Below are 56,744 nucleotides of genomic sequence, written 5' to 3'. Positions count from 1 at the left end.
TGTTCCTGGCCGGTCGGCCCGCCGAGGCGCTGTCCCTCTACCAGCAGGCGCTGGAGGTGGTCCGTCAGTTGGGCTCCCCGATCAGCGAGGCCCGGCTGCTCGGCAACATGGCCCGGGCCCACGTCGGCCTGGACCGGCACGCCGAGGCGGAGGAGGCCGCCCGCGCCGCCGTGGCCGCCGCCCGGACGTCCGGGAACGTGCCGTGCCTGGCGGACACCCTCTACCAGTTGGGCGTGGTGCTGCGCTCGACCGGTTCGCCCGGCGAGGCGGCGGTGCACCTGCGGGAGGCGCACCAGCTCTACCGGCAGCAGCAGCACCCGATCTGGGAGGGCTACTCGCTGGCCCGGCTGGCGGCCTGCCTGCTCGCCGACGGCCGGTTCCCGGCGGCGGCGGAGGCGGCCGAGGAGTCGTTGTCGATCGCCCAGGAGATCGAGGCCGCGTACTGCCAGGGCATGGCGAACGCGGCGCTGGGCGAGGCGCTCCTGGAGCTGGGGCAGCCCTCGCGCGGGCTGGCCTGTCTCCGGGAGGCGCTCACGGTGTTCACCCGGCTCGGTGTGCCCGAGGCCCAACCCGTGCAGGACCTCATCGCTTCGCGGCACACCGAGCCTTCCCCTCCCCTCGTTCCCCCCGCGCCGTAGGCCTCCGCTCCCCCGCGGTCACCCCCCTGGTTCCCCCTGGCGGAAGCCTTCCCCCCGGGAGCGTCGGCGTCCCCGCAGCCCCCCGGCTGCGGGAACACCTTGACGCTTCCCCGGCGCTGAGAAGACTCTGACAGGTGGCGATTGACGTTCGATAAACGCCTGCGGCAAGGCCGTTGAAGGGGGTACGGGGGCGCGCGTCAGCACAGGTCGCCGGCCTGGCACGCCGCGTGGCGCGGGCGCGCCATGCGGCGTGCGGGGTGCTGGCGCGCCACCTGGCGGACGCCGGTGTGCCCCCCTGGCGGGCGATAAGCGCCCAACGGCGCACGAGTTGGCCGGAAACGGACTCCACGGTGCGGTGATCGCGTTTATTCTCGAAGGCCAGGGTCGGGAGTGGAGTGCGGGCCACGACGGGCAGGGCAGGACGCGCGCGGGAGAGGTGCCCAGATCATCGTGACGGACGAACAGAGCGCTGCCGCGGCCGACGCCGACCGCGCGTCCGCGGCGGGTGTGCGCCGGGCCGAACGGGCCCGCCAGGCCGCCGTGTTCGACACGATCGGGGGCCGCTACCAGGAGGTATTTCCGGCCAGGGCCGGGCAGCTCGCGTGCGGCGACTGGCTGCTGGCCGAACTCCCGCCCGGCGCCCGGGTGCTGGACGTGGGCTGCGGGGCCGGTGAGCCGACCGCCCGCCAACTGGCCACGGGCGGGCTGCGGGTGACCGGCGTCGACCTGGCGGAGGGCATGCTGGCGCAGGCCCGGGCGGCCGTCCCGGCGGCGTCCTTCCACCGGCTGGACGTCCTGGACCTCGGCCTGGAGAGCGCCGGAACCCGTTGGGGCGCACCGGAGTTGGGCCCCGACGGGCAGGGCTCGCTGGACGCCGCGGCGGCGTTCTTCTCACTGCTGATGCTGCCCCGCGCGGAGATCGCCGAGACGCTCGGCCGCCTCCGCGGGCTGCTGCGCCCCGGCGGCCTGCTGGCGCTGGGCATGGTCGAGGCGGACCTGGACGACGCGCCGCTGCCGTTCCTGGAGCAGGAGATCCGGGTCAGCGGGTACCTGCGCGAGGAGCTGACGGCACTGCTGGAGGGCGCCGGTTTCGCGGTGGAGGCGGTGGACAGCCAGTCGTACGCGCCCGCCGGGTCCGCGCAGCCGCCGGAGACCCAGCTGTACCTGCGCTGTCGGCGCACCGACTGACGCGGCGTCAGTCTCCGTACCCGAGACCACACCTGCACAGATCGGGCAGCCCGTGCGCGACCACCTGGAGCCCTTGGCGGGGCAGCCGCCCGCCGTTCCCGTCCAGCGGCACCCGCCGCCCGGCGGGGGTGCCTCCGAGGCGTCGGCCCCCTCCGCCGGACCGGCCTCCGGCGAGGCGTCCGCCGGTGAGGCGTCCGCCGGTGTGCCGCAGCGGCTGGCGGAGCGGCTGGCCGCGCTGGACCGGGCGGCCCGGCGGATCAACAGCTCGCTGGACCTGACGGCGACCCTGCGCAACCTGGGCCGGGTGCTCGTCCCGGCGGTCGCGGACGCCCTGGTGGTGCTGGTCCGCGACCCGCTGCCGGACGTCGAGCGCGACCCGGGCCCGCCCCGGGCCCTGCTGGTGCGGCACACCTGCGGCACCCGGCTGGGCCGCCGCGCCGGACTGCGCCCGGTGCTGCCGGGCAGCCTCCTGGAGCGCGCGCTGGCCCGCCGCGCCCCGAACGGGCCGACCGTGCTGGACGGCCGCCGCGGCGGCCTGGCCGCCGAGCTGCTGGGCGCCCGGGCGCTGGGCCGGCTGCCCGCCGGGACGGCGCTGCTGGCGCTGCCGCTGCACGGGCGGCAGGCCGCGCTCGGCATGCTGCTGCTGGTGCGCCGCCCGCCCGCCGACGGCGCCCCGGCGGGCTTCGACCCGGCCGACGCCGCGACCGCCGCGCACCTGGCCACCCACGGCGGCCTGGCGGTGGACACCGCGCTGCGCTACACCCGCGAGTGGGAGATCGCCGACCAGTTGCAGCGCTCGATGCTGCCCGCGCACCTGCCGCAGCCGCACGGCGTCCGGCTGGCGCACCGGTACCTGCCGGGCGAGCGCGGCGCGCAGGTCGGCGGCGACTGGTACGACTCGATCCCGCTGCCCGGCAACCGGGTCGCGCTGATCACCGGCGACGTGATGGGCCACTCGCTGACCTCGGCCGCCGTGATGGGCCAGCTGCGCACCTCCGCGCAGACCCTGGCGGGCCTCGACCTGCCGCCGCACGAGGTGCTGTACCACCTCGACGAGCAGGCCCAACGGCTGGGCCGCGAGCACCACTTGGCGACCTGCGTGTACGCGGTGTACGACCCGATCGCGGGCCGGGTGCGGATCGCCAACGCCGGGCACGTGCCGCCGGTGCTGATCGGGCCGGACGGCCGCAGCGAGCTGCTGGACCTGCCGTCGGGCGCGCCGATCGGCGTCGGCGGGGTGGACTTCGCCTCGGTGGAGCTGCCCGCGCCGCCCGGTTCGGCGCTGCTGCTGTTCACCGACGGCCTGGTGGAGACCCGCCGCCGCCCCCTGGGCACCGGCCTGGAGCTGCTGCGGGCCCGGCTGGCGGGCGGCAACCGGCTCGACCCGGAGCAGCTGTGCCAGGAGGCGCTGCGGATCCTGCCGCCGGGCGACCGGGCGGACGACATCGCGCTGCTGGCGGCCGCGTTCGACGGCATCCCGGCCGAGGACGTCGCGCACTGGCACCTGCAGCCGCGGCACGAGACGCCGGGCCGGGCGCGTCGGCTGGCCGGGCACGCGCTGCGCCGCTGGGGGCTCGACCACCTGGTGGAGAACTGCGAGTTGATGGTCAGCGAGCTGGTCACCAACGCGATCCAGCACGCCACCCGGCCGGTGACGCTGCGGCTGGTGCGGACGTCGCTGCTGCGCTGCGAGGTCGGCGACGACTCGCCCGCGCTGCCGCGCACCCGCCGGGCCGGGCCGGAGGAGGAGCGCGGGCGCGGCCTGCAGATAGTGGCCAGGTACGCGGACCGCTGGGGCGCGACCCGGCTGGGCGCGGGCAAGGTGGTCTGGTTCGAGCAGCGGCTGGAGCGCGGCCGCTGACGGCTGCGGGGCGGGACAGGACGGGACAGGACAGGACAGGCTACGGGGCGGGGCTCAGCGCCAGGGGTCGAGGGCGTGCTTGCCGCTGGTCCGGCCGGCTTCGAGGCGCTCCAGCACGGCCGGGCCGTCGGCCAGCGGGTGGACCGCGGGGGTGCCGGGCGGGTAGGTGCCGTCGGCGATCAGCGTCCCGAGTTCGGCGATCAGCGAGCGGTAGAGGGCCGGGGCGGCGGCGGCCAGGGCGCCGATGTGCAGGCCCTTGACCTGGACGGGGTGGGTGAAGACCAGGTCGTGGGTGCTCAGGGTGGCGTCGCCGGAGGCGGCGCCGAACACCACGACGCGTCCGGTGAAGGGCTTGGTGACCGCCAGGCTGGCGCCGAAGGTGGCCCGCCCCACCGACTCCAGGACCAGGTCGACGCCGCCGGTCAGGCGGGTGACCTCCGCGGCGAGGTCGGGGCGCCGGGCGTCCAGGACCTGGTCGGCGCCGAGCGCCCGGACGGTGTCGTGCTTCGCCGGGGACGCGGTGGCGACCACCCGCGCGCCGTAGTGGCGGGCCAGTCGGACGGCGGCCTGCCCGACGCCTCCGGCCGCGGCGTGGACGAGCACCGTCTCGCCGGCCGCGATCCCGCCCAGCGGCTTGAGCGCGGCCAGGGCGGTCGCCCAGTTCAGCACCATGCCGAGCGCTGCGGCGTCGCTCCAGCCCGCGGGCACGGGGAGCGCCCCGGCCGCCGACACCGTCGCGTACTGCGCGAACGCGCCGGGGCCGGTGCCGACGACGCGGGTGCCGGGCGGGTAGGGGTCGGTGACGTCCGGTCCGGTGCCCACGATCTCGCCCGCGGCCTCGAAGCCTGCGACGTAGGGCGCCTGCGGGCCGCCCCCGTACGTTCCGCGGGTCTGCATGACGTCCGCGAAGTTGACCCCGGCGGCGCCCACCCGGATCAGGTACTCGCCGGGGCCCGGCTCGGGGCGGGGGCGGCCGGTGGTGAGGGTCAGGTCGCGGGGGCCCCGGTGCGAGCGCTGGAGCAGGGCCCGGGTCGTCCGCTCATCGGTGTTCCGCTGTTCGTCGGTCTCCATGGGCCGAAGGTAGGACCCTGACACTTGCGTCAGGGTCAAGCGGCGGGCGGGGGTCGGGGCGGGGCGCCGCCCGGAGGTAGGCGTCGAGCGCCGCGTGCTGCTCACCCAGGAGGGCGATCCGGGCGGCGAGCCTGTCCCGGTGGTCGCGCACCTCACGCAGGAACTCCGCGTCCGGCGGGGCGGCTGCGCTGCCGGACGCGTCGGCCGGGTCGGGCAGGGCCTCCCTGATCAGCCGCACGGGCAGCCCCGACTCCAGCAGCGAGCGGATGAGGAGCACCCGGTCGATCGTGGAGCGGCAGTAGTCGCGGAACCCGTTGTCGAGCCGCCCGGGGACGATCAGCCCCTCGTGCTCGTAGTGCCGCAGCGACCTCGCGCTGACGCCGCCGGCTCGGGCGGCCTCTCCGATCCTCATGTCCGCGGCCAACGCCCGGGGGCGCCGGGATCTTCCGCCCCGACTCCTGGCGCAGCGTCAACGAGCCCGGGAAGGAGGTGAGTTGATGCCGTCATCCGGTGAGCCCCGACGGGTCGGCGACGATCCGGTCGAGCGCGTCGAGCACCTCCGGGCCGAGCACGGCGAGCGCCAGCGGGCGGCTGCGGCGCAGGGCGAGGACGGTGCGCAGCACGTCGGCGTGGTGGATCTCGCGCAGCGCGGCGGCGTACTCGGCGGCCGCGGCGGGGGTGGCGGCGGCCTGCCAGGCCAGCAGCAGGGCCTTGACCACGGCGAACATCATCCGGCGGCCGCGGACGAGTTCGGGCCGGTCGTTGAGGCCGAACACCTCGACGGTGGCCTCGCCGCGGACGGTCAGCGGGTCGTACGCGCCGGAGTCCAGGTAGAGCCGCAGGTGGTCGGCCGGGTCCTCGCGGCAGGGGTCGACCAGCAGGCCGTCGCCGGTGGCCGGGTCGCGCGGGAAGCGGTCGCGCTTGCGGTTGCTGTTGCAGTGGGCGCAGGCCAGCAGGTGGTTCTGCCAGTCGAAGGTGCGCAGCGGGGCCTGGGCGATCGGTTCGAAGTGGTCGATGTCGGTGCCCAGGTTGTCGCCGCAGTACATGCAGCGTTCCAGGCCGGGCGCCATCTGCCGCAGCATCAGCCGGAGTTGGGCCTTGGGGCGGACGGCGCGGCGCCAGGCGGCGCGCCCGGAGGCGGTGTTCGGGCCCGCGGCCCGCACCTGGGCGGTGGCGCGTTCGAGTTCGGCGGCCAGCCGGGGCTGGAGCGGTGGCCGCTGGAGCGGGATCACCCGTCCCTGCCGAGCAGCCGGGCGGTGACCTCGTCGACCCGGGCGGTCAGCGAGCTGTTGAGCTTGGCGCCGAGTTCGCGGTACTCGGCGAGTTCGGCGTCGGTGGCCTGCCCGGCGTACATCTTGCGCTCCAGGCGCACCAGCATCCGGCGCTCGGCCTCGGCGGCGGGCGAGTAGGCGCTGGGCAGGGCGAACAGCTCGGACAGCGCGGTGTCCTCGCCGCTGCCGTACAGCACCCGCTGCCGGAGCTCCTCGTCCAGCCGGTACGGGGCGCGGTCCTCGTCGGGGCCGGGCAGCCGGACGAGGGCGCCGGGGTCGGCGGCCTGGCAGACGTACGGGCTGTGGGTGGCGACCAGGAACTGGGCGTGCGGGAAGCGCTCGGTGAGCCAGGGGCCGATCCGCTGCTGCCAGGCGGGGTGCAGGTGCCGGTCGACGTCGTCCAGCAGCACCGGGCCCGGAGTGGCGGGGGCGGCCGCGAGCTGGCTGAGCAGGCGGACCAACTCGGCGGTGCCGTCGCCGAGTTCGTCCAGCGGGAGTTCCAGTCCGGCCCGGGCGACGTACTGCCGTTCGGGGTCGCTGACCCGCCAGCCGGGGGGCAGCACCTCGGCGGCGAGTTCGGCGTCCAGCGGGGTGCGGCGGCCCAGGGCGGGCAGCGGGTGGTGGGCGCGCGGGGGGCCCGGCGGGTCGCCGACCCGCCAGCGCGGGGCCGGGTCGGCCCGGACCCAGCCGTCGGCGCCCCAGCGGGCCGCGGGGCCGGTGGGCAGGGCGCCGAGCGCCATCGCGAGCACCCGCAGCAGGGTGCTCTTCCCGCTGCCGTTCGGGCCGGCGAACACCGTCCAGCCCGGCTCCGGCGGGATCGTCAGGTCGACCTCCCGCGCGCCGGTGAAGCACTTCACGCCGGACACCCTGATCCGCGACACGTACACCGGACCACCCCCTCGGAGCGGTTTATGCCCACGCCCCGGCCCGCACACGCCCGGCCGTCAGGTTAACGTGACGCGGCGTCAACCCGGCGGTGCGGTGCGGCCGTCGCCCGTTCGGGTGGGGCGGGGGCGCTCAGGCGGCGAGGCGGACCGGCAGGCCCCGCAGGGCCTCGCGGAGGGCGGCCGCGAACCGGCCGTACTCGTTGGTGCGGGCGGAGCCGGGGCGGTGGGCGAGGCCGATCCGGCGGCCGGGGGCGGGGCGGGCGAAGCGGACGGCGGCGAGGCGGTCGGTGCGTCCGGCCTCGACGTCGAGGGCGGTGGCGGGCAGCAGGGTGACGCCGAGGCCGCCGGCCACCAGCTGGACCAGGGTGGAGAGCCCGGCGGCCCGGGTGCTGCCGCCGGCCGGTTCGGCGCCGACCTCGCGGCAGATGTCGAGCGCCTGGTCGCGCAGGCAGTGCCCCTCCTCCAGCAGCAGCACGTCGAGGTCGAGCAGCGCGTCCCGGGGGACGTCGGCCCGCCCGGCGAGCGCGTGCCCGGGCGGCACGACCAGCACGAAGTCCTCGTCGAACAGCGGGATCTCGGCCACCGGCAGCGCCCCGCCCGCGGGCAGCGCGAGCAGCAGCAGGTCGAGCCGCCCGTCGGCCAGGCCGTTCAGCAGCGAGGGGGTGCGCTCCTCGTGGACGTGCAGTTCGAGGTCGGGGTAGGCGCCGCGGACCAGCCGCAGCACGGTGGGCAGCAGGTACGGTGCGACGGTGGGGATCACCCCGAGGTGCAGCGGCCCGGTGAACGGGCGGCGGGCGGCCTCGGCCTCCTCGGTGAGCGCGTGCAGCGCGGACAGCACCCGGCGGGAGTGCTCGGCGATCCGCTCCCCGAGCGGGGTGATCACGACCCGGCGGGTGGTGCGTTCGACGAGCTGCGCGCCGAGTGACTCCTCCAGCGCGGCGACCGCCCCGGACAGCGCGGACTGGCTGGTGCCGATCGCGGCGGCCGCCTCCCGGAAGTGCCGGTGCTCGGCGACCGCGGCGAAGGCCCGCAGCTGGGAGACGGTGGGGGTGCGGGGTGCGCTGGGCTTCACGGGGCGGTGCTTCCTGCCGGTCGACGGGGGTGCTCCGTTCCAGTCTGCCGCACTGATCGGACTTGCCTATCGCGGCCTGCGGCAGAACCGATTTCACTGATCAGTTGGCTTGTGCAAAGGTGGGAAGTGTCCGCAATCCGGACAACCCTCGTCCCAACCCTGGAGATGCGACGTGCTGACGATCGGCGACAAGTTCCCCGAGTACGAACTCAACGCCTGCGTGGACCTCGATGCCGCGAACGCCTTCGCCGAGATCAACCACAAGTCCTACGAGGGCAAGTGGCGCGTGGTGTTCTTCTGGCCGATGGACTTCACCTTCGTCTGCCCGACCGAGATCGCCGCGTTCGGCAAGCTGAACGAGGAGTTCGCCGACCGCGACGCCCAGGTCCTCGGCGTCTCCGGCGACTCCGAGTACGTCCACCACGCCTGGCGCAAGGACCACAAGGACCTGCGCGACCTGCCCTTCCCGATGCTCGCCGACGTCAAGCACGACCTGATGCGGGCCTGCGGCGTCGAGGGCGCGGACGGCACCGCCCAGCGCGCGGTGTTCATCGTCGACCCGAACAACGAGATCCAGTTCGTCATGGTGACCGCCGGCTCCGTCGGCCGGAACCCCAAGGAGGTGCTGCGGGTCCTCGACGCCCTGCAGACCGACGAGCTGTGCCCGTGCAACTGGACCAAGGGCGAGGACACCCTCGACGCCCAGTCCCTGCTGGCCGGCTGACCGATGGCGCTCGACGAACTCAAGGCCGCCCTGCCGGACTACGCCAAGGACCTCAAGCTCAACCTCGGCTCCGTGATCGGCAACTCCGACCTGCCCGAGCAGCAGCTCTGGGGCACCGTCCTCGCCTGCGCGATGGCCACCCGCTCCCCGATCGTGCTGCGCGAGCTGGAGCCCGAGGCCAGGGCCAACCTGAAGCCCGAGGCCTACGAGGCCGCCAAGGGCGCGGCCGCGATCATGGCGATGAACAACGTCTACTACCGGACGCTGCACCTGCTCTCCGACAAGGAGTACGGGACGATGCGGGCCGGTCTGCGGATGAACATCATCGGCAACCCGGGCGTCGACAAGGTCGACTTCGAGCTGTGGTCCTTCGCCGTCTCGGCGATCAACGGCTGCGGCCAGTGCCTCGACTCGCACGAGGGCGTGCTGCGCAAGGCGGGCGTCGACCGCGAGGTGGTGCAGGCCGCGGTGAAGATCGCCGCGACCGTCCAGGCCGTCGCCGCGGTGCTGGACGCGGAGGCGCAGCTGCCGCGCTGAGCACGCCGAACGGAAAGGTCCGCCCGGGGAGGGGTTCTCCCCCCGGGCGGACCTTTCCGCGTGCGGGCGGCCGCTACTGCTTCCGGGCGGCCTCGATGGCCTGGAAGACCTCCTGCCCGGCCGCGTTGCGCTGGCGCAGGTGGCCGGTGACGGTGTTGGTGACGGCGATCAGCGGGACGGCGACGATCGCGCCGGGGATGCCGCCGATGATGGAGCCCGCGGCGACGCCGAGGACCACGCCGAGCGGGTGGACCCGGACGGCGCGGCCGAGGATGAGGGGCTGCAGGATGTGGCCCTCCAGCTGCTGGACGCCGATCAGGATCACCAGCACCACCAGGGCCTTGCCGACGCTGGCGGTGGCGACCAGGGCGATCAGCACCGCGATGGTGCCGGTGACCAGGGCGCCGACCAGCGGCACGAACGCGCCCAGGAAGATGATCACCGCGAGCGGGATCGCCATCGGCACGCCGACCATGCTGATCCCGATGCCGATGCAGAGCGCGTCGATGAAGGCGACGGCGACGGTGCCGCGCACGTACGCGGTGAGGGTGGCCCAGGCCTTGGGGCCCGCGCCGGCCATCGCGTAGCGGGAGTGCCGGGGCAGTCCGCGCAGCACCCAGCTCCAGATCCGGGCGCCGTCGTAGAGCAGGAAGAAGGTGGTGAACGCGGTGAGCACCACGCCGGTGAGCAGTTCGACGGCGATGGTGACGCCGGTGAAGCCGGCCGAGGTGAGCGCCTCGGAGTTCTTGCCGATGGCGGTGGTGATCTGGTTGGTGACGTTGTTGAGCTGGTCCGGGGTGAGGTGGAAGGGGCCGTTGAGCAGCCAGTCGCGCAGCTGCCGCACGCCGTCCTGGACCTGGGTGGTGACCGAGTCGAGGTTGCTGGAGACCTGCCAGAACACGAACCAGCCGACCAGGCCGATGCTGGCCAGGCCCGCCAGGAAGGTGACGACGGCGGCCAGCGAGCGGGGCACGCCGCGCCGGCGCAGCCAGGAGACGGTGGGTTCGAGCAGCGCGGAGATGAGCAGGGCGGCGACCGCGGAGAAGGCGACCAGCTTGAGGGTGTCGATGACGAGGAAGAGCACGTAGAGGGCGACGCCGATCAGCAGCAGCCGCCAGGTGGACTCGGCGGCGACCCGCAGGCTCCAGGGCACGGCCTCGACCGGGTTGGCGGGACGGCCGAGCGGCACGCCGCCGAGCTGCTGCTCGGCGGGTTGCGGGGCGCGCGGGGCGGGGACGGTGTCGTCGGTGCGCACGGCCCCTCCTTCCGGTGGTGCGGCTGGTGCGTCCGCCGATCCGCCGGTGCGCCCGGCGAGTTGACGGGCCGTCTGCTCGGCGGTGCGCAGGGCGGCCCGTTCGGCGGCGAGTTCGACGGCCTGTTCGTTGGCGAGGACGTGCGCCTCGGCGGAGATGGCCGCGCGGCGGCGGCGTTCGGCCGCGGCGAACAGGCCGGCCGCGACCGCCCCCAGTTTGGCGATGCCGCGCCAGCGGCCACCGCCCGTCTCTTCCGTCACTGCCGGTCCCCCCGTGTCGCACGCGTCGTCTGCTCCGGGCCGCGGATCGCGCGGCCGTCGGTGAGGAACGCTACCCGCCGGTGGGGCGCCCGGTCTCAGGGGTGTCTCGGCGAACCACCGGGAAATTCCGGCAATTCACCAGCTTTCCGGAGGTTTCGCCAGGGGGATGGGGGGAAGGGGTGTGAGCAGAACGGACCTTCCGTCGGCGGACCGGCCGGGAGCGGAGAAAACCAGGACCCGCTCCGTTCCCCCGCGTCCGCACCGAGCCGTCACCGCCCGCGGTGCACTGGTCAGCGCCGCCGGGGCGGGGCGGCCCGCGCCGTGGCCACCGCCTCGCGGCGGCAGCACGAAGGGCCCGCGCCCCGCGGGAGAGCGGGGGGCGGGCCCTTCGGTGTGCGTACGGGGCCGGCGGGCCTAGTACCAGTGGTGGGACTGCCAGAACGACCAGGCGCCGCAGGGGCTGCCGTAGCGGCTGTTCATGTAGTTCAGGCCCCACTTGATCTGGGTCGCGGGGTTGGTGCGCCAGTCCGCTCCGGCCGTGGCCATCTTGGAGCCGGGCAGCGCCTGCACCAGGCCGTAGGCGCCGGAGGAGGCGTTGGTGGCGGTGTAGTCCCAGCCGCTCTCGCGCTTCACGATCTGGCTGAAGCACTGGAACTGGTTGGCGTCGCCGACGATCTGCAGCGCCATGTCCTGGACGGAGCCGGGGCTGACTGTGGCCAGCACGCTGCGGGCGGCGGCGCGGTTGGCCTCCTCCTTGGCGCGCTTCTCCTCGGCCGCCTTGGCGGCCTTGTCCGCGTCGGCCTTGGCCTGGGCGTCGGCCGCGGCCTTCTGCCGGGCGGCTTCCTCGGCGGCCTTCTTGGCGGCGGCGTCGGCGGAGACCTGCTGGGCGTCGGCCTGACGGCCGATGCCGTCGCTGACGTTCTGGGCCTGCGTGCCGGTGGGAGCGTCGGCGAGCAGCGTGGCGCTCGCGACATCGACCGTCTGGACGTCGGCCTTGCCCTCACTGCCAGAGGCCGCACCCACGACGGCACCCACGGCGGTCACCGCGGTGGCGGAGGCGACAGCGACTCCCCGGACCGAGATCCGAGTCACATGGTTTCCTTCCAGCGTCGCCCGTCCTGTGACCGTACGGGCGCGTATCTGCCCCGGGCACTGGCCTCCGTCGAACGCTGGTCACGGGAGGCTCGGGCTCGCCGCCTCCCGGACGACGTCCGGGAACTGCGGCTGGAACGAGCGGCGTACGGCTCTGCGGTGTTCAGTTGTGCGCCCGCCGACCGGAGTTGCCGGGCGTGCATTGCCGTACGCGGGGCCTGACAGAACCCTCACCATGCCGCACGCGGGCGTGTCTACGCAATTCCCTGTGCCGTGGCGGATCTCACAAACTTTTCGACCTGCGGCTTTGGCCGGGGGGCCGCCGAAGGGACGTCAGTTCGACTGACAGCGCAGGGGCCTGACGCTATGCGCCAGGCCCCTTTGCCCCGTTGTGTCCGGTTATGCCTAGGGCTGGATGTCCTCCAGCATCTCGGTCACCAGGGCGGCGATCGGCGAGCGCTCCGACCGCGTGAGCGTGACGTGGGCGAACAGCGGGTGGCCCTTCAGCTTCTCGACCACGGCGACCACCCCGTCGTACCGGCCGACCCGCAGGTTGTCGCGCTGGGCGACGTCGTGGGTGAGGACCACGCGGGAGTTCTGGCCGATCCGGGAGAGCACCGTGAGCAGCACGTTGCGCTCCAGCGACTGGGCCTCGTCCACGATCACGAAGGCGTCGTGCAGCGAGCGGCCGCGGATGTGGGTGAGCGGCAGGACCTCCAGCATGCCGCGGGAGATGACCTCCTCGATCACGTCGGGCGTGGTGACGGCGGAGAGGGTGTCGAAGACCGCCTGGGCCCAGGGGCCCATCTTCTCGGCCTCGCTGCCGGGCAGGTAGCCGAGCTCCTGGCCGCCGACCGCGTACAGCGGGCGGAAGACCATCACCTTGCGGTGCTGGCGGCGCTCCAGGACGGCTTCGAGGCCGGCGCACAGGGCGAGCGCGGACTTGCCGGTGCCGGCCCGGCCGCCCATCGAGATGATGCCGATCTCCGGGTCGAGCAGCAGGTCGAGGGCGATCCGCTGCTCGGCGCTGCGGCCGCGCAGGCCGAACGCCTCGCGGTCGCCGCGCACCAGCTGCACCCGGCCGTCGGGGGCGACCCGGCCCAGCGCCCGGCCGCGCTCGGAGTGCAGCACCAGGCCGGTGTGGACGGGGAGCTGCTCGGCGCCCTCGACCTGCAGGGCGTGCTCCTGGCCGGCGAACAGCTGGTCCACCTGGTCCGCGGGGACGTGCAGTTCGGTCATGCCCGTCCAGCCGGAGGTGATCGCCAGCTCGGCCCGGTACTCCTCGGCCAGCAGGCCGACCGAGCTCGCCTTGATCCGCAGCGGCAGGTCCTTGGAGACCACCGTGACGTCGTAGCCCTCGGCCTGGAGGTTGCGGGCGACCGCGAGGATCCGGGTGTCGGCCTCGCCGCCGCCGACCCGGTAGCCGGCCGGGAGGATCGAGGTGTCGGAGTGGTTCAGCTCGACCCGGATGGTGCCGCCGAGCTCGCCGACCGGGATCGGCTCGTCCAGCCGGCCGTGCCGGACCCGGTAGTCGTCCAGCATCCGCAGCGCCTGACGGGCGAAGTAGCCCAGCTCCGGATGGTGCCGCTTGGCCTCCAACTCCGTCACCACGACGACCGGGAGGACCACTTCGTGCTCCTCGAAGCGCGTCATCGCGAGGGGGTCGGCCAGGAGCACGCTGGTGTCGAGGACGTACGTGCGCCGGTCAGGTGTCCGGCGGCTCTTGGAACTGACCACTAGCCCTCCAGAGCGGGTGACCCGACGTCACCCGCGGCCCACCGTTCCCCGCGGCCCCGCTGGCCGGGGGGACGGTCTGAAGGGAGTGTTCCCAGGCGAGGGGCCCCGCATTCGCGCCGGAGCGAACGGCGGGATCACGACAGGCGAACGTTTTCCCACCCGTACCAGGGGTAGTGGAACCTGACCCGCGGTCAGCGCCCCATCCGCCGGTTGCGCTGCTGGTAGTCGCGCAGCGCCCGCAGGAAGTCGACCTTCCGGAAGGCCGGCCAGTAGGCCTCGCAGAAGTAGAACTCGCTGTGCGCGGACTGCCAGAGCAGGAAACCGGACAACCGCTGCTCGCCGGAGGTGCGGATCACCAGGTCCGGGTCGGGCTGCCCCTTGGTGTAGAGGTGCTCCGCGATGTGCTCGACGTCGAGGACCTCGGCCAGCTCCTCGATCGAGGTGCCGCGGCCCGCGTGCTCCTGCAGCAGGGAGCGGACGGCGTCGGCGATCTCCTGGCGGCCGCCGTAGCCGACCGCGACGTTGACGGTCAGGCCGTCGACGTGCGCGGTGTCCTGGGCGGCGCGCTTGAGCAGTTCGGCGGTGCGGGCGGGCAGCAGGTCGAGGGCGCCGACCGGGTGGACCTTCCAGCGGCCGGCCTCGGCCAGGCCCCGCACGGTGTCCTCGATGATGCCGAGCAGCGGGACGAGCTCCGCGGCGGGGCGGGCCAGGTTGTCGGTGGAGAGCATCCACAGGGTGACCACCCGGACGTCGGTCTCCGCGCACCAGCCCAGGAACTCGCCGATCTTGTCGGCGCCGCGCTGGTGCCCGTACGCGGTGGTGCCGCCGGTGGCCTTGGCCCAGCGCCGGTTGCCGTCCAGGATCACGCCGATGTGGTGCGGGGTGTTGGCCAGGTGCACCTCGACCCGGCGGCCGTACAGCCGGTAGGCCTTGTCCAGCAGGGTGCGCAGCCCCGGCGTGCGTTCCACCACATCGCGCAGACCCATCGTGAACGGCCTCTCCGTACTGATTGCTCCGGGTGCGAAATCCCTGCGGCAGCCTACTCCGCCCGGGTTTGCGCGCAGCAAAACCGCAGGTACCGGTCTTGTCACAGTGCGCGCACGGGCCAAGCTACGGAACGGTATCCGAATCCTTAAACGGCCCCTAAACCGGATTCCGGGTCTTGACGCTTGCCATTGGTCTAGTCCAGCGTGTGAGCAGCACCACAGCGGACCCTCCCCCACAGCGGAGCCGCCGCGACCCCCACCGCGGCGGCTCTCCCCCCGATCTCCCCAGCGTGCCTCCCCACACCCCACACCCCCACTCCCCTGCACTGGAGCCTGTCATGGCCCGTACCCTGCAGCAGCCGTCCCACCGGCGCCGCAACAAGATCCCGGCCGTCCTCGCCACCGCGACCGCGCTGGCCCTGGCCGGCACCGGCCTGGCCCTGTCGGCCGGCGGCGCGAACGCCGCGGTCGGCAACCTGGTCAGCAACGGCGGCTTCGACTCCGGCCTGGCGGGCTGGAAGTGCGTCGGCACCACCAGCACGGTCTCCACCCCGGTGCACTCGGGCACCGGCGCCCTGGCCGCCACCCCCGGCGCGAGCGACACCGCGGAGTGCACCCAGACCGTCTCGGTCCTCCCCAACACGGCCTACACCCTCAACGGGTGGGTCCAGGGCCAGTACGTCTACCTGGGCGCCCGCGGCACCGGCGGCACCGACCCGTCCACCTGGTCCGCGCAGAGCGCCTGGAACCAGCTGAACACCACCTTCACCACCGGCGCCGGCACCACCAGCGTCACGCTGTACGTCCACGGCTGGTACGGCCAGCCCACGTACTACGCGGACGACATCCAGCTGATCGGCCCGGGCGGCACCGCCACCCCGACCCCGTCGGCCTCCGCCACCTCGGCCTCGCCGTCGGCCTCCGCCTCGCCGAGCAGGAGCGCCTCGCCCTCCGCGTCGGCCTCGCCCTCGCAGAGCGCCTCCCCGTCGGCCTCGGCGTCCTCCTCGCCCAGCCCGTCCTCCTCGGCGACCACCACCCCGCCGAACACCGGCCTGCCGAAGCACGTCCTGACCGGCTACTGGCAGAACTTCGACAACGGCTCGACCGTGCAGAGGCTGCGCGACGTGCAGTCCGCGTACGACATCATCGCGGTCTCCTTCGCCGACTCGACCACCACCCAGGGCGCGATCTCCTTCACCCTGGACCCGGCGCTGGCCACCAAGCTCGGCGGCTACACCGACGCCGACTTCAAGGCCGACATCGCCGCCAAGCACGCGGCCGGCAAGAAGGTCGTCCTCTCCATCGGCGGCCAGAACGGCGCCATCTCGGTGGCCAGCTCCGCCGCCGCCACCGCGTTCTCCGACTCGGCCTACAAGCTGATCCAGCAGTACGGCTTCGACGGCATCGACGTCGACCTGGAGAACGGCGTCAACGCGACCTACATGTCGCAGGCGCTGCACACCCTGCAGGCCAAGGTCGGCTCCGGCTTCATCCTGACCATGGCGCCCGAGACCATCGGGATGTACTCCACCGCCGGTGCGTACTTCCAGCTGGCGCTCGCCACCAAGGACATCCTGACCGTCGTCAACACCCAGTTCTACAACTCGGGCGGCATGAACGGCTGCGACGGCAAGGTGTACACCCAGGGCACCATCGACTTCATCACCGCGCAGGTCTGCACCCACATCCAGGGCGGCCTGCGTCCGGACCAGGTCGGCATCGGCGTCCCGGCCTCCACCAAGGCGGCGGGCGGCGGCTACGTCAACTCCACCGTGGTGAACAACGCGCTGGACTGCCTGGCCACCGGCAACCACTGCGGCAGCTTCGTCCCGCCGGCCAAGTGGCCGACCATCCGCGGCGCGATGACCTGGTCGACCAACTGGGACGCCAACAACGGCAACGACTTCTCCAACAACGTCGGCGCCTTCGCGCACGCCATGCCGTAACACGCAGAGCCAGTGCGCCGCTCCTCGAGGGTGGGGTGGGCGCACGCACAGGGGCCCGTCGTACCGCTGGGGTACGGCGGGCCCCGCCCATTCCCCGGACCGGGCACCGGACTTCAGCGCCGGACTTCAGCGCCGGGCCTCAGCGGTGGGCCGCCGCCAGCAGGGCCGCCAGGGTGCCCAGCAGCATCGCCGGGCCGAAGGCCAGTTCGCTGCGGCGGCCCGCCCGGCGCAGCACCAGCAGCGTCACCGCCCACAGCCCCGCGACGAGCCACATGTAGAAGAGGCCGCCGTACACCGCCCGCCAGCCCGCCAGGCCGAGGACCGCACCCAGGCTCGGCGCCAGCTTGGCGTCGCCCAGGCCCAGCGGGGCCAGCAGCGCCATCAGCAGGAAGAGCAGGCCGAGGCCGCCCGCGGCCAGGGCGCAGCGCAGCCACACCGCCGGGTCGCGGTCGGTGAGCGGCACCAGCACGGCGGTGCCGAGGAACAGCGGCAGGGTGAGGGCGTCCGGCAGCCGCTTGACCGCGGCGTCCACGAAGCCCAGGACGGTGCCGAACAGGGCCAGCCAGACCAGCAGCGGCAGCCAGCGGCCCGGCGCCCAGGCGCCGAGCACCGCGCCGAGCACCGCGGCGACCGCCTCGACGCTCAGCGGCGGCGGGCCGACCCGCCGCTCGCCGTGCCGCGGGCAGCGGCCGTACGGGGTGGGCAGGCAGCTGCGCCGGGGCTCGCCGGGCGGCACCGCGTACCTGGTGGCGGCCGCCCGCAGCGGCACCCCCGCGCACAGTCCGACTGCGGCTCCGACCACTGCTGCGAGCATCCGGCCCTCCCCTGGCGGTCCGCCGCGACCCTACCGCCCGGGGCGGTTCGCCCGTCCGTGTCCAGGTGGCGAACAGCACTCGGTGATCGGTGTGACGCGCCCGTAAAGTAGGCGGGTATGCAGGTCATCCAGTCCAGCAAGCTCGCCAATGTCTGCTACGACATCCGCGGTCCGGTGCTCGACGAGGCGATGCGGCTGGAGGACCAGGGCCACCGCATCCTGAAGCTCAACACCGGCAACCCCGCCGCGTTCGGCTTCGAGGCGCCGCCAGAGATCCTCCAGGACATCCTCCGCAACCTCAACTCCGCGCACGGCTACGGCGATTCGAAGGGCCTGCTCTCGGCGCGCCGCGCCGTGGTCATGCACTACGAGGAGCGCGGCCTGCACGGCCTGACCGTCGACGACGTGTACCTCGGCAACGGCGTCTCGGAGTTGATCCAGCTCGCCATGACCGCGCTGCTGGACGACGGCGACGAGGTGCTCGTCCCAGCGCCCGACTACCCGCTGTGGACGGCCTCGGTCTCGCTGGCCGGCGGCACCGCGGTGCACTACCGCTGCGACGAGCAGGCCGAGTGGTACCCGGACCTGGCGGACATCGCGGCGAAGATCACCGACCGCACCCGGGCGATCGTGGTGATCAACCCGAACAACCCGACCGGCGCGGTGTACCCGAAGGAGCTGCTGGAGGGCCTGGTCGAACTCGCCCGCCGGCACAAGCTGGTGGTCTACGCGGACGAGATCTACGACAAGATCCTCTACGACGGGGTGGAGCACACCCCGCTGGCCACCCTGGCGCCCGACCTGTTCTGCGTCACCTTCAACGGCATGTCCAAGTCCTACCGGGTGGCGGGCTTCCGCTCCGGCTGGATGGTGCTCTCCGGCGACCGGCACCGGGCCCGCTCCTACATCGAGGGCCTCAACGTGCTCGCCTCGATGCGGCTGTGCGCCAACATGCCCGCCCAGCACGCGGTCGCCGCGGCGCTCGGCGGACGGCAGTCCATCCGGGACCTGATCCTGCCCGGCGGCCGGCTGCTCGCCTCCCGGGACGCGGCGTACAGGCTGCTGAACGAGATCCCCGGCGTCTCCTGCGTCAAGCCGAAGGGCGCGCTGTACGCCTTCCCGCGGCTCGACCCGCAGGTCTACAAGATCAAGGACGACGCGCAGATGGTCCTGGACCTGCTGCGCGCCCAGCGGATCCTGATCGTCCAGGGCACCGGCTTCAACTGGCCCGACCCGGACCACTTCCGGCTGGTCACCCTGCCGCACCCGGACGACATCACGGACGCGGTCACCCGGATCGGCGACTTCCTGGCCGGGTACTCCCAGCCGTAGCGGCCGCACGCGCGTTCGCCCCGCACCCCTTCCGGGGTGCGGGGCGAACGTTCCGTCAGGTGCCGGTGGGGTCAGGCGCCGAGCCGCTCGACCAGCGCGCGGTACTCGTCCCACAGCTCGCGCGGGGTGTGCTCGCCGAACAGCTCCAGGTGGGCCGGGACGAGTGCGGCCTCCTGCTTCCAGATCTCCCTGTCGACCGTGAACAGCAGCTCCCGGTCGGCGTCGGTGAGCTCCAGCCCGTCCAGGTCGAAGCCGTCGACCTCGGGCAGCACGCCGATCGGGGTCTCGACGCCCGCCGCAGTGCCCTCCAGGCGCTCGACGATCCACTTCAGGACGCGGCTGTTCTCGCCGTAGCCGGGCCACACGAACTGGCCGTCGGCGTTCTTCCGGAACCAGTTGACGTAGTAGATCTTCGGCAGCTTGGCGGCGTCCGCGTCGGCGCCGACCTTCAGCCAGTGCGCGAAGTAGTCGCCCATGTTGTAGCCGCAGAACGGCAGCATCGCGAACGGGTCGCGGCGCAGCTCGCCGACGGTGCCCTCGGCGGCGGCGGTCTTCTCGGAGGCGATGTTGGCGCCGAGGAAGACGCCGTGCTGCCAGTCGAAGGACTCGGTGACCAGCGGGACGGCGGTGGCCCGGCGGCCGCCGAACAGGATCGCCGAGATCGGGACGCCGGCCTGGTCCTCCCACTCGGGGGCGATGGTCGGGCACTGCGCCGCGGGGACGGCGAAGCGCGCGTTGGGGTGGGCGGCGGGGGTGCCGGACGCGGGCGTCCAGTCGTTGCCGCGCCAGTCGGTGAGGTGCGCGGGCGGCTCCTCGGTGAGGCCCTCCCACCACACGTCGCCGTCGTCGGTGAGGGCGACGTTGGTGAAGACGGTGTTGCCCCAGAGGGTCTTGATCGCGTTGGCGTTGGTGTCCTCGCCGGTGCCGGGGGCGACGCCGAAGAAGCCCGCCTCCGGGTTGATCGCGTAGAGCCGCCCGTCGGCGCCGAACCGCATCCAGGCGATGTCGTCGCCGATCGTCTCGACCTTCCAGCCGGGGACGGTCGGCTGGAGCATGGCCAGGTTGGTCTTGCCGCAGGCGGACGGGAACGCGGCGGCGACGTACTTGACCTCGCCGGAGGGCGGGGTGAGCTTGAGGATCAGCATGTGCTCGGCCAGCCAGCCCTCGTCGCGGGCCATGGTGGAGGCGATCCGCAGCGCGTAGCACTTCTTGCCGAGCAGGGCGTTGCCGCCGTAGCCGGAGCCGTAGGACCAGATCTCCCTGGTCTCCGGGAAGTGCGAGATGTACTTGGTGCTGTTGCACGGCCACGGCACGTCGTCCTGGCCCTCGGCGAGCGGGGCGCCGACCGTGTGCACGGCCTTGACGAACTCGCCGTCCTCGCCGAGCTGGTCGAGCACGGCCTGCCCCATCCGGGTCATCACGCGCATCGAGACGGCGACGTACGCGGAGTCGGTGACCTCGACGCCGTACGCGGCCAGCGGGGAGCCGACCGGGCCCATCGAGAACGGCACCACGTACATGGTGCGGCCGCGCATCGCGCCGCGGAACAGGCCGTCCTCGCCGACGAAGACCTCGCGCATCTCGGCGGGGGCCTTCCAGTGGTTGGTCGGGCCGGCGTCCTGCTCGCGCTCGGAGCAGATGAAGGTGCGGTCCTCGACGCGGGCGACGTCGGACGGGTCGGAGGCCGCGTAGTAGGAGCCGGGGCGCTTGGCCGGGTCGAGCCTGGTGAAGGTGCCCTGGGCGACGAGCTGTTCGGCGAGGCGGTGGTACTCCTCCTCCGAGCCGTCGCACCAGACGACGCGGTCCGGCTGGGTGAGGTCGGCAATCTCGTTGACCCAGTCCACCAGGCGCTGGTGGCGGGTGGGCGCGGACTCGGCGAGCGCAGAGATCTGAGGCGGCACGATCGCTCCGTTTCACACCATCTCGGCCAGGAGACGGCTTCGCGGGGGTTGAGGGTGGTTACACGGTAGCCCCGGGGCGACACCCCTTCTTCGGCTGATTGGCGTCATTGACGAGATTTTTACTCCAGAGTGTCTGATTCGGTGGCCCCGTGGTGCTCCTCGCATGCCCCAGAGAGACCTTGATCACGCAGACGGTTTTGTACGCGGCGTACAAGAGTGAGGATGACCACTTCACTACGCGCCAGTAACCTACGGTTCCGTAAGATGCTGCCCATGACCGCGGAAGCGCTGGAGCTCATGAAGCCCAAGTGGCGTGGCTGGCTGCACGCCGGGATGTTCCCGGCCGCCCTGGCCGCCGGAATCGTGTTGATCTGCCTGGCCGACTCGACGGCGGCGCGGATCGCCTGCGTCGTCTACTCGGTGAGCGCCTGGATGCTGTTCGGGGTGAGCGCGGTGTACCACCGCTTCACCTGGGGCCCGCGCGGCGAGGCGGTGCTGCGCCGGCTCGACCACGCCAACATCTTCCTGATCATCGCCGGGTCCTACACCCCGTTCACCATCCTGCTGCTCGACGGCGCGCGGCAGCAGGTGCTGCTGTGGCTGGTGTGGGGCGGCGCGCTGGCCGGGATCGCCTTCCGGGTGTTCTGGGTCGGCGCCCCGCGCTGGCTCTACACCCCGTGCTACGTGGCCCTCGGCTGGGCGGCGGTGTTCTTCCTGCCGGACTTCCTGCGCCGGGGCGGCCCGGCCGTGGTGACGCTGCTCGTCGTCGGCGGCCTGCTCTACACCGCCGGCGGCCTGGTCTACGGCCTCAAGCGCCCGAACCCGTCACCGCGCTGGTTCGGCTTCCACGAGGTGTTCCACGCCCTCACCCTGGGCGCGTTCATCGTGCAGTACGTGGGGGTGTCGCTGGTGGCGTACAGCGCCACCGCCTGAACCCGCCCCCCCTTCAGCGGCGTACCGGCTGGACCTTCGCCTCCAGCCGCTCCCGGGCCCGACGGCAGCGCTCGCAGTGCGCCGCGTCGGGCCCTCCGCCCGCCGTGCGCCGGTGGACCCGGCCCCGGAAGCGGTGGCCGACCCAGGCCATCACCGCCAGCACCTCGACCGCGGAGACCACCCAGACCAGGCGGGCCCCGCCGACCAGGTACCCGGCCGTGACGGCCAGCGCGGCCAGCACACCGACCACGCCGCTCCAGAACCGCGCCGCACCGTACTCCATCGGCAAACCTCCCGCCGGCCGACCTGTCTCCTGACGCACCGTCAGGGAACTCCCCACCTACAGTGACATGTTCAGCACCCTCCGAGGGAGAACGGGGGATCAACAGCGCATCAACAACAGAGGCCGGGATCCCACAGGGGACTCTTCGCTTGACGGTAGCCATCTTTTGATAGTTACTCTCATTTGAGAGAAACTACCGGATGGAGGCCCCGCATGCCCGCGTCCCAGGCACCGCCCAGCCCGCGCCGCTGGATCGCCCTGGTGGCGGTCGCGCTCAGCGTGCTCGTCATCGGCTTCGACACCACCGTGCTGAACGTCGCCCTGCCCGACCTGGCCCGGCAGTTGGAGGTCGGCACCGGGCAGCAGCAGTGGATCGTCGACGCCTACACGGTGGTGTTCGCCGCCGCCCTGCTGCCCGCCGGACTGCTCGGCGACAGGTTCGGCCGCCGCCGCACCCTGGTGCTCGGGCTCGCCCTGTTCGGCGCGGCCTCGCTGCTCGGCACGCTCGCCTCCGGCCCCGGGTCGCTGATCGCCGCCCGGACGGTGATGGGCCTGGCCGCCGCGTTCGTGATGCCGATGTCGATGGCGGTCGTCCCCGCCGTCTTCCCGCCCGCCGAACAGCGCCGCGCCACCGCCCTGTTGACCACCATGACCGCGATCGGCGTCCCGCTCGGCCCGATCGTCGGCGGGCTGCTGCTGCGCCACTACTGGTGGGGGTCGATCTTCCTGGTCAACGTCCCGCTGGTGCTGCTCGGCACCGTCGCCTGCCTGCTGCTGCTCCCCGAGTCCGCCGACCCGGCCGCGCCCCGGCTCGACCCGCTCGCCGCGCTGCTCGCCATCGGCGGCCTGTCCGCACTGACCTGGGGCGTCATCGAGGGCGGCGACCTCGGCTGGGACGACGCCCGGGTGCTCGGCGCGCTGGCCGGGTCGCTGCTCGCGCTGACCTGGCTGGTGCGGCGCAGCCGCCACCGGGAGCACCCGATGCTGGACCTCCGGCTGCTGGCCGAGCCGGTGTTCCGCTGGTGCGCCGTGGCGGTCACCCTGGTCTCGGTCGTCCTGCTCGGCGGCTTCTTCGTGCTGCCCGCCTACTTCCAGAGCGTGCTGGGCACCGACGCACTGGGCAGCGGGCTGCGCCTGATGCCGATGATGGGCGGCCTGCTGGTCGCCTCCCGGACCGGCGAACGGTTGGTGCGCCGCTTCGCCCCGCGCGGGGTGATCGGCGCCGGGCTGGTGCTCACCGGCCTCGCCCTGCTGCTCGGCAGCCGCACCTCCGCCGGGGACGGCTACGGCTGGACGGCGCTGTGGCTGCCGCTGTTCGGCGCCGGGCTCGGCCTGGTGCTGATCACCGCGACCGCCTCCGCGCTGCTCCTGCTGCCCGCCGCCAAGGCCGGGGTCGGCTCCGGCCTGGTCCAGACCCTCCGCCAGGTCGGCGGCGCGGTCGGCGTCGCCGTCTTCGGCGCGCTGCTCGCCGCCGGGTACCGCGACCGCCTCGACACCGACGGCCTGCCCGGGCCCGCCGCGCAGTCGGCCCGCGGCTCGGTCACCGCCGCCGACGCGGTCGCCGAGCGGATCGGCGACCCGGCGCTGGCCGCGTCCGCGCACGGCGCCTACCTGCACGGCATGACGCTGGTGATGCTGGTCGCCGGGGTGCTCGCACTGCTCTCCGCCGCCCTGGTCGCGGCCCGGATGCCCGGCACCGACCCGGCGGCCGCACCCGACGCGGGCCCCGGGCCGGTGCCCGCCGCGCCGGGGCCCCGCGGTCCGTCGCCCGCCGCGCCGGGGCCCGACGGTCCGGTGCGGCCGGTGGCCGCGGCGGCGGGCGATCCCGGAGAATCGTCGGCATGACCACCCCGCGCAGCGCCCGGCCCCGCCCGTCCGACCCCTCCCCCGGCTCCCTGGAGGAACTCGCCGGGGCCCCGCTGTCGCTGCGCGAGCGCAAGAAGCTGAGGACCCGGCAGACCCTGCGCCGGGAGGCGGTGCGGCTCTTCGCCGAACAGGGCTGGGAGGCCACCACCGTCGACCAGATCGCGGCCGCGGCGGAGGTCTCCCCGTCCACCTTCTTCCGGTACTTCCCGGTCAAGGAGGACCTGCTGCTCACCGACGAGTACGACCCGCTGATGGCCGAGGCGATCCGGGCCCGCCCGGCGGGCGAGCCCTTCCTGACCTCCGCCCGTGCGGTGCTGGTCGGGCTGGTCCGCCGGATGCTCAGCGAGCAGGAGCGCGCCGAGCTGTACGAGCGGATGCGGCTGGCCGCCTCCGTGCCCTCCGTCCGGGCCCGGATGATGGAGGGCGCCGGCCAGCCGCGCGGCATGCTGCTCGACCTGCTCACCGAACGGGCCGGCCTGGACGCCCCCACCCTCGAACTGCGGATCACCGCCGCCGCGATCTCCGCCGCACTCACCGAGACCTCCCTGTACTGGGCCGACCGCGGCGGCCGGGACGACCTCGCCGACCTGCTCGACCTCGCCCTGGAGCACCTCCAGGGGCTCGCCGCGCACTGACCGCCCGGGCGGCGGCCCGGCCGGCGGCTCAGTCGCCGAGCAGCACCAGCTTGCCCGCCACCCGGCCGCCGTCGCCCACCTCGTGCGCCTTCGCGGCCTCCGCCAGCGGGAACGTCCCGGCGATCTCGGCCCGCAGCAGGCCGCGCTCCGCGAGGTCCGCGACCGCGGTCATGCCCGCGTGGTCGGCCTCCACCAGCAGCATCGCGGTCCGCACCCCGAGCCGGGCCGCCTCCTCGGCCAGGCCCTCGACCGGGAACGGCAGGATCGAGACCAGCAGCCCGCCCCGGCGCAGCGTGCGCAGCGAGCGCAGCTGGTAGTCGCCGCCGACGGTGTCCAGCACCACGTCCACGTCGCGCACCGCCTCGGCGAAGTCGACCGTCCGGTAGTCGACCGGCTCGTCCACCCCGATCCGGCGCAGGAAGTCGTGCTTGGCCGCACCGGCCGTCCCGATCACGTGCGCGCCGCGGGACTTGGCGATCTGCACCGCCAGGTGCCCGACCCCGCCCGCGGCCGCGTGCACCAGCACCCGGTCACCGGCCCGGACCTGCGCGGTGTCCACCAGCGCCTGCCAGGCCGTCAGCGCGGCCAGCGGCAGCGCGCCCGCCTGCACCACGTCCAGCGAGGCGGGGCGGCGGGCGAACGCCCGGGCCGGGCCGACCGCGTACTCGGCGTGCGAGCCCACTCCGTGCGGGTAGGGCAGCATGCCGAACACCTCGTCGCCCGGCGCGAACAGCGTGACGCCCAGACCGACCGCCTCCACCGTGCCCGCCACGTCCCAGCCCAGCACGAACGGCGGCTGCCCGAGGAAGAGGCCCGCGGCCCGGTGCTTCCAGTCGGTCGGGTTCAGGCCCGCGGCGCGCACCCGGACCAGCACCTGGCTCGGGCCCGGCACCGGGCGGGGCCGCTCCACCAGGTGCAGCACCTCGGGGCCGCCGAGGACGTCCTGGCTGATCGCGCGCATGGTGGGGGCCTGGTTCGTCGTGTCGTTCGTCATGCCCCCAGCCTCGCGGGGGCGGGCGGCCCGCCGTGAGTGGCAAGATGGTCACCGTCCGATGGGATCCTGCCAGGAGGTCCGCCATGGCCGCCGCTCCGCCCGCGTCTCCGTCCGCGTCTCCGTCCGCGTCTCCGCCCGCCACACCGCCTGCCGCGCCGCACCGGGTCGCGGTGCTCGCGCTGGACGGCGTGTACCCGTTCGAACTCGGCATCCCCAAGCGGGTGTTCGGCAGCACCGACGGCCTCTACCGGCTGACCACCTGCACCGTCGACGGCCGCCCCGTCCGCGCCGACGCCGACTTCACCGTCACCCCCGACCACGGGCCGGAGGTCCTCGCCACCGCCGACACCGTGGTGATCCCGCCGTTCGGGCCCGTCCCGACCACCTCCGCGCCCGATCCCGCCGTCACCGCCGCGCTCGCCCTGGTCCGGCCCGGCACCCGGCTGATCTCCATCTGCACCGGCGCCTTCGTGCTCGCCGCCGCCGGACTCCTCGACGACCGCCCCGCCACCACCCACTGGGCCCTCACCGGCCACTTCCGCGCCCTGTTCCCGCGCGTCCGGCTCGACCCCGACGTGCTGTTCGTCGACGACGGCGACGTCCTCACCTCGGCGGGCGCGGCCGCCGGCGTCGACCTCTTCCTGCACGTCCTGCGCAACGACCACGGCACCGCCGCCGCCAACCGCGCCGCCCGCATCTGCGTCGTCCCGCCCTGGCGCGACGGCGGCCAGGCCCAGTACATCCCGCAGCCCGTGCCCAGCACCGGCAGCACCGGCACCGCCCCCACCCGCGAATGGGCCCTCGCCCGGCTCGACCAGCCGCTCGGCCTCGCCGAACTCGCCGCCCACGCGAGCATGAGCACCCGCACCTTCGCCCGCCGCTTCCAGGAGGAGACCGGCCAGAGCCCCGGCCGCTGGCTAACCCGGCAACGCATCGAACTGGCCCGCCACCTCCTCGAAGCCACCGACCTCAGCATCGACCGGATCGCCACCCGCGTCGGCTTCGCCAACCCCGTCTCACTCCGCCAACACCTGCACACCGCGATCGGCGTCTCCCCCCTCGCCTACCGCCGCACCTTCGCGGGCACCTCCTGAGCCGCGAAAACACGCCGGCTCCGAGCTGCGAAGCAACCCCTCCGGGGGGAGGGGGGAGGGCGGGTCCGAGCTGCACGAAGCAACCCCTCGGGAGCCCGCGCGGCAGCGACTCCGAGCCGCGCGAAGCAACCCCTCCGGGGGTTGAGGGGAGAGCGGGTCCGCGCTGCGAAGCAACCCCCTCGGGAGCCCGCGCGGCAGCGACTCCGAGCTGCACGAAGCAACCCCCTCGGCTGCCCGCGCAGCGGGGGCTCCGGGCTGCGAAGCAGCCCCTTCAGGGGCCCGGGGAACGGCGGGTCCGAGCTGCTGGCGGCCGGAGCCCATCGGAATGCCCGTGCTGCTTCGGGCCGAGACGGAAGCCCGAGCCCACCGCAGATCCGTCCCCCGGACCTGCGACAGCCTCGGGCCCCTGTCCCGTTCCGCGCTAGTACTTGATGCGGGCCCTGCGCCGCCGCCGCAGCCCGAGGGCCGTCCCCGCCAGGGCGGTCAGCCCGACCGCCGCGCCCGCGGCGGGCAGCGGTGCCCCGTCGCGGCCCGTCCCCGCGGGAGCGGCCGTGTCGAAGCCGCCCGCCTTGCCGGAGGCGTCGTACGCGGAGCCGGGCAGCTTGTCCCCGTAGCGCTGGTGGACGAGCTGCTGGTAGGCGGCGACGGTGGTGCCGCGGGCGCCGACCGAGCGGCGGGCGTCCTCGTCGAGCGGGAGGACGCGGCCGCCCTTGACCTCGTACCAGGCGTCGACCTGGGGTTCGCGGAAGGCGGTGCCGCCGTCCGCCGCGGCCCGGGCCGCGTAGTCGGTCTCGTCACCGCCGGAGGCGATGTTGACGACCCGCCAGCTGCCGTCCTGCCGGGCGGTCCAGACCGAGGCGCGCTGCCCGTCCGCGGCGACGGCGGTGGTCGCGGCGAACTCGACCTCGGCGACCGGGGTTCCGGCCCGTCCGGCGACGAAGGCCGCGGAGAGGGTGTAGACGGGCACGGTGTCGCCGGTGAGGCGGGGTGCGGCCGCGGTCGCGGCCTTCGCCTCGTCGGCCGCGCCGATCCCGAGCGGCTGGGTGGGCGGCACTCCCTTGCGGGCGAAGAAGTGCCCCAACCGGTCGAGCACGGAGGGCTGTTGGGTCGCACTGCGGGCCGCGGCGAGCTCGCCGGAGCCGAGCGCGGCAGGCGCGGCGGGCGCGGCAGGGGTGTCGGAGGCGTGCGCCGCCGGGGCGAGGGCGACGGCGGTGAGGGCGACGGCCGCGAGGGCGGTCGCGCTGCGGGTGGCGTGGACGTGGTGGCTGCTCATGGTGTGGCTCCTCACGCGCCGATCCGGTACAGGGAGTGGGTCCAGGAGAAGGACCCGTTGCTCACGTAGTAGTTGTAGTCGCCCCAGTTGTAGCGGTAGTTGGACGGCCACGGGTCGCCCCAGTACAGCCAGTTGCTGTTGACGTCGTAGCCGTACAGGACGTTCATGTGGCCGCCGCCGGAGCTCCACTGGATCCGGGTCTCGACCGGGCGTCCGGCGTCGATCTCGGTCTGCACGGTGGAGTAGCGCAGGTAGCCGTTGACGTACGAACCGGTGCTGATGCCGATCCGGTACAGCGCGTTCTGCACCTCGGCCAGGCTGGCCTGGCTGTTGGGGCAGGTGGAGTTGACGGAGCGGCCGAACGCCAGGTTGCAGAACTGGTTCTGGCTGTAGCCGTAGCCGTAGTAGGTGGCGATGGTGTTGCCGCCGGCCGCCCAGCACCAGTTGCTCTGCTGCTGGGCCTGCATGGTGAGGTTGAGGATCCGCGAGGTGCCGGCCAGCGTGGGGGCCAGTGCGGGGGCCTGGACGGCGGCGGGGGCGGCGGCGGGGGCGGCAGTCGCGGGGGCGGCGGCCGCTCGGGCGGGGGTGGTGGCGAACACGCTCAGCACCGGGGCGAGGGTGCCCAGGGCGAGTGCGGCGACCGTCCGGCGCAGCCGGATCGGGAGCTGTGGCATGGGGGTTGGCCTCCTGGCAGGGGCGAGGAGTGGATGTGGGGGCGGCGCGTCCGGACGGCGCGGGAAGAGCATCCGGCCGGGCCCGTACGCAGGTCAACGGCCGTTCCCCGTACGGCGGTCGGGGTGTGAACGGGCCCGGTGGCGGTGTGAACGCGGCGGCCCTGGGCAGCGCGGATATCGTCCGGACCGATGACAAGGCGGCCCGGAGGTGTGAATATTCACGGTCGATCGACGGTCGATCGAGGAGGTGGCCTTGCAGCAGCCGTCCGCACCGCCCGACCTGGCCCTCGCCCTGCGCACCGGGCCGTTCCACCTGGCCCTACGGGCCGCGATCACCGCCCGCGGCCTCGCCCTGCACCGGCTGCGCGAGCGGCTGGCGCAGCGCGGCGTGCAGGTCGGGGTGACCAGTCTCAGCTACTGGCAGCAGGGGCTGCGGCGCCCCGAGCGGGCCGAGTCGCTGCGCGCCGTCGCGGTGCTGGAGGAGGTCCTGGAGCTGCCGGAGCACTCGCTGACCCGACTGCTCGGCCCGCGCCGCAGCGTCCCCGAGCCCGTCCCGGCGGGCCCGGCGGTCCGCCCGTACCGGGACCTGATCAGCCCGGCCGAGGCCGTGGACGGGCTGCTCGCCGTGTTGTCCGGGCCGCCCGACACCGGCCTGCACACCCTCACCCACATCGAGCGGATCCGGGTCGGCGCGGACCGGCGGCTGCTGCGCCGCGACTCCCAGCACGTGCTGCGCGCGCACCGCGACGGCATCGACCGCTACCTGGCCATCTACCAGGGCGATCCGGGCGGCGACATCGAACGCGTCCGGGTCCGGGCCGAGGAGAACTGCCGGCCCGGCCGGATCCGCCGCGACCCGGCCGCGAACCTGCTGGTCGCCGAACTCCTGCTGGACCGCCGCCTGCGCACCGGCGACACCCACCTGCTCGGCTACGGCTTCGACGAGGCCCCGTCCACCGGGCCCAGCCACGAGTACGTCCGCGGCTTCAACGCGGGCGCCGGGCAGTACGTCCTGCAGGTCACCTTCGACCCGTCCGCCCTGCCCGTCCGCTGCGACCGCTTCACCCGGCGCGCGCCCGAGCAATCGACCCTGGAGAGCGAGGAGTTGACCCTGGACGGCCACCACTGCGCGCACCTGGTGGCCGCCGACCTGCCGCCCTGCCTGCTCGGCCTGCGCTGGGACTGGGAGTGACGCCTTGCCCGCTCGGCCTGCGCTGGGACTGGGAGTGACGCCCTCCACGCTCCCTCAGCCGAGGACGACGTGCACCGCGTCGTCGACCGGGAGGTAGCCGATGCGCTGGTAGATCGCGTTGCTGACGGGGTTGGCGAGGTCGGTGTAGAGCAGCACCTCGGCCGCGCCGCCCGCCCGGGCGTGCGCGGAGGCCGCCGCCGTCAGGGCGCTCGCGTAGCCGCGTCCGCGCAGCTCCGGCGGGGTGTAGACCGGGCCGATCCGGGACATCCCGGCGACGGCGGGGCTCGCCCCGGCGAGGGAGGTGACGCGGGCGTCCCCGTCCTCCCAGAGCAGCAGGGTGCCCGCGGCGATCCGCTGGTCGGCGTCGGCCTGCAGGTCGCCGGGGACGTTCACCTGCGCCTCGGTGGCGAACGCGGCGAGCCAGCGGGCGACCAGCTCCCGCTCCGCCGGGGCGGCGAGCCGGGCCCGCCCGGCCGGAGGGGTCGGCGGGGGCGTCAACTCGCCGAGCCGGTACAGCCGTTCGTTGGTCGCGACGGCCCAGCCGCAGCCGGTGAGCCGCTCCAGCTCCCGGGCGAAGGCGAACACGGCCTCCCGCCCGCCGCCCACGTCGTCCGGCTGCTGGTCGCCGTCCGCGAGCTGCCGGGCCAGTCCCTCGGCCGCGGCGGCGGTCATCCGGCCCAGGCGCTGCCCGTACGGCGGGGTGCGCAGGGTGACGCCGGTGACGGCGCCGTCCGGCTCCCGCCACCAGCCGTAGCGCGGCGGGGCGTCGCCGTAGACCTGCGGGCCGTCCCGGCCGATGCGGTCGACGATGGTGAGCAGCACGGTGTTCTCGACGGGGTGGGCCGCCAGGAACGGACCGGCGGCGGTGCGGAATTCGTCCAGCGACGTGGTGAGTGTCCAGCCCATGCCGCATCCTCTCCCGCCCGCCGCGGCGGCGACCACCGGTTATCCGCCCACGCCGCCTCCCCGCTCAGTCTCGCAGCCGCTCGGCCAGTTCCGCCGGGTCCGCGGTCGGGCGCTCGCAGACGAAGTGCCGGCACACGTACGCGGCGGGGCGGCCGTCCAACAGCGGGCGGTCGGCCAGCAGCGGCACCTCGGCGTCGCCGGGCTCGCCGGACCCACCGGGCTCGCCGACCGCGACCACCGCGCCGGGGGCGGTGGAGCGCAGCGCGGCCAGGTGCAGCGCGGCCCGGGCCGGGTCGTCGGCGGGGCCGACCACGGCGACCTCGCGGGGGCCGTCCAGCAGCGCCTCGGCCGCGGCCAGGCCCCAGCCGATGAACCGGGGGGCGCGGGTACCGAGGGCGGAGACGATGCCGAGCGCCCGCTCGGCGGCGGTGCGGTGCCGGGCCGAACCGGTGTACGCGGCGTACGTCAGCAGGGCCGCGGCGGCAGCGGTCCACCCGGACGGGGTGGCGTTGTCGGTGGGGTCCTGCGGGCGGCGGATCAGCTGCTCGGCGTCGTCCGCGGTGTCGTACAGCGCGCCCGACACGTCATCCGTGAAGTGCCGCAGCACCACGTCGAGCAGCTCCCCCGCCAGTTGCAGCCAGGAGCTCTCGCCGGTGACCGCGTACAGCGCGAGGAAGCCCTCCGCGGTGTCCGCGTAGTCCTCCAGCACGCCCGCGTTGGCCCCGGCCCGGCCGTCCCGCGAGGTGCGCAGCAGCCGGCCGTCCGCGGTCAGGTGCACGGCGATCAGCAGGTCGGCGGCCCGCTCGGCGGCCTCGACCAGGTCCGGGCGCTCCAGCAGCGCACCGGTCTCGGCGAGCGCGGCGACCGCCAGCCCGTTCCAGGCCGCCACCACCTTGTCGTCGCGCGCGGGCGCCGGACGCCCGGCCCGCGCCTCGAACAGCTTCGCCCGGATCTCGGCGTACTTCTCCTCGTCCTGCGGGTCCTTCGGCCGTTGCAGCACCGAACTGCCGTGCTCGAACGTCCCCGTGACGTCGAACAGCTCCACCGCGAGGGCGGCGTCCGCCTCCCCCAGCACCGCCTCCAGCTGCCCGGGCGTCCACGCGTAGTACGCGCCCTCGGCGTTCTTCCCGCTCGCCGGGTCCGGCGAGTCGGCGTCCAGCGCGGAGGCGAACCCGCCCTCGGGGGTGCGCAGTTCGCGCAGCAGGAAGTCCGCGGTCTCCAGCGCGACGCGGCGCGCCCGCTCCTCCCCGGTGGCCCGCCACAGGTGCAGGTACACCCGCAGCAGCAGCGCGTTGTCGTACAGCATCTTCTCGAAGTGCGGCACCGTCCACGTCGCGTCCACCGCGTAGCGGGCGAAGCCGCCGCCCAACTGGTCGTAGATCCCGCCGCGGGCCATCGCCTCGCAGGTGCGCTCCACCATCTGCAGCGCCGCCGCGGACCCGGTCCGCGCGTGGTGCCGCAGCAGGAACTCCAGCACCATCGACGGCGGGAACTTCGGCGCCCCGCCGAAACCGCCCCGCCGCTCGTCGAACGACCGCGTCAACTCCACGACCGCCGCGTGCAGTTCGCCCTCCCCCGGCACCTCCCCCACCCCGCTGCCCACCGCGTACACCGAGGCCCGCTCCGCCAGGTCGCGCCCGATCCGCGCCGCGACCTCCGCCACCTCCGCGCGCCGCCCCGTCCAGGCCTTGTCCACCCCCTCCAGCACCTGCCGGAACGAGGGCATCCCGTGCCGCGGCTCCGGCGGGAAGTACGTCCCGAAGTAGAACGGCTCCTTCCCCGGCGTCAGGAACACCGTCATCGGCCACCCGCCCTGCCCCGTGGCCGCCTGCACCGCCTCCATGTACACCGCGTCGACGTCCGGCCGCTCCTCCCGGTCGACCTTCACCGCCACGAACCGCCCGTTCAGGAACTCCGCCGTCGCCTCGTCCTCGAACGACTCGTGCGCCATCACGTGACACCAGTGACACGCCGCGTACCCCACGCTCAGCAGCACCGGCACCCCCCGCCGCTCCGCCTCCGCGAACGCCTCGGGGCCCCACTCCCACCACTCCACGGGGTTGTCGGCGTGCTGGCGCAGATAGGGCGACTGAGACTTGGCCAGTCGATTCATACCGGCATCGTCGCACGATCCGGACCGTCCGACCTACGGCTTCCGCAACGCCCGTGTCGAACCCCCCTGCTCAACTGAAGGCACTTGCCGATACCCCGGGTCGCGGTCCCCGGGCAGAGCAGCTCGGCCGAAGCAGCCTCGTCGGACGTCAACTCCCCGGCGCCGAAGGCGTCGGGCGGCCGGTCGGCGACCGCCTGCCGAGCGTCGGCGACCGCCTGCCGAGCGTCGGCGTCGGCCCTGCAGTCCTCCGGCACGGGCTTGGCATCCTGGAAGACGTCCGCCGGGCAGGCGGAGCCGCGTTGCCTGGCCCGCCAACCAGGTGCTCCGCGGGGACCCGTACGTCGGTGGACGTCGTCTCGACGATGTCCGACGAGCGCAGCCCGAGGGCGGTCGGCTCCGGGCTGACGGTGACGCCGGAGGAGCGGTGTCGACGGCCAGCAGTGACAGCCCTCCGCGCCTGTCGTCCCGCTCTGCGCCGGAGGTGCGGCGGGCGACAAGCACCGGACCGGCCTGGGCGCCCCCGGAGACGAACGACTTGACGCCGCTCAGCAGGTGGTGCGCGCCGCCCTCGGACGGCTCCCGCGGCACCCGGCCCCGCGACGTCGGAGCCGGCACCCGGCTCCGTGACGGCGATGGCCGTCATCAGCTCGCCGGTGGCGGAGGCGGGCAGTCGTCGCTTCTTCTGCTCGTCCGTGGTGTATTTGACGAAAGTCGCAAGAAGTCCGAAATGGGCACTGGTGCCGCCGAAGACGGCCCCGCCCGCGCCCCGCACTCCTCGGAAACACCGAAACCGGGGATACCGGCCCGCCAGTTTCAGGTAAAAATCACGGGGCCCGGGCCCGCGGTCTCCCACTCGTGATACACGGGCGCGGCCCCTGCCGCGACGAAGTCCCGCAGGACGGCAGGGCACGCCTCGTGGTCGTCGTGGAAAGCGGTACGCCGCACTGTTGCCCCCCGTGGTGCCGATCGGTCCTTCGGTTCAGCTCCTCGAACGTAGTACTCCGTCGTCGAATCTGTCCAGAGAGCAAGGGGTTCTCGCGGCAGTGACGGATGCCATGTCACCCACAGGCCTGCGGAGCTGGTCCTGGCACTCTTGTCGCACGCGGTCGTCATGTGTCTAGTATTCGGTAACGAGTTCGGGGACCTCAATGACCGACGGTCCCTGTCGGACAGTCAAGGGCCGGGGGGACGGGGTATGAAGCCAGCAGGGGACGCGCCTCCGTTCAATGCGCGCGATCCACGCTTACGAAATGACCCATATCCGCTCTATCGACGACTTCGCGAGGCAAATCCTGTCCATCGCACGCCTTGTGGACATCGGGTCGTCCCGGGGCGCGACGCAGTCGCGCCGTCCGTCCGCCGCCCTCGGTCGAGCAGCGCGCACCCGCAGGGCCGCGGATGGGTCGGGCAGCGCGGCCCGGCCGATCCGGTGTTCGCCGCGCGGGTGCCGGTCACGGTCTTCTGCGGGCTCGGCGGGCGCCGCGCCGGCCTGGTCGCCAACGTCACGGCGTTCTTCGCGGGCGGCCACGGGACGGCCGTCAACCTCGTCGGCAACGGTGTGCCGGGCCTGCTGCGCCACCCCGACCGGCTGCAGGCGCTGCGAGCCGACCCCGGTCCCGTCCAGGACGGCATCGACGAACTGCCACGCCACGACGCACCGACCCAGCTCGTGGCGCGCATCAGCACCCAGGGCACCGGGACCGCGGGCGCGACCGTCCCGGCCGGCTCCACGGCGACGGTCCGGCTCGGCGCGGTGCTCGCGAAGACCGGGCTCCGGCTGGCCTCCACCGAACTCGCCGGCCGCTACCGCGACGTGACCCCGGCCTGCGAGGACGTCGTGCGGCGTCGGCAGGTCAACACCCGCGGCCTCGGTGAGCTGCGCGTCGACCTCGTGCCCTGAGGCTCGACCCGGCAGCCGCGCCCCGTACACCCCACCCCGCACCCGGCCCGACGGGATTCGGCGCGCAACGGCGCGCGACGGCCCGGCCCTTGGCGTGCGCGGAATCGACGTGGCAGATCCCGGAGGGGGACGAAACAGACAGATGAGTACGCCGACCATGCCTCCCGCCCTGCTCGAAGCGGGAATGGTGAAAGACGCCGTCAACACCGCCCTGGAAGACTTCCTCAGGAAGAAGGAGAACGACGCACAGGAACCGCAGATGGTCCGCCTGCTGGGCCGCTTCGCGGAATTCCTGGCAGGCGGGAAACGCATTCGCCCGCTGCTGTGCGCGACGGGCTGGAGAGGGGCCGGGGGGAACGAAGAAGACCCGTCCCTCGTGCAAGTCGCCGCCTCGCTCGAAATGTTCCACGCGTTCGCCCTCATTCACGACGACATCATGGACGACAGCGATACGCGACGCGGCCTTCCCACCATCCACAGGATGTTCGCCGGAAAAAGGGGGGACGATCGCACGGAGCGTTTCGGGCTCAGTGTTGCCGTGCTTCTGGGCGACCTCGCCTTCGCCTGGTCCGACGAACTCCTGCACACGGCCGGACTCACCCCCGCGCAATACAAAAGCGTGCTGCCGCTGATAGCCGAGATGCGCACCGAAGTGATGCTCGGGCAGTACCTGGATCTGCGGGCGACGGGTGAACTCTCCGACGATGTCGATGCCACCCTGACGGTCAACCGCTACAAAACCGCCAAATACACGATCGAGCGCCCGTTGCACATCGGGGCGGCCCTGGCGGGAGCGGGCCCCGAGACCCTGGCGGCCTGCACCGCCTACGCCATACCGCTGGGCGAGGCGTTCCAGCTCCGTGACGACATCCTGGGCGTGTACGGCGATGTCGCGGACACCGGCAAGTCGCACCTGGACGATCTGCGGGCCGGCAAGAACACCGCCCTGGTGGCCTTCGCCCTGCGGGCCTGCGACCCGGCGCAGGCCGCCAGGCTGCGCACCCTGGTCGGCGACCCGCTCCTCGACGAGACGGGCGCAGCGGAGGTCCGGGCCCTGTTCGCGCGCACCGGAGCCAGGGACGCCGTGGAGCGCATGATCGACGACCGCTACCGGCAGGCGTTGCACGCCCTCGAATCCGCCCCGCTCACACCGGGGGCCACCGCCGACCTCAAACACCTCGCGCGCAAGGCCACCAGGAGGAACTCATGAGCACAGACCTGACCACTGCTGCCGCCGCGCCGGACCAGGCCGCACCGGACCAGGCCGCACCGGCGCCCGCCGCCGACGGCACGGCGCGCTACCGGCAGGAAGCCACCCACCGGTTCGCCGAGCTGTTCTCCCGGCACATCGAGCACCCCCAGCAGAAGGTGGCGCTGACCGACGCCGAGTTGCGCGAGGTCATCGACGCCTGCAACCGCGCCGTCGCACCGCTCGGCAAGACCGTCTCCGACAAGCGCTGGATCTCGTACATGGACGTCGTGCGCTGGTCGCAGAGCGCCCGCCACATCAAGGACATGGAGGCGTTCAAGGCCGTCTGCGTCCTCAACTGCGTGACGTTCGTGTGGGACGACATGGACCCCGAGCTGCACGACTTCGACCTCTTCCTGCCGCAGTTGCGGGCCGTGTGCGAGCGCTACTACGACGGCACGGACGCGGCGTTCGCGTACGAGGGCGCCCGCGCATTCATCACCAGCGACCACATGTTCCGTGACTCGCCGGTCAAGCGGGTGCTCTGCACCACGTCGCCCGAGCAGTACTTCCGCTTCCGGGTCACCGACGTCGGTGTGGACTTCTGGATGAAGATGTCCTACCCGATCTACCGGCACCCCGAGTTCACCGAGCACGCCAAGACGGGGCTCGCCGCCCGGATGACGACGCGCGGTCTCGCCATCGTCAACGACTTCTACTCGTACGACCGCGAGAACGCGCTCGGTCAGATAACCAACTGTTTCCGGCTGTGCGACGTGGCGGACGAGAGCGACTTCCGGCGCTTCTTCCAGGACCGGCTGGACGACATGGCCGAGGACATCGAATGCATCAAGGCGTTCGACGACGTCACCCGTGACGTGCTGCTCGACCTCGTCCACGGCAACTTCGTGTGGACCACCCGCGACCGGCGCTACCGGGCGGCCTTGAACGACGTCAACTCGCTCATCCACTAGGGGGACCGTCCCGTGGCATCCGTGAAGTCCGCCCCGGTGGACAGGTCCTGGCGCTCCGGCACCGCCCCGGGAGCGCTGCCCCTGCTCGGGCACGTGCTGTCCCTGTGGCGTGATCCGCTGGGCTTCCTCGCCTCGCTGCCCGCCCACGGCGACCTGGTCGAGGTGCGGCTCGGTCCGAGCCGGGTCTACCTCGCCGCCCACCCGGAGCTGGTCAGGCAGGTGCTGCTCAATCCGCGCGTCTTCGACAAGGGAGGCGTCTTCGACAAGGCGCGGCAACTCCTCGGCAACAGCCTCTCGGTATCGCGCGGTGAGGAGCACCGCTCCCAACGGCGGCTGGTCCAGCCCGCGTTCCACTCCACCAGGATCGCCGCCTACACCACCGCCGTCGCTGACGACACCCGTGCGGTCACCGACCGCTGGCAGCCGGGGGAGACCCGGGACATCGGGGACGCGATGCACGCCCTGCTGATGCGGGTGGCGGCGCGGACGTTGTTCTCCACCGGCCTCGACGAGGCCACCGTCGAGGAGGCCAGGCAGTGCCTGCGGACCGTCTCGCACGGCATCTACAAACGCACCGTCGCGCCACTGGGGATCATGGAGAAACTGCCGACCCCCGGCAACCGCGCCTACGACCGCGCCAACACCCGGCTGCGCGAGATCGTCGCCGACATGATCGGACGCCGCCGTTCCGAGGCCGACCACGGCGATCTGCTCTCGACCCTGCTGCGCGCCGAACACCCCGAGACCGGCGAGAAGTTGTCCGAGGACCAGGTGCTCGACCAGGTGGTCACCTTCCTCGTCGCCGGCAGTGAGACCACCGCCTCCACGCTGGCGTTCGTCTTCCACCTGCTGGGTACCCTGCCCGAGGTGGAGAAGCGGCTGCACGCCGAGGTGGACGAGGCGCTCGGCGGGCGCACCCCGGTCTACGACGACCTGCCGGCCCTGCCGTACACCCGTAACGTCATCACCGAGGCGCTGCGGCTCTACCCGCCGTCGTGGATGGCGATGCGCGTGGCGGCGCAGGACACCGAGCTCGGCGGGAAGGCCGTGCCCGAGGGGACGATGATCCTCTACAGCGCCTACGCGCTGCACCACAACCCCGAACTGTTCCCCGACCCCGAGACGTTCGACCCCGGGCGGTGGGAGGGCGAGCGGGCGGCACAGGTGCAGCGGGGCGCGCTGCTGCCGTTCGGGGCGGGCAGCCACAAGTGCATCGGCGACGTGCTCGCCCTGACGGAGACGGCGCTCATCGTCGCGACCGTCGCCGCCCGTTGGCGGCTGCGTCCGGTGCCGGGCAGCCGGCTGAGCCCGAAGCCGAAGGCCACGCTCGAACCGGGTCCGCTGCCCATGATCTGCGAACGCCGCTGATCGCAGAGCCCGTGGGGGGCGGGCGCACACCGGACCCCGCCCCCGTCCCCGCCCCCGCCCGTCACTCGTGCCCCAAGGACACCCGACGCATGAAGACGCCCCGCGACACGTCCACCCGCAACTGGCGGGTGGCCACAGCACCCCACCGGCTCCCGCTCGTCGGCCACGCCCTGCTCCTGGGGCGCCGGCCGCTGGAGTTCCTCAGTTCGCTGCCCGCCCTCGGTGACCTGGTCGAGCTGCGGATCGGCAGCAAGGCCGCGTATCTGCCCTGCCACCCCGAGCTGGTCCAGCAGGTTCTCCTGAACGCACGGGTCTACGACACCGGCGGGCCGGTCAAGGAGAAGGCGCGCCCCGTCCTCGGCAACGGACTCATCACCTCCGACTGGGCCGACCACCGCCGTCAGCGGCGCATGGTCCAGCCGGCGTTCAACCTCGCGCGCATCGCCACGTACGCCGAGGTCATGCACGAGGAGTGCGAGACGCACGCGGCCTCGTGGCAGGCGGGCGAACCACTCGACGTCAGCGATGCCATGCAGGGTCTGACCGCCAGGGTGACGGCGCGCGCCCTGTTCTCGACCGAAATGGCGCCGCACTCGGTCGCCGAGGTCCGGCGCAGCCTGCCGCTCGTGGTGGAGGGCGCTTACCGCAGGGCCGTCGATCCCACCGGGCTGCTGGCCAGGCTGCCGCTGGCGGCGAACCGCGAGTTCGAAGGGGCGCTCAGCCGTCTGCACGCGCTCATCAACGGCATCGTCGGCGACTACCGGCAGGCCGCCGAGGACCGGGGCGACCTGCTGTCGGCGCTGCTGGCCGCCCGCGACGACGAGAGCGGCGGCCAGCTGTCGGACCAGGAGGTCCACGACCAGGTCATGACGCTGCTGCTGGCCGGCGTCGAGACCACGGCCAGCGCGCTGACCTGGGCCTGGCACCTGCTGTCGGTCAACCCGGCCGCCGAGGCGCGGTTGCACGCCGAGGTCGACGAGGTGCTGGCGGGCCGCACCCCCACGTACGCCGACGTGCCGGACCTCGCCTACACCCAGCGGGTCTTCACAGAGGCGCTGCGGCTCTACCCGCCCGCCTGGATGTACAGCCGCACGGTCACCGAGGACACCGAACTCGGCGGCCGTCGGCTGGCCGCCGGCGCCGACGTGCTGATCAGCCCGTACGTCATCCACCGCATGCCCCGCCTCTTCCCCGACCCGGAGACCTTCGACCCGGACCGGTGGCTGCCCGAACGCGCGGGGGACGTCAGCCGCGGCTCGTACCTGCCGTTCGGTGCGGGCAGCCGCAAGTGCATCGGTGACGTCTTCGGTACGACGGAGGCGACCCTCGCGCTCGCCGCCCTCGCGTCCCGCTGGCGGCTGCGCCCGGTTCCGGGGAGCAGGATCAGGCCCCGGGCGCAGATGAGCCTGACGGCCGGTCCGCTGCCGATGATCCCGGAGCTGCGCTGACGGCGTGACAGCCCACCGTGACCGGCAGCTGGTGCAGCTCCCGCAGCATCGGGCCGGGACGCCAGGTCGACGTGGCCGGGTCCGCGTCCAGCGCGAGGTCCGGGCGACCGGTCCCGGGCGAACCCCGGGAACAGCCGGCCTGGACGGTGCGGATCCGCTCGTGTCGTGCGGCGGCCGGCAATCGATCGTGCCGCCGGGGGCGGCGGCGGCCTCACTCCCGGGGTCCCGCCCGGGAAGGCAGGGGGACCCGACGGCAACGAGTCGGTTCAGGGCGGTCAGCGAGGTGCCGTCCCGGCGCACCCGGCCGCCCGTGGGTCAGTCGTCCTCGCGCTCGGGCTGCTCGGCGAAGTCGATCTTCTTGAAGCGGGCGTTCATCGACTTCAGCAGGAACCAGGTGGCGACGCCGAGGGCCGCGAAGACGGCGAAGCCGAGCAGGCCGGGGGTGACCTTGGCCTCGTCGAGGGCCAGGGCGGTGGCGAGCTGGACGGGGTTCACGGGGGTGCTCATTCCTCCATGGTGACCCGGCCTTAGGACAGCCGGGTCACCGGGGGGTGGTACGGGTCGGTACGGGACGGTATGGCGGGGTGCTGCTACTTGCGCAGGCCCGCGAACAGGTCGTCCTCCGGCAGGTCGGTGTCGACCAGGGACTTGACGAGCTCGTAGTCCTCGGTCGGCCAGACCTCGCGCTGGATCTCCAGCGGGACGCGGAACCACGGCCCGTCCGGGTCGATCTGGGTGGCGTGCGCGATCAGGGCCTTGTCGCGGACCTCGAAGAAGTCGGCGCACTCGACCCGGGTGGTGATCTCCCGCTCGGCCCGGCCGGACTTCTCCCAGCCCTCGATCCACTCGCCGTACGGGGAGTCGTGCCCGTTCTCGCTGAGGTAGGCGTGCAGGGCGCGGATCCGCCCCATCGGGAAGCCGTGGTTGTAGTACAGCTTGGACGGCTGCCAGGGCTCGCCCGCCTCGGGGTACGCCTCCGGGTCGCCGGCCGCCTCGAAGGCCGCCATGGTGATCTTGTGGGTCATGATGTGGTCTGGGTGCGGGTAGCCGCCGTTCTCGTCGTACGTGGTGATCACGTGCGGGCGGAACTCGCGGATCAGCTTGACCAGCGCCCCGGCCGCGACCTCGACCTCCTCCAGGGCGAAGCAGCCCTCGGGCAGCGGGGGCAGCGGGTCGCCCTCCGGGAGGCCGGAGTCGACGTAGCCGAGCCACGCCTGCTGGACGCCGAGGATCTCCCGGGCGGCGTCCATCTCCTTGCGGCGGACCTCGTGGATGTTCTCCTCGACCCACGGGTCGCCCTGGAGCTTGGGATTGAGGATCGAGCCGCGCTCGCCCCCCGTGCACGTGGCGACCAGGACCTCCACCCCCTGGGACACGTACATCGCCATGGTGGCGGCGCCCTTGCTGGACTCGTCGTCCGGGTGCGCGTGCACCGCCATCAAACGCAACTGCTCGCTCAACGCCTGGTCCCCTTCAGGTACAGGTATGTCCGCTTCGTCGGGCCGGCTCCCCCGCCGCCTCTGGCGCGGACGTGCCCCTCCTATAGTGACGGACTGGAGGGCCCGTCCATTCCCACCGAAGGACGAACGTCCCTCCGCGAAAGGACCGATCCCCGCCATGGACCACAGCCCTACGCCCGAGACGCAGGCCGCGCCCCCGGCGTCCCCGCCGGTCGCCCCGCCGGCCGGCCGCTACGACCGGGGCGGCGACCGGGACGCCGACCGCAAGCTGCGGGTGGCCGCGGTGGTGTGCGGGGTGCTGTTCCTCGGCCTGGTCGCCTGGCTGGGCGGCTCGTACCTGCTGCGGGAGACGAAGCTGAACGGCACGGTGCCGACCTTCCAGGCGGTGTCGGACACCGAGCTGCAGCTGCAGCTGTCGGTGCGCAAGGACGACGGCACCGCCGGGGTGTGCACGGTGCGCTCGCAGGGGGCGGACGGCGCGGTGGTGGGCCAGTCGGACTTCCGGGTCCCGGCCGCGGGCAGCAGCTACGACGAGGTGGTCACGCTGCGGACCACGGCCCGCGGCACCACCGCGGAGCTGCTCGGCTGCACCCCCGACGAGGAGTAACCCGCCCGCCCGCCGCCTCGCTCACCCTTTCGGATGGCACCGCCGCGCGGGGAGCGGCGCGGGCTGCCCGCAGACCTCCCGTCGGCGCCCGGAACTTGTTAGGCTCGTGATTTCGCCCCTTCCGCGCCGACCGGCTCGGGAGCGGGCGTTGCTTTGCATCTGCCCAGAAAATCGACCACCGCTGCCGGTCCACCCCCGGGGGCGGCGCCAGCACCGACGAGGAGCACCCTGTGACCCAGACCAACGATGACGTGACCTGGCTCACTCAGGACCACTACAACAAGCTCAAGGCCGAGCTTGACCACCTGACCGGGCCCTGGCGCATCGAGATCGCGAAGAAGATCGAGGCCGCGCGCGAGGAGGGCGACCTCAAGGAGAACGCGGGCTACCACGCGGCCAAGGACGAGCAGGGCAAGACCGAGGCCCGGATCCGCCAGCTGTCCCAGCTGCTGGAGCGGGCGAAGGTCGGCGAGGCCCCGGCCGACTCGGGCGTGGTGGCCCCGGGCATGCTGGTGAAGGTCGCCTTCGACGGCGACCTGGACGACACCATGGAGTTCCTGCTGGCCTCCCGCGAGGTCACCGACGGCGACATCGACGTGTACTCCCCGCAGTCACCGCTGGGCCGGGCCATCATCGGCAAGTCGGTGGGCCAGGACGCCCAGTACGAGCTGCCGAACGGCAAGAAGGCCGGCGTGAAGATCGTCGACGCCAAGCCGTTCTCGGGCTGACCCGCCCCGCACGCGTGACGACGGCCGCTCCCCCGGGTGGGGGGAGCGGCCGTCGCGCGTGCGCCGGGGCGGCGGGCCTCAGCCGGCCGCGCGGCGGTACTTGCGCACCGCCAGCCAGGAGAAGACCGCCATGATGACGAGCGACCAGACCACCGACACCAGCGCGGCGTGCTGCATCGGCCAGGAGTCCGGCACCGGGCCGAGCTGGTTGCCGAACAGGCTGCGGCAGGCCTGCACGGTGGCGGAGAACGGGTTCCAGTAGGCGACCGGCTGCAGCCAGTCCGGCATCGAGCTGACCGGCACGAAGGCGTTGGAGACGAACGTCAGCGGGAACAGCCAGATCAGGCCGGCCGAGGTGGCCGCCTCGGGGCTGCGCACCGACAGGCCGATCAGCGCGCCGATCCAGGAGAAGGCGTAGCCGAGCAGCAGCAGCAGGCCGAACGCGGCCAGCATGTCCAGCACGCCGTTGTGGATCCGCCAGCCGACCAGCAGCGCGACCAGCGCCAGCACGACCAGGATGAACGCGGTCTGCACCAGGTCGGCCAGGGTGCGCCCGGTGAGCACCGCGGCCCGGGACATCGGCAGCGAGCGGAACCGGTCGACCAGGCCCTTGGTCATGTCCTCCGCGATGCCGGCCGAGGCGCCGGCCACCGCGAAGGTGACGGTCTGGGCGAAGATGCCGGCCATCAGGTACTCGATGTACGTCTGGTGGCTGGGCTGGGCGCCGGGGATGGCGATCGCGCCGCCCATCACGTACGAGAACAGCAGCACGAACATGACGGGCTGCATCAGCCCGAACACGACGATCTCGGGGATGCGGGTCATCCGGCGCAGGTTCCGCTTGGCCACCACCCAGGAGTCGTGGGCGGTGGCGGCGACGCCGCGGCGCGGGGTGACGGGGGCGCCGCCGATGGCGCCCCGGGTGTCGGAGAGTGTCATCTTCAGGCGTCCTTCCCCTGGCCGCGGCGGCCCTTCCTGGCGGTGGCCGCGCCGCCGTCCTCGTCCTCGTCCGCCCCTCCCTCGGTGGCGTGGCCGGTGAGGGAGAGGAAGACGTCGTCCAGGGTCGGGCGGCGCAGGCCGATGTCGTCGATCTCGATGGAGCGGGTGTCCAGTTCGCGGATGGCGTCGGCCAGGACGCGGGCGCCGCCGCTGACCGGGACGGTGATCCGGCGGGTGTTCTTCTCCACCGTCGGGTCGCCCTTGGCGTACGGGGTGAGCGCGGCGACGGCCTCGGGGACGAGGCCGGCGGCGCGGACGACCACCTCGATCCGCTCGCCGCCGATCTGGCGCTTGAGCTCGTCGGCGGTGCCGCGGGCGATCACCTTGCCGTGGTCGACCACCGCGATGTCGTGGGCGAGGCGGTCGGCCTCCTCCAGGTACTGGGTGGTGAGCAGCAGGGTGGTGCCCTGCTCGACCAGGGTCTCGATGACCTCCCAGAGGGCGATCCGGTTGCGCGGGTCGAGGCCGGTGGTGGGTTCGTCGAGGAACATCACCGGGGGCCGGACGACCAGGGCGGCGGCCAGGTCGAGGCGGCGGCGCATGCCGCCGGAGTAGGTCTTGGCGGTGCGGTCCATCGCCTCGGAGAGGTTGAACCACTCCAGCAGCTCCAGGGCCCGCTTCTTCGCGTCGCGGGCGCTCATCTGGTAGAGCTCGCCGACCATCTGGAGGTTCTCGCGGCCGGTGAGGTACTCGTCGACGGCCGCGTACTGGCCGGAGAGGCCGATCAGGCTGCGCACCTCGTTGGGGTGCTTGAGGACGTCGACCCCGGCCACGGTGGCCCGGCCGGAGTCCGGTTGGAGCAGGGTGGTCAGCACCCGCACGGTGGTGGTCTTGCCCGCGCCGTTGGGGCCGAGCAGCCCGAGTACGGTGCCCTCCGGCACGTCCAGGCTCACGCCGTCCAGGGCGCGGACGTCACCGAAGGTCTTGACCAGGTTCTCGGCTTCGATGGCTGCCGCCATGGGCCTGCCTCATCTCCTGATGCGAGTCGGTTTTGTGGGGGATCATCCGATTTGTTACCCGAGCCCGTCTGCGGCGAAGCTCGCGATACATCGCAAGATGCTGTCACTCGCGATATATCGCGTCAAGCGCTGCAGGTGAGGCGGGTCACAGCATGCCGGACGCCACTGACAACCGGCCCGGCCTCAGCGGCTGACCACGTACCCGGCCTCGCGCAGCTCCCCGATCACCGCCGCGCAGTGCTCGGGCCCCTTGGTCTCCAGGTGCAGGTCCACCTCGACCTCGGTCAGGCCCAGCTGCGGGTCGATCCGCACGTGCGCGACGTCCAGCACGTTGGCGTCCACCCTGGTCAGCACGCCCAGCAGGTCCGCCAGCGAGCCCGGCCGGTCGAACAGCCGCACCCGCAGCGACAGGTAGCGGCCCGCCGCGGCCAGGCCGTGCCGCAGCACCCGCTGCATCAGCTGCGGGTCGATGTTGCCGCCGGAGAGCACCGCCACCACCGGCCCCTCGAACCGGCCCGGCTCGGACAGCAGCGCGGCGATCGGCGCCGCCCCGGCGGGCTCGACCACCAGCTTGAGCCGCTCCAGGCCGACCAGCAGCGAGCGGGAGAGCGCGTCCTCGGAGACCGTCACCACCCCGTCCGCGAGGGAGTTCACCACCTCGAACGGGATGTCCCCGGGGCGGCCGACCATGATGCCGTCCGCCATGGTGGCGTACCGCTCCAGCGAGACCGGGCGCCCCGCCGCCAGCGACAGCGGGTACGCGGCCGCGGCGGCGGCCTGCACGCCGACCACCTTGACGTCCGGGCGCAGCGCCTTGACCGCGATCGCCACGCCCGCCAGCAGGCCGCCGCCGCCGGTGCCGAGCAGCACGGTGCGCACCTCGGGGCACTGCTCCAGGATCTCCAGGCCCAGGGTGGCCTGACCGGTGATCACGTCCCAGTGGTCGAAGGGGTGGATGAACGCCGCGCCGGTCGTCTCGGCGTACGCGTGGGCGGCCCGCAGCGCCTCGTCGACGTTGGCGCCGTGCAGCCGGACCTCGGCCCCGTACTCGCGGGTGGCGGCGACCTTCGGCAGCGGCGCGGCCACCGGCATGAACACGGTCGAGCGCACCCCCAGCAGCGCGGCGGCCAGCGCGACGCCCTGCGCGTGGTTGCCCGCGCTGGCGGCGACCACCCCGGCGGCCCGCTCGACCGGGGACAGCCCGGCGATCCGCACGTACGCGCCGCGCAGCTTGAACGAGCCGGTGCGCTGCAGGTTCTCGCACTTGAGGTGGACGGGCGTCCCGGCCACCGCGGAGAGGTGGCGGCTGGTCTGCATGGGGGTGACCCGGGCCACCCCGGCCAGCATCTTCTGCGCGCCCAGGACGTCGTCCACCGTGATCGGCCAACTGTGCATGGCCGCCAGCCTAGGGCGTGCCCGGCGGGAATCCCCGGGAACGCCCTGGGGGCGCGCACTGTTCCGGTGTCCGCCCGGCGCGCGTACGCTGCTGGTCACGAGTCGCCCGCACCCCCGTGAGTCGCGATGAGCCTGCCTGCGCCCGATCCCTCCTCCGATCCCGACGGCCTCGACGTCGACCGTCAACTCCCCTACCAGGTCGCGGTGTTCGCGCGGCGGATCAGTGTCGCCGGGGAGCTCGACCGGGCCGCGTTCCTGCTGCTGGAGCAGTTGGCCGCGACCGGCCCGGCGAACGTGAAGACGCTGGCCGCGGAGCTCGGGGTGGACTCCTCGACGGTGACCCGGCAGGCCGCGCCGCTGCTGCGCGAGCGGCTGGTGGCCCGGCAGCCCTACCCGGCGGACCGGCGGGCGGTGCGCCTGGCGCTGACGCCGCTGGGGGCCGGGCGGCTGGCCCAGGTCCGCTGTCGGCGGCGGGAGTTGATCGCCGAGCTGACGGCGGGGTGGACGGCCGGGGAGCGGGCGGTGTTCTGCGTGCTGCTGGCCAGGTTCAACGACGGTCTGCTGGACCGCCGTTGAACCTCCCTCGGACAACGGCCCGTCAGCCGAGCGCCTGCTCCAGGTCGGCGAGCAGGTCGGTGGCGGACTCGATGCCGACCGAGATCCGCACCAGGTCGGCGGGCACCTCCAGCGGGGAGCCCGCCGCGGAGGCGTGGGTCATCCGCCCGGGGTGCTCGATCAGCGACTCGACGCCGCCCAGCGACTCGCCCAGGGTGAAGAGTTCGGCCCGGTTGCAGACCTCGACGGCGGCCTGCTCGCCGCCCGCGACGCGGAAGGACACCATGCCGCCGAAGGCCTTCATCTGCTTGGCGGCGACGTCGTGCCCCGGGTGGCCGGGCAGGCCCGGGTAGAGCACCTGCGTCACCTTCGGGTGGGCGGCGAGCAGTTCGGCGACCTTCTCGGCGTTCTCCGAGTGCCGGTCCATCCGGACGCCGAGCGTCTTGATGCCGCGCAGCACCAGCCAGGCGTCGAACGGCCCGGCGACCGCGCCCATCGCGTTCTGGTGGTAGGCGACCTCCTCGGCCAGGCCCGGGTCGGCGACCACCAGGGCGCCGCCGACCACGTCGGAGTGCCCGCCCATGTACTTGGTGGTGGAGTGCACGACGACGTCGGCGCCGAAGGAGATCGGCTGCTGCAGGTAGGGGCTGGCGAAGGTGTTGTCGACGACCAGCTTCGCCCCGGCGGCGTGCGCGATCTCGGCGACGGCGGCCAGGTCGGTGATGCCGAGCAGCGGGTTGGAGGGGGTCTCCACCCACACCGCGCGGGTGGTCGGGCGGATCGCCTCGCGGACCTTCTCGGGGTGGTGGGTGTCCGCGACGGAGAACTCGACGCCCCAGCGGGTCAGCACCTTGGCGAACAGCCGGAAGGTGCCGCCGTACGCGTCGTTGGGGATGACGATGTGGTCACCGGGCTTGAGCAGGGTGCGCAGCAGGGTGTCCTCGGCGGCCAGCCCGGAGGCGAAGGCGAGGCCGCGCGCGCCGCCCTCGATCGCGGCCAGGCACTCCTCCAGCGCGGTGCGGGTGGGGTTGGCGGAGCGGCTGTACTCGTAGCCCTCGCGCAGTCCGCCGACGCCGTCCTGCTTGTAGGTGGACACCTGGTAGATCGGCGTCACGACTGCCCCGGTCCGGGGGTCCGCTTCCTGGCCCGCGTGGATGGCGAGGGTCTCGAAGCCGTGGGAAAGCTGGTGCTCGGTCATGCGACCGAGCCTAGTGCGACGGTGGTTGCCCGCGGGGCTCGCGGGACGGCGTTTCCGTCACCCGAAAGACCTCGCGGCGGGACAGGTCGCACCAGTACGATCTGCCAGCCCGTACACATGCTCGATACTGGGAGTCCCCGGAATGTCCACGGAGCGCACCGGCATGCGCACATCCACCCGGGCGCTGGTCGCCGTCGCCCTGCTGGCCGGGTTCTACCTGCTCGCCGCGGCCATCGTGGTCGGCCTGGTCTGGCTGAACGTCGAACTCGTCGTCAACTCCGACCGCCTGCACGGCGGCATGGTCAAGCTGTGGCTGCTGAGCGCCGCCATCGCCTACCCGGTGCTGCGGGTGGTGTTCCTGACCCGCCGTCCGCGCTCCGACCACCGGGAGGGGCTGGAACTGACCCGCGAGCAGCAGCCCGAACTGTGGGCCCGGGTCGACCGGATCGCCGGGGCCACCGGCGTCCGCGGCCCCGCCGAGATCCGCCTGGTCTCGGAGGTCAACGCGTACGTCTCCGAGGAGACCCGGCTGCTCGGCCTCGTCCCCGGCCCGCGCCGCCTCGCGGTCGGCGCCCCGCTGCTGATGGGCCTCAGCGAGGCCGAGCTGGACTCGGTGCTCGCCCACGAGTTCGGCCACTACGCCAACAACGACGTCCGCCTCGGCGCCCTCACCGTGGCCGGGCACAGCGCCCTGGTGCACTCCATCGCCACCCTGCACCACCGCGCCGACCAGCACCGGGCCCAGAAGGCCGCCGAGATCGCCGAGAACAACGCCTACCGGGCCGCCAAGGGCCGCGGCGCCCGCGACGAGGACCCGGGCAACGGCGGCGTCGAACGCGTCCTGGCCAAGCTGTTCACCCAGTACGCCAAGCTGTACTTCCGGGTCACCGAATCGGTGCGCCGCCAGCAGGAGTTCGCCGCCGACCGGCACGCCGCCGAGATCGCCGGCCGGGACGCCACCGCCGCCGCGCTGCGCCGCATCCCGGCCCTCGACGCCGCCCAGGGCTTCTACCTGAACCGCTACGCCACCATGGGCTGGTCGGCCGGCCTGCTGCCGGTGCCCGGCCAGTTCTACGGCGGCCTGGCGCACCTGCTGGCCGACCCGAAGCGCCGCGAGGAGCTCGACGCGATGGGCCTGGACCTGCCCGAGGGGGAGCCCGGCCCGTACGACTCGCACCCGCCGATCCGGCAGCGGGTCGCCACCGTCGAGGCGCTGCCCGACTCGCCGGGCCTGCCGGGCCTCGGCTCGGAGCTGCCCGCGCTGGGCCTGCTGCGCGACGCCGACCGCCTGCTCGCCGAGCTGGAGACGCTCGAACTCGTCCCCGAGGCCGCCGCCAAGCGCCGCGTCGAGTGGCCCGACCTCGTCCACGAGACCCTGCTGGCGCACGCCCGCGAGCAGGCCCAGCCGATCCTGCGGGCCCTGACCGGCATCGGCCTGCACGGCACCGTCGAGGCCATGCTGGACGCCCTGGAGGCGGGCCGCGGCGCGGAGATCGCCGCGAAGCTGCCGCAGAGCGAGGAGGCCGCGCAGGCCACCGGCCGGGCCGCCCGCGAGCTCCACCGCGGCCTGCTGCGCGAGGCGGTGGAGTCGCTGACCGTCCTGGCCCTGACCTCCGACCGGCGCGCCCACTGGGCGCTGTCCTGGAGCCGCCCGGCCGCCCTGGTGCTGCCCGGCGACGCCGCCGAGCGCCTGCCCGGCGCGCTGGACGCCGCGGTCGCCGCCGACCCCGACACCGCCCCGCTGCGCACCCTGCTGGCCGAGACCGCGGCCCCCGCCCCCGCCCCCGCCGCGTCCTGACGGCCCGACCCACCCCTGGAGAACCACCCCCGATGGCCCGACTGATCGTCATCATCCCGCTCGTCCTGCTGCTGGCCTGGAAGGTCCTCGGCTGGTGGGCGAAGGCCAGGAGCGCCCGCGCGGCACAGCTGCCGGGCGAGGCGCAGAGCCGCGTCGCGGCGGAGCGCGCCGCGCTCGAACGGAAGCTGTCCACCGAGCACGGCCTCGTCCCGCGCGAGGACCTGGTCGTCGTGACGACCCCCGAGGTCCCGGGGCTGGACGCCGCGCTGGCCGCCGCCACCGCCGGCGACTGGCACCCGGCCGCCGACCTGCTGGCCGCCGCGGCCGGCGACCACGCCCTGCGGACGCGCCTGGTCGGCCCGCTGGGCGAGAACGCCGCCGAGGACGACGCCTGGCTGGAGGCCTGGCGCGCCGAGCGGCCGGACGACGCGGACGCCGCGGTGGTCACCGTGGAGGCCCTGGTCCAGCTGGCCTGGAACATCCGCAGCTCCCGGCGGGCCAGCGAGGTCAGCCAGGAGCAGTTCCAGGCCTTCCACCGGGTGCTGGGCGAGGCCGAGGAGGCCGCGAAGGACGCCGAGCGCCTGGCGGCGGACGACGACCCGCTGCCGTTCTACGTCCAGCAGCCGGTCGCGATGGGCCTGGGCTGGGAGAACGCCCGCTACGTGGCCCTGTGGTCGGAGCTCACCGCCCGCGACCCGCTGCACTTCGCCGGCCACCAGCGGGCCCTGCAGTACTGGTGCGCGAAGTGGCACGGCAGCCACGAGCTGATGCACGCCTTCGCGGACGCGGCGGTGGCCGGTGCGCCGGCCGGCTCGCTGCTGACCGTGGTCAAGCTCCAGGCCTGGGACGAGCAGTTCCGCGGCGCCGAGGACCGGAACACCGCCTACCGCTCCCCCGAGGTGCTGGCCTCCGTCGAGGCCGCGGAGGCCGACCTGGCCGCCGCCGAGGCCGACCCGGCCACCGCCGGGGCGCTGGCCCCCCGGATCCTGAGCCTGCACGGCTGGCTCGCCCGGTTCCACACCCGGGCCGGCCGCGGCGCCGAGGCGATCCGGCACTTCCGGGCGCTCGGCCCGCACGTCACGGGCCCGTGGACGAGCTACGACGACCCGGTGCACGTCTTCCAGCTGGACCGCGTGATCGCCGCCGCCCGCTTCGGGGGCGACGGCAGCTGACCGTCCCGCGTCGCGCCCGCCCGGCCCGGTGCCGAGGATGGAGGGGTCAGCCGCGCCCCGCCGCCGAGGACGGCGGCGGGGCGCGGGTCGTTCTCGGCCGGAGGTGAACGGTCATGGCCGGGTTGGTGCGGATGAGTCTGGACGAACCGGAGGAGGTCCGCCCGTTCGAGGGCGGCAAGGGACAGCTGGCCCTGGTGAACCTGGCGGCGGGCGGTGTCGGCCGGGCGGTGTTCGAACCCGGCTGGCGCTGGTCGGAGCACGTGAAGCCGCTCGCCGGAACGGACAGCTGCCAGGCCTCGCACGCCGGGTACGTGATCTCCGGCCGCCTGCGGGTGGAGATGGACGACGGCGAGGCCGCGGAGTTCGGCGAGGGCGACTTCATGCTCTGCCCGCCCGGCCACGACGCCTGGGTGGTCGGCGACGTGCCCTGCGTCATGCTCGACTGGCAGGGCTACGCCGACTACGCGAAGCCGAAGGGCTGAGGACCCGCTCAGGCCCGCCGCACCTCGTGCAGGAAGCAGCCGTACTCGACGGCCCGCACGTGCAGCACCGCGGTCGCCGGATCGGCCAGCAACTCGGCGGCGATCCCCGGGAGTTCGGCCGGTCCGCCGACCCGGCCGCCGAGGATCCGGCCGTCCGCGGAGTAGGCCCGCAGCACCCGCGGCCCGCCGTGGAAGCCCTCCGGCCAGCCGCCGGGGTGCCCCGCGCACGGCCCGGCGTGCACGAACACCGGCCCGGTCTCCAGGTACGGGCCGGGGTCGCAGCCGGTCTCGGCGGCCCAGCGCAGCAGCGGCGCGTACGACAGCAGGACGATCCGCTCGCCGGGCCTGGCCCTGGTCAGGCAGCAGCGCAGCGGCTGGCCGCCCGGCCCGGCGTCGGCGGCCTCCCGGGCCCGCCCGGCGTCGTCGGTGCGCCGCAGTTCGGCGAGCACCGGGGCGGGCACCGCCCGGACGTCCAGTGCGGTGGCGGTGGCGGTGGCGACGGTGGCGGTGTTCTCCATGCCCCCAGCCTGCCGCCGGGCGCCCGCCGGGTCCGGCGGCTTCCGGACGCCGCGCTGCGCGGCGCCCTACGGCGCCTCGCGGCCGGGCCCGGGCCCGGGAACGCGGCGCGGCCCGTCGCGGCGTGCTGCTGCGACGGGCCGCGCCGCGTTCCCGCGGTGGTGCCGGGTCAGACGAACTCGGGGCCCAGGGACTTGATCTGGAGGAAGCTCAGGCCCCCCTGGTTGAGATCCTCGGCGGTCTTCCGGTCGATGCCGAGGTCTTCCAGCTGGGCGTACTCGGACTCGGTCAGCGGCAGCGCGGGGGCGTCGAAGCCGCTGCCGAAGTCCTCGTCGTCGGGGTAGGCGGTGTCGTCCTCGTAGCCGCCGGCCTCGTCCATCGCGGCGAACATGTCCTGGAGCTTGTCCAGGCCGAGGTCGGTGGCGTCGGCCGGGGCGGTGACGTCGCCGCCCCCGCCGGAGATGCCGATCCGCAGCGGGAGGTGGGCGGTCCAGCCCTCCTGGTCGGCGAACTGGGCCAGGTCGAAGGTGACCGCCTCGGCCCGGCCGTCCTTGAGCTGCACGTCGGCGTGGAAGTTGCGGTTCGGCACGCCGTCGAGCGCCTCGTCGCCGGGGAGGGCCCGGTCCGAGTAGCCGGGGAGGTCCTCGGCGACCGTGGAGAACGAGTCGTACAGGCTCTTGACCAGCGGGCGGATCGGCGCGGACACCCGGATCACGTCGGTGTCGCCGGTCTTGCCGAGGTCCTTGAGCGTGACGTTGTCGGAGAGCGCGCCCTTCACCGAGTCGCAGAAGTGCTGCAGCACGGACGGGTCGAGGCTGGGCTCGTCCTCGTTGACCCCCGCGCCGAGGCCGGCGCCCGACATCTGCCCGGTCAGCTCCTTGAAGTCGTCCAGGCCGACCGAGACCCACTTGCCGTCGAACAGCTCCTTGAGCGGGGCGGCCTCGGGCGGCATCTCCTCCATGGCCCCGTCGATCTCGCTCGGGTCCTCGCCGGCCAGTTCGGCGATGCCGCGGACGTCGGCCTTGAGGTACGCCTTGTCGCCGACGATGCGGACGTCGGCGTAGGTCTTGCCGTCCTTCTTGCTGTTCAGCGCGTAGCCGATCGCGGCGCCCTCGGTGCCGCCCCCGGCTTCGCCCGCGGCCCCGCAGCCGGAGTTGAAGCCCTTGAGGTCCTTGAGCGGCTTGTCGTAGCTGACCGAGACGGAGATCGACAGGTCGGAGAGGAGGTCGGCGGCCTGCTTCTCGATGGGCGAGTCGACCGCCTCGCCGAAGGCGACCAGGTCGGCGGAGCTGGCGTCGAGGGAGAGGTCGATCTTGATCGTCCGGGCGTCGCCGAGCTTCTCGAAGGCGTTCTGGAGCTTCTCCCCGGCGTTGAGCTGCTCGACGGTGCTACAGGCGACGAGGCCGCCGCCGAGGAGCGCGGCCCCGGTGGTGACGGCTATCCCTGCGCGGACGGAGCGGCGGATGACGGTGTTGATGGCTTGACTCCTGCTACTGGAGACGGTTCGGGCCCGGTCGGCCCTGCCGCGGAGGCAAGCTCAGCACGATGATGCGTCCCCCCGCACGCGAATATATTTACCATTCGTTTAGGACACTCTCACGAGGCCCCCCACCTCCGTGCCCGAACCGTATCCGGGGCCCGCCCCGCCGCGCGCCCCGCTTCCCGACGACCCGTCAGACGGCGCTCCCCGCGACCCATTCCGACCAGCTCATGTTCCAGCCGTTCAGGCCGTTGGCGGGACTGACCGCGCGGTCACCGGAGTTGACCACCTCGACCACGTCGCCGACCATCGAGCTCGCGTAGAACTTCGCCGCGTCGGTGCCCGGGTCGTTGCCGCCCTGCACGTCCTGCAGCGCGATGCAGCCGTGGCTGGTGTTGTCGTTGCCGAACTGCGACGCGGGCGACCAGTAGTTGCCGTGGATGAAGGTGCCCGAGGTGGTCAGCCGCTGGGCGTGCGGCACGTCCGGGATGTCGTACTCGCTGCCCAGACCGACCGTGCTGGAGTTCATCCGGGTCTGCTGGTACTTCTCCGAGATCACCAGCTTGCCCGCCCAGGTGCGGTGCTCGGGCGCGCCGCCGATCACCGGGTAGGTCGCGGTGACCTGGCCGTCGGTGCGGACGGTGAGGGTGTCGGCCGTCAGGTCGGCGGTGGAGACCTGGCTGCGGCCGACGGTGAAGGTGACGTCCTTGGACTGCGTCCCGTACACGCCCTTGGCCCCGGCCACGTCCTTGAGCCGCAGCTTGAGGGTGACCCTGGTGCCCTTCGCCCAGTACTCCTCCGGGCGGAAGTCGAGCCGGGTGGCGTCGAACCAGTGGCCGACGACCTCCACCGGCGGGTCGGCGACCACGGTGATCGCCTGCTGGACGGCCTTGCGGTCGGTGATCGCCTTGTTGAAGTTGATCGACACCGGCATGCCGACGCCGACGGTGCTGCCGTCCTCGGGGGTGAAGTAGCCGACGAAGGTGTTGGCCGGGGAGGCGGTGGAGAAGGTCGCGTTGGCGTCGGCCGGGCGCTGCTCGCCGTCCACCGCGGAGGCCGCGACGGTGTACTTGGTGCCGCTGGAGAGCTTGGCGGTGGAGGTCCAGCTGGCCTTGTCCGCGGAGAGCCGCCCGGCTATCGCCTTCCCGGTGCCGTCGGTGACGGTCACCGAGACCAGGGTGCCGTCCAGCACGGTGACGGCCACCGGCTGGGTGAACGGCGCGGCGGTGGTGCCGTCCGCGGGCGTGACGGTGATCTGCGCGACCGAGGCCTTGGGGCTGGTGGACGGGCTCCCGGAGGCCCCGCCCCCGGCCGGGGCCGACCCGGAGGAGCTCGCGGCGGCGGGCTTCCCGTCCTCGCCCGAGCAGGCCGCGAGCAGCAGCACGGGGGCGCCCAGCATCCCGGAGAGCACGCCGCGCCGGCTCCAGTTGCCGCCGCGCGGCCGGTCCTGCTTCTCCGCTGCGGTCACGTCCACGCTCCTCGATCCCAAGATCACTCATTTATGTGCAGATCGTACGAGAGTACCCAAGCAGCCCGCAGAACGGACAAAAGCCCGGTCCGGGGCTACCGGACCGGGCTCTCGCACAGGAGGGGGGAGGGGCGTCACTGCACCTCGTACTCGTCCCAGCTCTCGTCGTCGGGGTCGTACTCGGTGCTCGCGGACTCCCAGGTCGCGGAGGCGAGCTCCACCCCGGGGATGTCGCCGAGCAGCGAGACCGGGTCGACGAAGTGGGCGAGCGAACCGGTCGGGTCCACCTCGATCGCCTCGACGGCCTGGGCCCGCTCGTCGTCCTCCAGGTACTCGTCCGCGGCGACCTGGGTGAGCGCGGCGGCCTTCAGGGCCCCCTCGTCGGTGATCTCGGCGATCAGCTCGATGGTGAGGCGAACGTAGCGCGGTGCGTCCTGCTCGGGCAGGTCGGTGCTGGTCATGACCGCGAGCCTAGGGCCTCGCACACCTTTCCGGGAAAGCGGCCGGGCCCGGAGCCGCGCTCCGGGCCCGGACCGTCCCCGGACACGAGGGAGGGCCGGCCCGGGCGAACCCGGACCGGCCCTGCCTCCTCCGCTCGGACTCCCCCACCCGGGAGCTCGCGGAGCCGCGCCTCGCGGCGCGATATCTGCCGTGGGAGCCGCCGCACCCTGATGAACAGGGGCGGGACGACGGCGCCTCCCACGGACCGGACACGGTGGGCCGGGTCAGGGCCGACCGGTCGTGTCCCTGGTGACCCCGGAGGCTGGGGAGCCGCTCCCTTCCTCCGTTGTCACCGCTCTCGGCTTCTTGCCGTGCTTCAAAGATGCCCTGCCCGTGTTAACCGGGTGATGCGCAGTTGTGACGTCCGAGTACCAACTGTTCCCGCCGCCGCCTTTCACCCGAACGGCGCACGCCCCCGGCGCGGGAGGACGCCTGAGGCACCGTCAGTGACCGGCCCGGGCGGTCAGGAACGCCAGCAGGTCCTGCCGGGTCACGATGCCCTGCGGCTTGCCCTCGACCAGCACCACCACCGCGTCGGCCTTCTCCAGCACCGCCATCAGGTTGGTCACCGACTCGCCCGAACCGACCACCGGCAGCGGCCGCGACATCACCCCGTCCAGGGTGTCGGTCAGCTGGATCCGCCCGCTGAACAGGCCCTCCAGCAGTTCGCGCTCCACCACCGAGCCGACCACCTCGCCGGCCATGACGTCCGGGTGCCCGGCGCCCTGGGAGACCACCGGCATCTGCGAGACCCCGAAGTCCCGCAGCACCCGGACCGCCTCGGCGACCGTCTCGTTGGGGTGCATGTGCACGAACTGCGGGATGCCCTCGTGCTCGATGGCGTCCTTGCGGGCCAGCACCTCGCCGATGTGCGCCTCGTCGGTGGCGGTCGGCAGGAAGCCGTAGTCCGCCATCCAGTCGTCGTTGAAGATCTTCGACAGGTAGCCGCGGCCGCCGTCCGGCAGCAGCACCACCACCACGTCGTCCGGCCCCAGCTCCCGCGCCACCTCCAGCGCCGCCACCACGGCCATCCCGCAGGAGCCGCCGACCAGCAGGCCCTCCTCCTTGGCCAGCCGCCGGGTCATCCGGAACGAGTCCTTGTCCGAGACCGCCACGATCCGGTCCGCGACCTGCCGGTCGTACGCGGTCGGCCAGAAGTCCTCGCCGACGCCCTCCACCAGGTACGGCCGCCCCGTCCCGCCCGAGTACACCGACCCCTCCGGGTCCGCCCCGACGACCTGCACCTTCCCCCCGGAGACCTCCTTCAGGTAGTTGCCGGTGCCGGAGATCGTCCCGCCGGTGCCGACGCCCGCCACGAAGTGGGTGATCCGCCCCTCCGTCTGCGCCCACAGCTCCGGGCCGGTCGAGTGGTAGTGCGAGGCCGGGTTCTCCGGGTTGGAGTACTGGTCCGGCTTCCACGCGTTCGGGGTCTCCCGGACCAGCCGGTCCGAGACGTTGTAGTACGAGTCCGGGTGCTCCGGCGCGACCGCGGTCGGGCAGACCACCACCTCGGCCCCGTACGCCCGCAGCGTGTTGATCTTGTCCGTCGACACCTTGTCCGGGCAGACGAAGATGCACTTGTAGCCCTTCTGCTGGGCCACGATCGCCAACCCCACCCCGGTGTTCCCGCTGGTCGGCTCGACGATCGTCCCGCCGGGCTTGAGCGCGCCGGAAGCCTCCGCCGCCTCGATCATCCGCATCGCGATCCGGTCCTTCACCGAACCGCCCGGATTGAAGTACTCGACCTTCGCCAGCACGGTGGCGCTGATCCCCTCGGCGACCTTGTTGAGCTTCACCAACGGGGTGTCGCCGACCAGCTCGATGATCGAATTGTGGTACCGCACGGGGGTCCTCCCGGTCCATGGCATCACTGATTTACCCGAAACCCCCACCCTAGGCCCCACCCCCCACGACACCACGCCACGCACTCACCCCGGCGATGCACCCACGAGCCCCCCCCCGCCCCAGCCACCCCCAGCCCTACCGCCCCAGGCGCCCCCTCCTTCCCCCGACC

At 73.4% G+C, this 56,744-nt stretch carries 51 protein-coding genes (1 of these 51 running past the window's edge); 23 read left to right on the top strand and 28 right to left on the bottom strand.

What is annotated here, in order from left to right; all coding sequences use genetic code 11:
• The 3 genes from OO57_RS16820 to OO57_RS16810 all read left to right on the top strand — a co-directional run.
• Positions 1-638, top strand: the 3' portion of a protein-coding gene (locus OO57_RS16820; RefSeq protein WP_063737579.1) for an AfsR/SARP family transcriptional regulator. Its footprint begins 2,341 nt before the window's first position; only the last 638 of its 2,979 coding nucleotides appear in the window; its start codon lies off the left edge, out of view; its stop codon occupies positions 636-638.
• 450 nt (positions 639-1,088) lie between these two features.
• Entirely contained in the window at positions 1,089-1,826 is a 738-nt protein-coding gene (locus OO57_RS16815; protein WP_234337370.1) for a class I SAM-dependent methyltransferase, read from the top strand.
• A gap of 52 nt (positions 1,827-1,878) precedes the next feature.
• Entirely contained in the window at positions 1,879-3,687 is a 1,809-nt protein-coding gene (locus OO57_RS16810; RefSeq protein WP_081973730.1) for an ATP-binding SpoIIE family protein phosphatase, read from the top strand.
• Positions 3,688-3,741: 54 nt separating this feature from the next.
• Here the strand turns inward: OO57_RS16810 and OO57_RS16805 are convergent, their stop codons facing one another.
• From OO57_RS16805 to OO57_RS16785, 5 genes are all read right to left on the bottom strand, one after another.
• The gene (locus OO57_RS16805) at positions 3,742-4,758 is read right to left on the bottom strand and encodes a zinc-binding dehydrogenase (protein WP_033253290.1); all 1,017 of its coding nucleotides are present in this window, start codon (positions 4,756-4,758) and stop codon (positions 3,742-3,744) included.
• A complete protein-coding gene (locus OO57_RS16800; RefSeq protein ID WP_081973732.1) occupies positions 4,727-5,170 on the bottom strand; it encodes a MerR family transcriptional regulator in 444 nt (147 codons plus the stop codon). The genes OO57_RS16805 and OO57_RS16800 overlap by 32 nt, the downstream gene beginning before the upstream one ends.
• A 91-nt stretch (positions 5,171-5,261) precedes the next feature.
• Positions 5,262-5,990 (bottom strand): HNH endonuclease, encoded by a 729-nt coding sequence (locus tag OO57_RS16795; RefSeq protein ID WP_033253289.1) that lies wholly within the window; start codon positions 5,988-5,990, stop codon positions 5,262-5,264.
• Complete coding sequence (locus OO57_RS45575; RefSeq protein ID WP_418909895.1) at positions 5,987-6,895, bottom strand: AAA family ATPase; 909 nt, start codon at positions 6,893-6,895, stop codon at positions 5,987-5,989. The genes OO57_RS16795 and OO57_RS45575 overlap by 4 nt, the downstream gene beginning before the upstream one ends.
• 151 nt (positions 6,896-7,046) lie before the next feature.
• A complete protein-coding gene (locus OO57_RS16785; protein ID WP_033253288.1) occupies positions 7,047-7,988 on the bottom strand; it encodes a LysR substrate-binding domain-containing protein in 942 nt (313 codons plus the stop codon).
• Between the two features lie 172 nt (positions 7,989-8,160).
• Between OO57_RS16785 and OO57_RS16780 the strand changes: the two genes are divergently transcribed.
• Together OO57_RS16780 and OO57_RS16775 are read left to right on the top strand one after the other, a co-directional pair.
• Entirely contained in the window at positions 8,161-8,712 is a 552-nt protein-coding gene (locus OO57_RS16780) for a peroxiredoxin (protein WP_033253287.1), read from the top strand.
• 3 nt (positions 8,713-8,715) lie between these two features.
• Entirely contained in the window at positions 8,716-9,249 is a 534-nt protein-coding gene (locus OO57_RS16775; RefSeq protein WP_033253286.1) for an alkyl hydroperoxide reductase, read from the top strand.
• Between the two features lie 73 nt (positions 9,250-9,322).
• On the opposite strand, the gene OO57_RS16770 is transcribed toward OO57_RS16775, so the two are convergent.
• From OO57_RS16770 to OO57_RS16755, 4 genes are all read right to left on the bottom strand, one after another.
• Positions 9,323-10,762, bottom strand: coding sequence for an AI-2E family transporter (locus OO57_RS16770; protein WP_033253285.1), 1,440 nt, complete (start codon positions 10,760-10,762; stop codon positions 9,323-9,325).
• Positions 10,763-11,176: 414 nt separating this feature from the next.
• Complete coding sequence (locus tag OO57_RS16765; RefSeq protein WP_033253284.1) at positions 11,177-11,854, bottom strand: transglycosylase SLT domain-containing protein; 678 nt, start codon at positions 11,852-11,854, stop codon at positions 11,177-11,179.
• A gap of 405 nt (positions 11,855-12,259) precedes the next feature.
• Positions 12,260-13,591 (bottom strand): PhoH family protein, encoded by a 1,332-nt coding sequence (locus tag OO57_RS16760; protein WP_033253283.1) that lies wholly within the window; start codon positions 13,589-13,591, stop codon positions 12,260-12,262.
• Positions 13,592-13,782: 191 nt separating this feature from the next.
• A complete protein-coding gene (locus OO57_RS16755) occupies positions 13,783-14,577 on the bottom strand; it encodes an isoprenyl transferase (protein ID WP_051777769.1) in 795 nt (264 codons plus the stop codon).
• 338 nt (positions 14,578-14,915) lie between these two features.
• Between OO57_RS16755 and OO57_RS16750 the strand changes: the two genes are divergently transcribed.
• Positions 14,916-16,523: a chitinase gene (locus OO57_RS16750; protein WP_033253282.1), complete on the top strand. Its 1,608-nt coding sequence runs from the start codon at positions 14,916-14,918 to the stop codon at positions 16,521-16,523.
• A gap of 139 nt (positions 16,524-16,662) precedes the next feature.
• On the opposite strand, the gene OO57_RS16745 is transcribed toward OO57_RS16750, so the two are convergent.
• The gene (locus OO57_RS16745; protein WP_063737578.1) at positions 16,663-17,337 is read right to left on the bottom strand and encodes a prepilin peptidase; all 675 of its coding nucleotides are present in this window, start codon (positions 17,335-17,337) and stop codon (positions 16,663-16,665) included.
• 117 nt (positions 17,338-17,454) lie between these two features.
• On the opposite strand from OO57_RS16745, the gene OO57_RS16740 reads away from it, so the two are divergent.
• Complete coding sequence (locus tag OO57_RS16740) at positions 17,455-18,669, top strand: pyridoxal phosphate-dependent aminotransferase (RefSeq protein WP_033253281.1); 1,215 nt, start codon at positions 17,455-17,457, stop codon at positions 18,667-18,669.
• 71 nt (positions 18,670-18,740) lie between these two features.
• On the opposite strand, the gene OO57_RS16735 is transcribed toward OO57_RS16740, so the two are convergent.
• A complete protein-coding gene (locus tag OO57_RS16735) occupies positions 18,741-20,570 on the bottom strand; it encodes a phosphoenolpyruvate carboxykinase (GTP) (RefSeq protein WP_033253280.1) in 1,830 nt (609 codons plus the stop codon).
• A 264-nt stretch (positions 20,571-20,834) separates the two neighbouring features.
• Here OO57_RS16735 and trhA point away from each other — a divergent pair, with 264 nt between their 5' ends.
• Positions 20,835-21,503: a PAQR family membrane homeostasis protein TrhA gene (trhA, locus tag OO57_RS16730; protein WP_418909894.1), complete on the top strand. Its 669-nt coding sequence runs from the start codon at positions 20,835-20,837 to the stop codon at positions 21,501-21,503.
• Between the two features lie 13 nt (positions 21,504-21,516).
• Here trhA and OO57_RS16725 read toward each other — a convergent pair whose 3' ends face one another.
• Positions 21,517-21,786 (bottom strand): hypothetical protein, encoded by a 270-nt coding sequence (locus OO57_RS16725; protein ID WP_033253279.1) that lies wholly within the window; start codon positions 21,784-21,786, stop codon positions 21,517-21,519.
• Between the two features lie 213 nt (positions 21,787-21,999).
• Between OO57_RS16725 and OO57_RS16720 the strand changes: the two genes are divergently transcribed.
• On the top strand, positions 22,000-23,631 hold the full coding sequence (locus tag OO57_RS16720; RefSeq protein WP_081973728.1) for an MFS transporter: 1,632 nt from the start codon (positions 22,000-22,002) through the stop codon (positions 23,629-23,631).
• Positions 23,628-24,287: a TetR family transcriptional regulator gene (locus OO57_RS16715; protein ID WP_081973727.1), complete on the top strand. Its 660-nt coding sequence runs from the start codon at positions 23,628-23,630 to the stop codon at positions 24,285-24,287. Before OO57_RS16720 ends, OO57_RS16715 begins: the two co-directional genes overlap by 4 nt.
• 28 nt (positions 24,288-24,315) lie before the next feature.
• On the opposite strand, the gene OO57_RS16710 is transcribed toward OO57_RS16715, so the two are convergent.
• A complete protein-coding gene (locus tag OO57_RS16710) occupies positions 24,316-25,281 on the bottom strand; it encodes an NADP-dependent oxidoreductase (RefSeq protein WP_033253278.1) in 966 nt (321 codons plus the stop codon).
• Positions 25,282-25,364: 83 nt separating this feature from the next.
• Between OO57_RS16710 and OO57_RS16705 the strand changes: the two genes are divergently transcribed.
• Complete coding sequence (locus OO57_RS16705; protein ID WP_081973726.1) at positions 25,365-26,375, top strand: GlxA family transcriptional regulator; 1,011 nt, start codon at positions 25,365-25,367, stop codon at positions 26,373-26,375.
• A 421-nt stretch (positions 26,376-26,796) separates the two neighbouring features.
• Here the strand turns inward: OO57_RS16705 and OO57_RS16700 are convergent, their stop codons facing one another.
• Positions 26,797-27,648, bottom strand: coding sequence for a hypothetical protein (locus OO57_RS16700; protein ID WP_033253276.1), 852 nt, complete (start codon positions 27,646-27,648; stop codon positions 26,797-26,799).
• An 11-nt stretch (positions 27,649-27,659) separates the two neighbouring features.
• Positions 27,660-28,322: a papain-like cysteine protease family protein gene (locus OO57_RS16695; RefSeq protein WP_033253275.1), complete on the bottom strand. Its 663-nt coding sequence runs from the start codon at positions 28,320-28,322 to the stop codon at positions 27,660-27,662.
• A 253-nt stretch (positions 28,323-28,575) separates the two neighbouring features.
• Between OO57_RS16695 and OO57_RS16690 the strand changes: the two genes are divergently transcribed.
• Positions 28,576-29,514, top strand: a complete 939-nt coding sequence (locus tag OO57_RS16690) for a hypothetical protein (protein WP_033253274.1) — start codon at positions 28,576-28,578, stop codon at positions 29,512-29,514.
• A gap of 54 nt (positions 29,515-29,568) precedes the next feature.
• On the opposite strand, the gene OO57_RS16685 is transcribed toward OO57_RS16690, so the two are convergent.
• On the bottom strand, positions 29,569-30,420 hold the full coding sequence (locus tag OO57_RS16685; RefSeq protein WP_033253273.1) for a GNAT family N-acetyltransferase: 852 nt from the start codon (positions 30,418-30,420) through the stop codon (positions 29,569-29,571).
• 64 nt (positions 30,421-30,484) lie between these two features.
• Positions 30,485-32,533 carry a thioredoxin domain-containing protein gene (locus OO57_RS16680; RefSeq protein WP_033253272.1) on the bottom strand — a complete coding sequence of 683 codons (2,049 nt, stop codon included), beginning with the start codon at positions 32,531-32,533 and terminating at the stop codon, positions 30,485-30,487.
• A gap of 1,444 nt (positions 32,534-33,977) precedes the next feature.
• Between OO57_RS16680 and OO57_RS16670 the strand changes: the two genes are divergently transcribed.
• From OO57_RS16670 to OO57_RS16650, 5 genes are all read left to right on the top strand, one after another.
• Positions 33,978-34,433 (top strand): hypothetical protein, encoded by a 456-nt coding sequence (locus tag OO57_RS16670; RefSeq protein ID WP_158715143.1) that lies wholly within the window; start codon positions 33,978-33,980, stop codon positions 34,431-34,433.
• 142 nt (positions 34,434-34,575) lie between these two features.
• Entirely contained in the window at positions 34,576-35,643 is a 1,068-nt protein-coding gene (locus OO57_RS16665) for a polyprenyl synthetase family protein (RefSeq protein WP_033253270.1), read from the top strand.
• Positions 35,640-36,596 (top strand): terpene synthase family protein, encoded by a 957-nt coding sequence (locus OO57_RS16660; protein WP_051777763.1) that lies wholly within the window; start codon positions 35,640-35,642, stop codon positions 36,594-36,596. The genes OO57_RS16665 and OO57_RS16660 overlap by 4 nt, the downstream gene beginning before the upstream one ends.
• Before the next feature lie 12 nt (positions 36,597-36,608).
• A complete protein-coding gene (locus OO57_RS16655; RefSeq protein WP_051777761.1) occupies positions 36,609-37,964 on the top strand; it encodes a cytochrome P450 in 1,356 nt (451 codons plus the stop codon).
• 89 nt (positions 37,965-38,053) lie between these two features.
• Positions 38,054-39,412, top strand: a complete 1,359-nt coding sequence (locus tag OO57_RS16650; RefSeq protein WP_033253269.1) for a cytochrome P450 — start codon at positions 38,054-38,056, stop codon at positions 39,410-39,412.
• Between the two features lie 315 nt (positions 39,413-39,727).
• Here the strand turns inward: OO57_RS16650 and OO57_RS16645 are convergent, their stop codons facing one another.
• Positions 39,728-39,919 (bottom strand): hypothetical protein, encoded by a 192-nt coding sequence (locus tag OO57_RS16645; protein WP_081973725.1) that lies wholly within the window; start codon positions 39,917-39,919, stop codon positions 39,728-39,730.
• An 83-nt stretch (positions 39,920-40,002) separates the two neighbouring features.
• Positions 40,003-40,872: a mycothiol conjugate amidase Mca gene (gene mca, locus OO57_RS16640; RefSeq protein WP_033253268.1), complete on the bottom strand. Its 870-nt coding sequence runs from the start codon at positions 40,870-40,872 to the stop codon at positions 40,003-40,005.
• A 157-nt stretch (positions 40,873-41,029) separates the two neighbouring features.
• Between mca and OO57_RS16635 the strand changes: the two genes are divergently transcribed.
• Complete coding sequence (locus OO57_RS16635; RefSeq protein WP_051777759.1) at positions 41,030-41,479, top strand: DUF4307 domain-containing protein; 450 nt, start codon at positions 41,030-41,032, stop codon at positions 41,477-41,479.
• Between the two features lie 230 nt (positions 41,480-41,709).
• Positions 41,710-42,207, top strand: a complete 498-nt coding sequence (gene greA / locus OO57_RS16630) for a transcription elongation factor GreA (RefSeq protein WP_033253267.1) — start codon at positions 41,710-41,712, stop codon at positions 42,205-42,207.
• Positions 42,208-42,285: 78 nt separating this feature from the next.
• Here the strand turns inward: greA and OO57_RS16625 are convergent, their stop codons facing one another.
• The 3 genes from OO57_RS16625 to ilvA form a co-directional block, all read right to left on the bottom strand.
• Positions 42,286-43,146, bottom strand: coding sequence for an ABC transporter permease (locus OO57_RS16625; RefSeq protein ID WP_033253266.1), 861 nt, complete (start codon positions 43,144-43,146; stop codon positions 42,286-42,288).
• Positions 43,147-43,148: 2 nt separating this feature from the next.
• Positions 43,149-44,165: a daunorubicin resistance protein DrrA family ABC transporter ATP-binding protein gene (locus OO57_RS16620; protein WP_033253265.1), complete on the bottom strand. Its 1,017-nt coding sequence runs from the start codon at positions 44,163-44,165 to the stop codon at positions 43,149-43,151.
• 183 nt (positions 44,166-44,348) lie between these two features.
• Positions 44,349-45,560 (bottom strand): threonine ammonia-lyase, encoded by a 1,212-nt coding sequence (ilvA, locus tag OO57_RS16615; RefSeq protein ID WP_033253264.1) that lies wholly within the window; start codon positions 45,558-45,560, stop codon positions 44,349-44,351.
• 126 nt (positions 45,561-45,686) lie between these two features.
• On the opposite strand from ilvA, the gene OO57_RS16610 reads away from it, so the two are divergent.
• A complete protein-coding gene (locus tag OO57_RS16610) occupies positions 45,687-46,136 on the top strand; it encodes a MarR family winged helix-turn-helix transcriptional regulator (protein ID WP_033253263.1) in 450 nt (149 codons plus the stop codon).
• A gap of 22 nt (positions 46,137-46,158) precedes the next feature.
• On the opposite strand, the gene OO57_RS16605 is transcribed toward OO57_RS16610, so the two are convergent.
• Entirely contained in the window at positions 46,159-47,313 is a 1,155-nt protein-coding gene (locus OO57_RS16605) for a cystathionine gamma-synthase (RefSeq protein WP_033253262.1), read from the bottom strand.
• Positions 47,314-47,476: 163 nt separating this feature from the next.
• Here OO57_RS16605 and OO57_RS16600 point away from each other — a divergent pair, with 163 nt between their 5' ends.
• The 3 genes from OO57_RS16600 (at position 47,477) to OO57_RS16590 (ending at position 50,765) form a co-directional block, all read left to right on the top strand.
• Entirely contained in the window at positions 47,477-49,111 is a 1,635-nt protein-coding gene (locus OO57_RS16600; protein ID WP_033253297.1) for a M48 family metalloprotease, read from the top strand.
• Positions 49,112-49,143: 32 nt separating this feature from the next.
• Positions 49,144-50,283 (top strand): hypothetical protein, encoded by a 1,140-nt coding sequence (locus tag OO57_RS16595; protein ID WP_051777755.1) that lies wholly within the window; start codon positions 49,144-49,146, stop codon positions 50,281-50,283.
• A 113-nt stretch (positions 50,284-50,396) separates the two neighbouring features.
• On the top strand, positions 50,397-50,765 hold the full coding sequence (locus tag OO57_RS16590) for a cupin domain-containing protein (RefSeq protein WP_033253261.1): 369 nt from the start codon (positions 50,397-50,399) through the stop codon (positions 50,763-50,765).
• 8 nt (positions 50,766-50,773) lie between these two features.
• Here the strand turns inward: OO57_RS16590 and OO57_RS16585 are convergent, their stop codons facing one another.
• The 5 genes from OO57_RS16585 to OO57_RS16560 all read right to left on the bottom strand — a co-directional run bounded on the left by OO57_RS16585 (position 50,774) and on the right by OO57_RS16560 (position 56,598).
• The gene (locus tag OO57_RS16585; protein ID WP_051777753.1) at positions 50,774-51,283 is read right to left on the bottom strand and encodes a DUF1203 domain-containing protein; all 510 of its coding nucleotides are present in this window, start codon (positions 51,281-51,283) and stop codon (positions 50,774-50,776) included.
• A gap of 167 nt (positions 51,284-51,450) precedes the next feature.
• On the bottom strand, positions 51,451-52,242 hold the full coding sequence (locus tag OO57_RS16580) for a hypothetical protein (RefSeq protein ID WP_033253260.1): 792 nt from the start codon (positions 52,240-52,242) through the stop codon (positions 51,451-51,453).
• A gap of 712 nt (positions 52,243-52,954) precedes the next feature.
• Positions 52,955-54,235 (bottom strand): L,D-transpeptidase, encoded by a 1,281-nt coding sequence (locus tag OO57_RS16570; RefSeq protein ID WP_033253258.1) that lies wholly within the window; start codon positions 54,233-54,235, stop codon positions 52,955-52,957.
• A gap of 128 nt (positions 54,236-54,363) precedes the next feature.
• A complete protein-coding gene (locus OO57_RS16565; RefSeq protein ID WP_033253257.1) occupies positions 54,364-54,690 on the bottom strand; it encodes a hypothetical protein in 327 nt (108 codons plus the stop codon).
• Between the two features lie 483 nt (positions 54,691-55,173).
• On the bottom strand, positions 55,174-56,598 hold the full coding sequence (locus OO57_RS16560) for a cystathionine beta-synthase (protein ID WP_418909893.1): 1,425 nt from the start codon (positions 56,596-56,598) through the stop codon (positions 55,174-55,176).
• Positions 56,599-56,744 lie beyond the last annotated feature (146 nt).

It is taken from the genome of Kitasatospora phosalacinea (assembly GCF_000717185.1).
GTDB lineage: Bacteria > Actinomycetota > Actinomycetes > Streptomycetales > Streptomycetaceae > Kitasatospora > Kitasatospora phosalacinea_A.
Note: the sequence above shows the minus strand (reverse complement) of the source record. Positions and strands in the feature narration are given on the sequence as shown.

Excerpts from the sequence above, each read along its gene's own strand:
- OO57_RS16635 (WP_051777759.1), top strand. The coding sequence starts at position 41,030 with ATGGACCACAGCCCTACGCCCGAGACGCAGGCCGCGCCCCCGGCGTCC.
- OO57_RS16665 (WP_033253270.1), top strand. The coding sequence starts at position 34,576 with ATGAGTACGCCGACCATGCCTCCCGCCCTGCTCGAAGCGGGAATGGTG.
- OO57_RS16600 (WP_033253297.1), top strand. The coding sequence starts at position 47,477 with ATGCGCACATCCACCCGGGCGCTGGTCGCCGTCGCCCTGCTGGCCGGG.
- OO57_RS16740 (WP_033253281.1), top strand. The coding sequence starts at position 17,455 with ATGCAGGTCATCCAGTCCAGCAAGCTCGCCAATGTCTGCTACGACATC.
- OO57_RS16800 (WP_081973732.1), bottom strand. The coding sequence starts at position 5,170 with ATGAGGATCGGAGAGGCCGCCCGAGCCGGCGGCGTCAGCGCGAGGTCG.
- OO57_RS16625 (WP_033253266.1), bottom strand. The coding sequence starts at position 43,146 with ATGACACTCTCCGACACCCGGGGCGCCATCGGCGGCGCCCCCGTCACC.
- OO57_RS16580 (WP_033253260.1), bottom strand. The coding sequence starts at position 52,242 with ATGGAGGAGATGCCGCCCGAGGCCGCCCCGCTCAAGGAGCTGTTCGAC.
- OO57_RS16695 (WP_033253275.1), bottom strand. The coding sequence starts at position 28,322 with ATGCCACAGCTCCCGATCCGGCTGCGCCGGACGGTCGCCGCACTCGCC.
- OO57_RS16755 (WP_051777769.1), bottom strand. The coding sequence starts at position 14,577 with ATGGGTCTGCGCGATGTGGTGGAACGCACGCCGGGGCTGCGCACCCTG.
- OO57_RS16745 (WP_063737578.1), bottom strand. The coding sequence starts at position 17,337 with ATGCTCGCAGCAGTGGTCGGAGCCGCAGTCGGACTGTGCGCGGGGGTG.
- OO57_RS16560 (WP_418909893.1), bottom strand. The coding sequence starts at position 56,598 with ATGCCATGGACCGGGAGGACCCCCGTGCGGTACCACAATTCGATCATC.
- trhA (WP_418909894.1), top strand. The coding sequence starts at position 20,835 with ATGCTGCCCATGACCGCGGAAGCGCTGGAGCTCATGAAGCCCAAGTGG.
- OO57_RS16725 (WP_033253279.1), bottom strand. The coding sequence starts at position 21,786 with ATGGAGTACGGTGCGGCGCGGTTCTGGAGCGGCGTGGTCGGTGTGCTG.
- OO57_RS16605 (WP_033253262.1), bottom strand. The coding sequence starts at position 47,313 with ATGACCGAGCACCAGCTTTCCCACGGCTTCGAGACCCTCGCCATCCAC.
- OO57_RS16565 (WP_033253257.1), bottom strand. The coding sequence starts at position 54,690 with ATGACCAGCACCGACCTGCCCGAGCAGGACGCACCGCGCTACGTTCGC.
- OO57_RS16645 (WP_081973725.1), bottom strand. The coding sequence starts at position 39,919 with ATGAGCACCCCCGTGAACCCCGTCCAGCTCGCCACCGCCCTGGCCCTC.
- OO57_RS16685 (WP_033253273.1), bottom strand. The coding sequence starts at position 30,420 with ATGGGCTGGACACTCACCACGTCGCTGGACGAATTCCGCACCGCCGCC.
- OO57_RS16590 (WP_033253261.1), top strand. The coding sequence starts at position 50,397 with ATGGCCGGGTTGGTGCGGATGAGTCTGGACGAACCGGAGGAGGTCCGC.
- OO57_RS16750 (WP_033253282.1), top strand. The coding sequence starts at position 14,916 with ATGGCCCGTACCCTGCAGCAGCCGTCCCACCGGCGCCGCAACAAGATC.
- OO57_RS16585 (WP_051777753.1), bottom strand. The coding sequence starts at position 51,283 with ATGGAGAACACCGCCACCGTCGCCACCGCCACCGCCACCGCACTGGAC.
- OO57_RS16705 (WP_081973726.1), top strand. The coding sequence starts at position 25,365 with ATGGCCGCCGCTCCGCCCGCGTCTCCGTCCGCGTCTCCGTCCGCGTCT.
- OO57_RS16660 (WP_051777763.1), top strand. The coding sequence starts at position 35,640 with ATGAGCACAGACCTGACCACTGCTGCCGCCGCGCCGGACCAGGCCGCA.
- OO57_RS16620 (WP_033253265.1), bottom strand. The coding sequence starts at position 44,165 with ATGGCGGCAGCCATCGAAGCCGAGAACCTGGTCAAGACCTTCGGTGAC.
- OO57_RS16595 (WP_051777755.1), top strand. The coding sequence starts at position 49,144 with ATGGCCCGACTGATCGTCATCATCCCGCTCGTCCTGCTGCTGGCCTGG.
- OO57_RS16700 (WP_033253276.1), bottom strand. The coding sequence starts at position 27,648 with ATGAGCAGCCACCACGTCCACGCCACCCGCAGCGCGACCGCCCTCGCG.
- OO57_RS16650 (WP_033253269.1), top strand. The coding sequence starts at position 38,054 with ATGAAGACGCCCCGCGACACGTCCACCCGCAACTGGCGGGTGGCCACA.
- OO57_RS16710 (WP_033253278.1), bottom strand. The coding sequence starts at position 25,281 with ATGACGAACGACACGACGAACCAGGCCCCCACCATGCGCGCGATCAGC.
- ilvA (WP_033253264.1), bottom strand. The coding sequence starts at position 45,560 with ATGCACAGTTGGCCGATCACGGTGGACGACGTCCTGGGCGCGCAGAAG.
- OO57_RS16805 (WP_033253290.1), bottom strand. The coding sequence starts at position 4,758 with ATGGAGACCGACGAACAGCGGAACACCGATGAGCGGACGACCCGGGCC.
- OO57_RS16680 (WP_033253272.1), bottom strand. The coding sequence starts at position 32,533 with ATGAATCGACTGGCCAAGTCTCAGTCGCCCTATCTGCGCCAGCACGCC.
- OO57_RS16610 (WP_033253263.1), top strand. The coding sequence starts at position 45,687 with ATGAGCCTGCCTGCGCCCGATCCCTCCTCCGATCCCGACGGCCTCGAC.
- OO57_RS16720 (WP_081973728.1), top strand. The coding sequence starts at position 22,000 with ATGCCCGCGTCCCAGGCACCGCCCAGCCCGCGCCGCTGGATCGCCCTG.
- OO57_RS16775 (WP_033253286.1), top strand. The coding sequence starts at position 8,716 with ATGGCGCTCGACGAACTCAAGGCCGCCCTGCCGGACTACGCCAAGGAC.
- OO57_RS16715 (WP_081973727.1), top strand. The coding sequence starts at position 23,628 with ATGACCACCCCGCGCAGCGCCCGGCCCCGCCCGTCCGACCCCTCCCCC.